The following is a 57,671-nucleotide window of genomic DNA, read 5'->3' on the forward strand; positions in this document are numbered from 1 at the left end:
CGAACAAGGTTCTAATTTTATCAAAGACCCCTGTATACGTTGCGGGATTGGAACGAGGCGTGCGCCCGATGGGAGATTGATCAACCTGCACTAATTTATCTAGGTTCTCCATCCCTTCAACGCGTTTTGCCCTCCCCGGGACATTTCGTGATCTATTCAGCTCATTGCCTAAGACCTTTGCAAGAATCTGATTGATTAACGTTGATTTACCCGAGCCCGATACTCCCGTAATACAGGCAAGTACTCCCAAAGGTATTTCAACATCAATATCTCTCAGATTGTTTTCTCGCGCCCCCACAACTTTGAGCTTGCGGTTTGGATCAATGCTTCGGCGTTCATCCGGCACTCCGAGGACTTTTCGACCAGAAAGATAGGCACCAGTGATGGATTCCTCGCACTCAATGATTCCCTGAGGCTTGCCCTGGTAAACAATTTGTCCACCGTACTCACCGGCCTTTGGCCCTACGTCGATAAGCCAATCTGCTGCACGGATAGTGTCCTCATCATGCTCTACAACGATGAGGGTATTACCAATATCGCGAAGCCGCTCGAGCGTAGCAATCAAACGCTGGTTATCTCGTTGATGCAGTCCAATCGAGGGTTCATCGAGAACATAGAGAACTCCAGCCAGCCCGGAACCAATCTGTGTAGCTAAACGAATACGCTGGGCTTCCCCTCCAGACAATGTGCCTGCGCTCCGGTTTAGAGTGAGGTAGTTCAGCCCAACATCTAGCAAGAATTTCAACCTAGCATTAATTTCCTTCAGTACAGCTCCGGCAATAATCTCTTCACGCTTACCCAGCACCAAGGACTTTAAGAATTCAGCCGCATCATTAACGGAAAGCTCACTCAATCCTGCGATAGAAAGCTCACCATGAGAGGTAGACCTGATACGAACAGCTAAGATCTCCGGACGCAAGCGAGCGCCGCCACATGTTTTACATGCATCTTCGCGGGTGTACTGAAGTAGCCGATCCTTCTGAGATTCAGAACCGGTTTGCTCTAACTTTCTCTCGATATACCCCAAAACGCCTTCAAAAGGCGCTGTCCAATTTCGCACTCGGCCATAACGGTTTTTATAACGTACAGTCACCTCATCAGAGCTACCGTTAATAAGTGCATTTTGTTGAGCTTTGGTTAACTTGCTGAAAGGAGTTTCGGGATCAAACCCCAGGGCCGCAGCAAGTCCTTCAATAAGTTTTTGAAAATATTTATGATTTGGGCTCGAGTTCCAAGGCTGAACGCAGCGCACCACGGGAGCGTCTTTATCTGGAATCAGAAGATCGACGTCTACTACCGTTCGGGTTCCTAAACCATCGCAATCAGGGCACGCACCATAAGGAGAATTAAAAGAGAAAGAACGCGGTTCAAGCTCATCCACACTTAATACGTGGCCATTAGGACACGCCATTTTCTCCGAGAAACGACGAACTCGATGTGGATCAGAGGAATCTAAGGACACAAAATCCAAAGCAACAACCCCATCGGCTAATCCCAATGCTGTCTCTACAGAGTCTGTTAAACGCTGTCGCTGCGATGGCTTCACCTGAAGTCTATCCACAACCACGTCAATATCATGCTTGATTTGTTTCTTCAGCTTAGGAGGCTCTGTTAAAGAATATACCTCGCCATCAACCTGCACTCGTGAGAAACCTTGAGAAGCTAAGTCCGCGAAAAGATCAACGAATTCACCTTTGCGAGTGCGTACTACAGGAGCCAGAACCTGGAACTTTAATCCCTCTTCCATTGCTAATACCTGGTCGACGATCTGCTGTGGAGTCTGACGCTCAATTACTGCATCACAGACCGGACAATGCGCAGTGCCAGCTCGAGCAAACAAGAGTCGGAGATAATCATAAATCTCTGTAATCGTGCCCACCGTGGAGCGCGGATTACGGTTAGTGGACTTCTGATCAATAGAAACAGCAGGAGAAAGACCATCGATGAAATCCACATCCGGCTTATCCATCTGCCCTAAAAACATTCGGGCATATGAAGACAAAGACTCAACATAGCGCCGTTGTCCCTCGGCAAAAATCGTGTCAAAAGCTAAGGATGATTTTCCTGATCCCGATAGCCCCGTGAACACGACCATAGAATCGCGCGGAATATCAATATTCACGCCTTTTAGGTTGTGTTCCCGTGCACCACGTACTACAAGACGATCTGCCACTCTGTTCCATTCCTCATCATTGCCGAGTGATTAATACTCGTTATACCCAATAGCCCATGTTTCTTCATCAATACTCTGTTTAACCGCAAGCTATCACCGCTCCCCTCCCCAGAAGAAAGGCTCGGGACTCCAGCCTCTTTTACATAACTGACTCATGCAACGTTGTATTCCCGACTCTGCACGCGGCCTTAGGCATCCACAGACCATAGTTTTAAACCAGACTACACCACATTCGAACATATGGACGCTTTTTCAATTCTTCGCTATCGTAGAATCTATGAATAACCAAGACATAACGCTTGCACACGTTTCAGTATCAGAGATGGATAACAACTGCTATCTCCTTTGCATAGGCAAAGAAGCATTGCTTATCGACGCAGCCGATAACCCACAAGCCCTATTAGATTTAGCCGCCGAAAACAATGTCTCCATTACTGCAGTTCTTAGCACCCACAGTCATTGGGATCATCTAAGAGCACTCCCTCAAATTCTTGAGCAGACAGGTGCCAAACACTTTGCGCCGCAGCCAGACGCTGCAGATATTAACGCCCCCGTAGATGTCTTGCTCACGGACTCAGATGTACTCCCATTCGCCGGCCACCATTTTCCGGTCCATATTCTGCACGGGCATACCACGGGCGGAGCAGCAATTGCAGTTCCCATCGGAGAAAACATGCATTTATTTGTAGGCGACTCGCTTTTCCCCGGCGGTATAGGAAAAACAAAAAACCACCAGGATTTTATACAGCTTTTAGACGATGTATCGACCAAACTTTTCCAAAAGTACCCCGATGATACAGTGGTCCATCCCGGACACGGCAAGTCCACAACGCTAGGGATAGAGCGCCCACATCTCGAAGAATGGCGAGCTCGCGGCTGGTAAGTCAGGGTACAAACGCTTATAGAGCAGATAGGCATAAAAGCTTCCTACATTCACAATTAGGAAGGAAAATTCCACCAACACAACGTATTGATATGTACCATGGCTTAAGTAGGCGTTGGATAACGCGCACACTGTTGCTACGGCATGCGCCAACTCGGATCGCTACCTTTCTGGTGATTATTTAGTGCGTTATCACCAAAATCCCCAACGGCTGCGCGTCGAATAAATTATGAAGGAGACTTTGCCCATGATTCGCAAGATCGCCCGACCGATGCTCGCTTCCGTTTATATTGCCGACGGCGCGGACACCGTTCTTAATAGTCAAGCTCACGTGGAAGGGACTCAGACCGTTCTCGGTCATCTTCGTGCAGTTCTTCCGCGAAAATACTACCGCCAGATACCAGATGACCCTAAGCTGATCACGCAGGCCGTAGGTGGCGCAAAGATTGGCGCAGGAACGTTACTTGCTTTGGGCAAATCTCCACGCCTCGCCGCAGCAACGCTTGCAACCCTAAGTGTTCCCACGATTCTTGCTCGCCACGCTTTCTGGGAAACTCAAGACCGTGAAGAAAAGACGGCTCGCAAACAAGGTTTCCTTACCAGCGTCGCTTTGCTCGGTGGGCTGGCTATCACCAGCGTGGATACAGCAGGAAAACCAAGCCTAAAGTGGCGTGCCGATAAAGCAGCGCAAAAAGCCAGTGCTCAAATCCAACAGGCACTTCCAACAAAATCCGAAACAGATAAGCTGGCTGAGCAGGCACAAGAAACTGCATCAGCTTTTGCATCCACAGCTAAAGATTGGATTGGAGACGCCACCGATAAGGTAGCCGAATATGCCCAATCTGCCCAGGATTACGTAGAAGATAATAAGGATGACTGGCTCACAACGGCTCAAAGCAACGCAAAGCTTGCTAAGAAAAAAGCTGTAAAAGTTGCAGCTAAAGCTCAAGAACGAGCTGCAGAGGCTTATGCCCAAGCTGAAAAGTCCACTGGCCGTTCCGCTAAAAAAGCCAACAAGAAAGCGTCTCGTTTACAAGACCAGGCAGAAAAGCCTTGAGCAAAGCAAAGAAGCGTTTCGACGGAGCTTTCTAGTTCCTGCCAAGTACGTAGACTACGCCGAATCGAGATACACGATTCGGCGTTTTAGTTTTCCTGGGCTCCTCGCGCGTCCTTGTTTGTTTTAACGCTATGCTAGATAGCTCTTCATACTTTTAACAAAGAAAGCTCTGTCTTGTAGACAGGGCATCAGATGAACTTATCGTCGAGTTTTATACACGTAATTGGGAAAGGCTGTGTATTGAAGTCTCAGCAGGGGTCAGAAAATAGTCAATCTGATGCAATCGTCGCCGAACAGGGATATGTGGACAAGCTTTTTGGCAAACTTGATGCTGAGGTCTTGCGCGCAAATGAACGACTACGTCAGGTCATGCTCCATGTAGATCCTTCGAACCCCGATGCAGAAGCCTTAGTACGCCGAGAGACAGAATACCACTCCCTCAATCAAAAGATTGATCGTCTTAACATTGCCCAACTAGGTCTGGTCTTTGGCCGCATCGATGTTTACACAGAGTCAACTGACTTAATCGATAATCCGTTGCCAGGACAGCCCCACGTCGATCGTCGTTATATCGGCAGGATGGGCCTAGATGATAAAGATGACGATTATCGAACACTATTACTTGATTGGCGCGCGCCCTTAGCTAGGCCTTTTTATTTAGCTACAACCGCCAACCCAGAGAATGTCTATGCACGAAGGCACATCCGCACACGTGGGCGCACAGTTATAGGAATCGATGATGAGTTTCTCTCTGGAGATCAGGCTACAGAAATAACCTCAATAACCTCCGCGAGCAGCGTTGTCAGTGAGTCTGCGCTCTACCGAGCGATGCAAGAAGCCCGGACTGGACACATGACTTCCATCGTGGAGACGATTCAGCGCGAACAAGATCAGATCATCCGCGACGAGACACGCGGAGTGATGGTTGTTGAAGGCGGTCCAGGTACCGGAAAAACTGCCGTTGCGCTCCACCGGATTGCTTACCTCTTGTACACATGGCGGGATCATCTAGCTAAATCTGGTGTACTTATCATCGGCCCCAATCGTACTTTTTTGGATTACATCTCTCGTGTGCTCCCTGAATTAGGAGAAACTGGAGTTGTTCTTTCCACTGTCGGAGATCTCTACCCAACAATTTCAGGTAATGCCTTTGAATCAATCCTGACACGGGAGGTCAAAGGTAGTGAAGAAATGGTCACCATCTTGAGCAGGACCGTGAAAAGTTATCAAATGGTTCCTCCTGATGCGCAGGAAATCATCATAGATGGCAACATCGAACTCACAATCCCATCCCGCATTATCAAGACAGCGCGTACTCGTGCTAGGAGAACACGTAGACCTCACGATGAAGCACAACCGCTTTTCAAAGAAGCCCTAGTTGAGCAGCTCACCTCGATCCTTGCTCAGAAAATAGGTTCGGATCCTCTCGGAGGCGCGAATCTTCTCTCTGCTGCAGATCGAGCACAGCTTCACGACGATCTCCTCGAGGATCCAAACGTCGAGAAGCTCGTGCATGACTATTGGCCGGTGCTTGAACCGGAGCAGGTACTCGCTGATCTACTCGAAGATCCGCTAGCTATTGCACAGGCGGCTTTTGACTACGATGAGGAAACACAAGCCGCGCTCTTACGTCCACCACATAGCCCCTGGGCACCTTCCGACGCAGCGCTTCTCGACGAACTCGCCATTCTTCTTGGAATACCAGATCCTGAAACTCAGCGCGCCGAAGAGGAAGCACAATGGCGAGCGCAAATTGAAGAGGCCCAGGACGCCTTGGAAATTTTAATGGGCTCATCAAACACGGACTTGGACGACGAATCCGATGCCGAAATCCTCTCTGCGCACGACGTTATCGACGCAGAAACACTTGCAAAAGAGACAGGAAGTCCGCGATGTACGCACCACGGCACAACGAGCTCAAGAAGACCACTTGTGGGCTTATGGTCACGTGATTATAGATGAAGCCCAAGAGCTCACCCCCATGGAATGGCGCATGGTTATGAGACGAAGTCCATCGAGATGGATGACACTCGTAGGAGACACCTCACAAACAGGTTCTCCTGCTGGCGTTGATTCTTGGGCAGAGACTCTCAGTCCTTTTGTAAAACATCGTTTTCGCACCCACCACCTAACGGTTAACTACCGCACTCCCCGAGAAATCATGGACGTAGCTAATCGAATTCTCGCATGTTATTCTCCCGAGTCTGAGCCCAGTACTGCGATTAGAGAATCCGGCAACCCGGTTCAGTTTCTACCCTTAGAAACTGACTCGATTGCTATTGCCCGTGCCTTGCGAAAGTCCGATCCAGACCGGCTCACGGCAATTATTGCTGCAGATAACGCCGTCCGCGAAGGGATTTTGGGAGTAAGCAATATTAAAGGACTTGAATTCGACCACGTCATCGTCGAGGACCCACAACGCATCGTTGGTTCCTCCCCTCAAGGGTGGCAAGACTTGTTTGTTGCTCTTACTCGTGCGACACAGTCCTTGACCGTTATTGGAGAATTGCCTATTTAGGAAGAAATAAAACCCAGTACCTTATTGCAAAAGGCATTGGGTTTTATTCTTGTGCGAAAGTTTAGTTCACTGTGTGAACGATCATCACATCGCAATCTGATTGCCGTGCTACGTCGGCAGGCACCGAACCCAAAAGGCGACCTGTTAGTGAGTTGATACCGCGGTTGCCCACAACCAATAGTTCGGCATGAGTTTCCCGAACAATTTCCATGAGAGCTTCCACCGGAGTTCCTGGGTGAACTTTTGTCTCAACTTTAGTAACGCCAAAGCTTTTCGCGTGCTCCGCCGCAACCTCCAGATTCTTCTGAGCAGGATCGGTGCCAAGGACGGCAACAGAGTCTTGGCGGAGCGTCTTAGATGCTTCTTCCTTACTCTGGTAGTAAGCGCCCCCAATAACAAGGGTGCTATCTAATGCCGCAGCAATCTTAGCGGCTCGCTCGACAGCAAGCATCGAAGACTTGGATCCATCAGTACCAACGACGATAGTTGAGTAATCACTCATGAGAACCTTTCGATAGTTCATCTCGAAAATACGGCGCAAGGCGCAACCAGCAAACCTAGTTATTGGGGAGGCTGCCAAGTGGGCCAACGAGAACAGAGTTTAACAACCGGCGTTGCTCAGCTAAGCGGAGGCGTGCTGTGCTTTTGCAATCAGAAGTCAAAAACAATGATCAGGATCACGAACAATAGAAATATACACAGGGACCACTGCCATTTTGAGGTAAAAAAGTTTTTAAGTTTTTCTCACAAACATGGTCAATTGGGACCATTCTCCAAAGAATTTTCATCACATTCCCGATATAAAGAAAGCATAAAATAGATTCTAAGTGCGAAAATAAAGAGAAATTAAACTAAGAGAAATTTAAAGTCCTAATTCTCGCATACCACAAAGTTCTTTTTTCAAATCAACGATCTCATCTCTCAACCTACCCGCAAGCTCGAATTTCAATTCCCTAGCTGCCTCCCCCATTTGTGCGGTGAGTTCTGATATGAGCACCTCTAACTTATCCGCAGGCATAGCAGAGAGATCTCGTTTTTCTGCAATAGCTGCGTCAGCAGAGGCTTCCTGGGAAGCGGTCTCCCCTCGTGCTTCTTGAACCTGGTCCAAAATATCCGCGATTTTCTTTCGCAATGGCTGCGGATCAATACCATGTTCCGTGTTGTAGGCGATTTGTTTCTCACGACGTCTCTCAGTCTCATCAATCGCATATTGCATAGAGTCAGTAACTCTGTCGGCATACATGATGACTTCACCGGAGACGTTTCTGGCGGCACGTCCAATGGTTTGAATGAGTGATTTTGTAGACCTTAAGAATCCTTCTTTGTCTGCATCAAGGATTGCTACAAGCGAAACTTCCGGTAGATCAAGCCCCTCCCTGAGGAGGTTAATGCCTACTAGAACATCATATTCGCCCAGCCTAAGCTGCCTTAAAAGCTCTACCCGCTGCAATGTATCAATATCCGAATGGAGATACCTCACGCGAACATTATTCTCCAGAAGATAATCAGTGAGATCTTCCGCCATTTTCTTAGTCAGCGTGGTTACCAAAACACGTTCTTGCTTCTGTGTTCTTTGTCTAATCTCATGAATTAGGTCATCAATCTGCCCCTTCGTGGGACGAACATCTATCTTCGGATCAAGCAATCCAGTAGGTCGAATAACCTGTTCTACATATTCTCCCCCAGCTGCAGCAAGCTCATAATCCCCCGGAGTAGCAGACATATACACAGTCTGTCCGACCCGTTGTTCAAATTCTTCCCACCGCAAAGGACGATTGTCCAAAGCAGAAGGAAGTCGGAATCCAAATTCAACAAGATTACGTTTTCTCGACATGTCTCCTTCAAACATGCCACCAATCTGAGGAACGGTTACGTGAGACTCATCAATAATCGTAAGGAAGTCTGCTGGAAAATAATCAAGCAACGTAGCGGGAGCAGATCCGGCTTCTCGACCATCAAGATGCCTTGAATAGTTCTCAATGCCTGAACAAAAACCAACCTGTTCGATCATCTCAAGGTCATACTCGGTACGCATCCGCAGTCTTTGAGCCTCAAGAAGTTTTCCTCGGTTTTCCAAGTCTGTAAGCCGATCCGCCAGCTCCTCTTTGATCCCCTCGATTGCTTTTGCCATTCGTTCCAGACCAGCAACATAATGTGTGGCTGGGAAAATGCGTACTTCTTCTACTCGTCTAATCACGTCACCGGTCAACGGGTGAATATAGTACAAAGCATCAATCTCATCCCCAAAGAACTCCACGCGCACAGCGACTTCTTCATAAGCTGGAATAATGTCTACGGTATCTCCCTTGACTCTAAATGTGCCACGCGTAAAACCGATATCGTTTCGGTCATACTGGATATCCACAAGGAGCCGTAGAAATCGATCACGCTCAACTTCTTCCCCGACCTTAAGCATGACTGATCTATCAAGGTATGACTGCGGAGTTCCCAAACCGTAGATGCAGGAAACCGATGAGACTACAACGACATCCCGACGAGATAAAAGTGAACTCGTTGCACGGTGCCGCAAGCGTTCCACATCGTCGTTAATCGACGAGTCCTTTTCTATGTACGTATCAGTCTGCGCTATATAAGCCTCTGGCTGATAATAGTCGTAGTAAGAAACGAAGTATTCCACCGCGTTATTGGGGAGAAGCTGCCGCAGCTCATTAGCCAGCTGAGCAGCTAGGGTCTTATTAGGAGCCATAACGAGCGTTGGACGCTGCTGTTGTTCAATCAACCATGCCGCAGTCGCAGACTTACCAGTACCCGTTGCCCCCAGCAATACGACGTCGCGCTCACCACGATCGAGTCTCGCATCGAGTTCTTCAATCGCAGCAGGCTGGTCGCCCGCTGGTTTATACTCCGAGACAACATGAAATGTCCCGCTTGTACGCTCGATCTCTCCGACCGGACGAAAATCTGATACGGATAGTTCAGGATGTTCTGCAGCAACAGCCATAAAACGAGTCTACGCGGTAGCGCCATCCCAACGCCGTTATATTTTAAAATTCCACAGACGTATGTCCAGCGTCTAACCAGGCTTGTGGCATATATACGCATGTTGGATCGGATGCCCTGAGGTCTCCTGTGAGCGCATATGCTGTTGAGCGTGAACCACCGCAGAGATCGTGGTACTCGCATACCGAACATTTTCCATGCCAATGATTTGGGTCACGAAGAGCCTTAAAAGCTGGCGAATGAGCATAAATATCTTTGATTGAGGTTTCTTTAACGTTGCCGCAATGCAATGGCAGAAAACCACTCGGGTATACGTCTCCAATATGGTCAATAAAAACAAACCCAGAACCCGAGTTCACTGCCATAGGAGGCCTGGGAGTCCTTGGACGCTCTGGAGTAGCCCCTAGGAGCCTGGTGGTCTCCGCTGTGAGATAGTCATAGAGCTCTCCGCCTTTATACGGTGGCAGTTCTCCAGATTCACGCAGTTTATGTTGAATGACCACGCGGCGATACTGCGGTGCTTCCGTGGTTTTGATGGCGATCCTATTGGAGACGTCAGCAAGCCAATATAATGCGTCTTCCCGCTCTTGCGGGTTCAAAGCGTGTAACGCAGCACCTCGCCCTGTGGGAACCAGGAAGAACACGTACCACATCTTCGCCCCCATCTCCATCACGGTTTTCAGGAGCAAAGGCGCCTCGCGAATATTATTTTTGGTCAGTGTTGAGTTAATCTGCAACCGGAAACCCGCATCAAGAATTGTCTGGGCCATTGATACGGTAGCATCGAAGGTCCCGCTAAAACCGCGAAAAGCATCATGCGTCTGCGCAGTAGCACCATCCAATGACATTGACATTGCTTTTCCGCCGAGGTCATGGAGCCTGTGAATGCGTTCCGAGGTCAGACGCGGCGTAACCGAGGGAGACAGAGATACTGACAATCCCTGTTGCGTCCCATATTCTACGAGTTCTTCTAAATCTTCACGCTCAAAAGGGTCACCACCTGTAAGAACTACTAATGGACGCGGTTTATCATAAGAAGCTAAGTCCTTAAGAAGCGCAAAACCTTGTTTCGTGGTGAGCTGTCCCGGATGAGGTTTATGCTGAGCATCCGCGCGACAGTGCTTGCAAACAAGTCCACAGGCTCGCGTGACCTCCCAGATTGCGATGAAGGGTTTATGGTTTATATCGCCGCGTATCCGTCGTACTGTTTTAAAAGCATCAGGTTTACCCCGTAAAGGCGAAGACTGCGATGTTGACAGCGATTTTATCGGAGACGTGACCATGAATGGTTCCCTTCAGCACAATAATCAATCATCCTTTTAGATGATTCCAGCCACAAACTATCCTCCTATTTTTCCCGTCGTTATTCTAGGAAGGGCACCCGAAGAAAGCCAGGAAAACAAAGTGAGAATGAACACGCCGATATCACTCGCTTTTCTGTGACAACGCCTCCTGCAATAGCTTTTCCCACAACGTTTCTATTTGGGATTCGAGTTCTGCGATTGTACGGGAATTATCAAGAATAACGTCAGCTTTCTCCAGGCGCTTAGAATCGCTCATCTGGCGCGCGATTCGTTTCCGTGCGTCTTGTTCATCAATGTTGCGGAACGCAACCAAGCGTTGAAGTCGGGTCTCAACCGGAACATCAACTACTGCAACTAGGTCTACATCCCTTACAAGATCCTGCTCAAGCAAAAGCGGATGATCAAGCACTACTACTTGAGCCATCTCTTTCTGCGCTTGAACAATACAATCCGCAATCCGACGGCGGATTTCAGGATGCGTAATTTTATTCAGAAGACGCGTGTGCGCCTCATCAGCAAATGCTCGACTCGCAAGCAAAGAACGATCGAGAATACCGTCCACTACTACGTCATCTCCAAAAGCTTTTGCCAGCTCTCCTAGAATCGGAGATCCCGGTTCCACAACCTCGCGAGCAATCTGGTCGGCGTCAATAATACGTGCGCCTTTACCCGCTAATGCCTTTGATACCGTGGACTTCCCACTCCCCATCCCCCCAGTTAATCCTAGAACTATCATAGGTTAAGCCTAGCGCCGTTACGTTGCATCTCATAAGAAAACCGCCCCCTCAGTCTTACCAAAGGGGGCGGTGAATCTCCTTGCATACAAGGAAATAACGAGTTAAGCCTTCGTAGTGATAACCGTGGTATCAAAATCAACATGTGCTGCGGGGGCACTGTTAACCTGATCAAATTTAACAGTATTTGTTACCAAAACCGGGGTAATCATGTTGTACCCCTTGGAGGCAATGAAGTCTTTATCAAAGCTGATAAGCTTCTGCCCTTTGGCCACATGCTGTTTCTTTTCTACGTGTACAGTGAAGCCTTCCCCGCCCAGCTGAACGGTATCAATGCCGACGTGGATCAAAAGTTCTACTCCATTGTCCAACCGCAGCCCAACAGCATGACCAGATTTTTGCACAGTCAAAACCGTCGCATCTTCAGGCGCAACAACATCCGCTCCGGAAGGAATGATGGCAATACCTTTACCCAGTTTCTCGGCGGAGAAGATGGGATCTGGAACCTCAGACAATGCAACAGCTTCGCCTTCAAGAGGGCTACTCAGTAAGGTAACAGCGCCGGCTTCCAGAGCCGTCTTAGTTGCCACTGCTGTTGCAACAGCTGCGCCACCGGCAGCGGGAGCCGCAGCTGGGTTAACGGCAGGCTCAGCCTCATTCTGAGCAGCAGCACGGTTAGCCGCAAGAGTTGCAAGGATTTCAGCCTTTTCTTCCTTGCCTCGATAGTCGAAGAAGATAACCAGGAAGAACGAGGTGAAGAAGGCTGCAGCGATGGCGATAGCATAGCCACCAATTGGATCCATAGCTGGGATCGTAAGCAGTGAGGTGAAGACGAAGGCAGAAGCCTTGATGTCAAAAATGCCAGCAACAACGCCACCTACAAAACAACCGGCAAGCAAGCGCGGGTAGCACTTTTTAAAGCGCAAAACCACACCATAGAGCGAAGGCTCAGAGATTCCGCCCAGAAGACCGGCCATCACACCACCCAGCGAAACCTGACGCATTTGTACGTTACGCTCCTTGATAGAAAGAACCAGTACGCCAGCGACAAGACCGAAGCAAGCAAAGTTCCATGTACCCATGGGACCCTGAATAAAGTCGTATCCCAGAGTTGCAAGGTTAGAGACCATAATTGCATTAAGAGGCCAGTGCAGACCCAACGGCACCAGGAATGGGTAAAGCAGCGGAATAATGATTGCTAGCACGAATGGCGAGAAGCCATTAACTGCATAGAGGAAGTTGGAGATAAGGTTGCCGATTCCAATACCAAATGGCCCAAGAAGGAATGCAGTCGCAGGAACCATGATTAGCAGGGAGAAGAACGGTACGAACACCATCTGAACTGCACTCGGGATAAGCTTCTTCAATCCCTTTTCCACAAAAAACAGGCCGATAGCTGCAAGCAATGGCGGGAAGACCTGGCCGGAATAGTCGTTCAAGACCAGTGGCATGCCAAAGATGTGAACGGTATCGCCGGCTTTACCCATTGCCAAGAACTCGGGAGTAAGCAAAGCAGCCGGAATAGCGGCTCCCACCCACTCATTAGCACCAAGCTTCTTTGCAGCAGTTGCGCCAATCATAACCGGCAGGAAGTAGAAGACAGAGCGCCACATTGCGTGGAGTAACTGGTAACCAGCAGGCTGCTCCTCAATGGGAGCACGGAAGTCTTGCCAACCGAAGGTATCGGCAAGAACCAGCATGGTGATAATCAGCGAAGCGCCCAGCAGGGCCCACAGGATAGGACGGAAGGTATCGGAGAGGAACTCAAAGGAGTAGTCCACCCACGAGTACTTACCACGCACTCCACCGTATTGCTTTTTAGTAGAAGTATTTCCGCCGTCAGAATCGCCTGCAGCTTTGGAGGACATACCCGGCAAACGAACAATGTCCTGATAGTAATTAGCAACGCCGCCGCCCATTACTACCTGGAGTCCGCTGGAGCCTTGAGGAACTACACCAAGGACATCACTATTAGAGTCCAGAGCCGTCTGGTCTGCCTTGGACTGATCATGAAGCTGGAAGCGAAGACGCGTAGCACAGTGCGTGAGCGATGCCACATTATCCACGCCACCAACCTTGTCCAAAATGAACTCAGATGTCTGCTTTGTAGACGCCATGAGCCTACCTTTCAAACGTTGTGTTTGTTCTGTTCCCAACGTCGACACCTGTTTAAATAGTCACAGTCGGAACAAAAACCGGAAAACAATCACAATTCTAGTAAGAAAACGGGCCGGATACAACACAGAAACCACAAGCTCAGAAACCCCCATCCCCCTCTATTCCCCCCGCTCAGCCCCTCTTTACCCTTACGGTACAAACTGCTCTTCCGCCAAAGTCCAATAAACTAGAGAACTCATATTGCGAACCAATACCGCAGAAGCACAACGACCCATACAGCGATACGTCGCTTTCCTCCAGCGCATCAAAACCCTAAGAACATAAATAAAGCACCTAAGGAATGTTCCTTAGGTGCTTTATTTATTGAAATACTAATTCAAGATTAGTTACCAGCGAGCTTCTCGCGAAGAGCAGCAAGCTGCTCATCAGAAGCCAAGGAGCCACCCTCAACCTCAGAAGTTGCCTCGGCCGGAGCTGCCTCAGCGGTCTCAGAGGAGTAGTTAGCTTCCTCACCAGCTGCTGCTGCCTCTGCAGCTGCAGCTACGCGGTTCTTTTCAATCTGAACAGTGTGCAGCTGGAAGCGACGCTCAGACTCTGCGTAACGTGCCTCCCATGCCTGACGCTGCTCATCAAAGCCTTCCATCCACTCGTTGGTCTCCGGATCGAAGCCCTCAGGGAAGATGTAGTTGCCCTGCTCGTCGTAAGAGTCAGCCATGCCGTACTTGGATGGATCGAACTCTTCAGTGTAATCCTCGTCAGCCTGCTTGAGGGAGAGGGAGATACGACGACGCTCGAGATCGATGTCGATGACCTTGACCATAGCCTCGTCGCCGACGTTGACAACCTGGTCCGGAACCTCGACGTGGCGCTGTGCCAACTCGGAGATGTGGACCAAGCCCTCGATGCCCTCTTCAACACGGACGAATGCACCGAATGGAACAAGCTTGGTGACCTTGCCCGGAACGATCTGGCCCACAGCATGAGTGCGAGCGAAGACGCGCCATGGGTCTTCCTGCGTAGCCTTCAAGGACAAGGAAACGCGCTCACGGTCGAGATCGACGTCGAGAACCTCAACGGTAACCTCATCGCCGACAGCGACAACCTCAGATGGGTGGTCGATGTGCTTCCAGGAGAGCTCGGAGACGTGAACGAGTCCGTCCACACCACCGAGATCGACGAATGCGCCGAAGTTGACGATCGAAGAGACAACGCCCTTGCGGACCTGACCCTTCTGCAACTGGTGAAGGAACTCAGAACGGACCTCAGACTGGGTCTGCTCGAGCCATGCACGGCGAGACAAAACAACGTTGTTGCGCTGCTTGTCCAGCTCAATGATCTTAGCCTCGATCTGCTGCCCGATGTACGGATCCAGATCGCGAACACGACGCATCTCAACGAGAGATGCAGGCAGGAAGCCACGGAGTCCGATGTCCAGGATGAGACCGCCCTTGACGACCTCAATGACGGTGCCGGTAACTGGCTCGTCTTTCTCCTTGAGCTCCTCGATGGCGCCCCATGCACGCTCGTACTGTGCGCGCTTCTTGGACAGGATCAGACGGCCTTCTTTGTCTTCCTTGGTAAGAACAAGAGCGTCGATCTGGTCGCCGACCTCGACGACCTCGTCCGGGTCGACATCGTGCTTGATAGAAAGCTCGCGAGAAGGGATAACACCTTCAGTCTTGTATCCGATGTCGAGCAAAACCTCGTCGTGGTCAACCTTAACCACGGTGCCCTCGACGATGTCACCATCGTTGAAGTACTTGATGGTTGCGTCGACAGCTGCGAGGAAATCCTCAGCTGAGCCAATATCGTTGATGGCTACCTGAGGGACGTTGTTGGTGGGCATATGTTAAGTGCTCCGAATTAGGTAGGAATAGTTGATGGACAGGAACGTGTCTCTCAAAAAATCACTGCTCAAACTGCAATTTTGATCTCACCAAAGCCGTACATTGCCCTCCTACTTGGGACTATATATGGATTAAGCACAGACACGCTCGCTCAAGGATAGTGCATTTCCCCAGCTAGATCAAGATCGCCCCCTCTGTGTTTCTTCCCCCATTACGGACACAGGTTAGTCTTCAAGACTATGAGCAGTTTAGACCCCTGCACCCCAGATGTGATTACTGTTTCCTCCCATGAGGCCGCTCATGCGAGTCAAACATGGTGGGATAGCGATGCCCAGCATTATCACGACGAGCACCAAGAATACCTATCTAGCTTTTATTGGTGCCCTGAAATGCTCTCCGAAAAAGACGCCAACCTACTGGGAAACGTCCGCAATAAACGGGTATTAGAAATCGGTTGTGGTTCTGCGCCTTGCTCACGATGGCTCGCACAAAACGGGGTTGGATTTATCACGGGTTTTGATCTCTCGCTCAACATGCTACGACATGCAGATCAAGACGGCACTCCACTCCCGCTGGTCAACGCTGACGCACAATCCCTCCCGTTCAAGGATGCATCCTTTGACATAGCTTTTTCTGCTTTTGGTGCTTTCCCCTTTGTCCCCGACATCACCGCAACGCTTTCCGACGTTTCCCGCGTTCTCACTGCCGACGGACGCCTAGTCTTTTCCGTCAACCATCCCATGCGCTGGATTTTTCCCGATGATCCTGGACAATCTGGGCTTATAGCTTCCATCCCATATTTTCAGCGCAGCTACATAGAAGAAGACGAGGAAGGACGTCCTACATACGTAGAGTTTCAGCGCACAATCGGCGATTGGGTACGTGCACTCATTCAAACGGGTTTTAGTCTCCAGGACATTATCGAGCCAGAATGGCCCGATAATGTCACTCGTTCCTGGGGTCAGTGGTCACCGCTTCGGGGAAAAATCTTTCCGGGTACCGCCATATTTATAGCCCATAAAGCTTAAGGTTTATACCCGGCACCTAGTGCGCGGCGACTTCCCAGTTGGGACCACTACCTGCTGAGACTTCAAGTGGTACGCGTAAGGAAATGGCTGCATCCATTTCCTTTTCTACTATCTCACGCACTTGCTCAAGCTCGTTTGGTGCGATTTCCACCACCAGTTCATCGTGAACTTGCAGCAACACACGAGAGACAACCCCAGCTTTTTTCAACTCTTGGTCAACACGAATCATTGCGACCTTAATAATATCCGCCGCCGTTCCCTGGATAGGGGCATTAAGCGCAGCACGTTCTGCATTTTCACGAGCCACACGATTATCTGAGCCGAGCTCTGGAAGGTATCGGCGTCTGCCAAATAATGTAGAGGTAAAACCATCTTTCCGTGCTTGTTCCACCACATTATCCAGATACTGTTTCACCCCACCAAAACGCTCGAAGTAGCTCGTCATAATCTGTTTAGCCTCACCGGCAGGAATATTCAACTGTTGCCCCAGGCCAAAGGCTGAGAGGCCATAGACCAGGCCATAACTCATCGCTTTTACTCGTCGACGTAGCTCTGGTGTTACCTGATCCACCGGAACCTCAAAGACTCTGGATCCAACGTAGTTATGGAGATCTTCCCCCTGACGGTAAGCCTCGATAAGACCCGGGTCCTCCGAAAGATGCGCCATGACGCGCATCTCAATCTGAGAGTAATCTGCGGTGAGCAGCGTTTCATAGCCTTCGCCTACAACGAATGCCGATCTAATTCTTCTGCCGTCTTGTGTGCGAACTGGAATGTTTTGGAGATTAGGTTCTGTTGAACTTAGACGCCCAGTAGACGCAACAGTCTGATTAAAAGTGGTATGGATACGGCCATCCGACCCGACTGCCTTAATCAAACCTTCAAGAGTTGTTTTCAGTTTCTGATTCTCGCGGTGCGCGAGCAGATGGTCGAGGAAAGGATCTGGGTGTTTCACAGCCAATGCTTCAATCTCTTTAGCTGCTGTGGAATACCCCGTTTTTGTCTTCTTGGTTTTAGGCAACCCCAGGGTTTCAAAAAGAACAACTTGGAGTTGTTTAGGGCTAGAAAGATTTAAGGATGGATCACCCGCAATATTTCGGGCAGCCGCTTCATGCTCTTGGACTCTCTCAATAAAAACTTTTAACTGTTCTTCTAGGGTTTCCACGTCAACCGCGATACCTGCGGCTTCCATACGCGCAAGAATCAAGACCAACGGTAATTCAAGATCACGATAGAGCTCAAAAGAATCGATATCTTCCAGCTGCTTGGTTAGTTCCTGTGCAAGCTCAAGGATCGCAATGACAGAATCAATAAGCTCTTCAGAGTCGGGGGCGTCGAGAAGCGAAAGCTGTCCCTGAGTTTCGTCTCCAGATAGCTGGCGCTGAAGATGCCGCTGATAAACGTCTTTCAAATCATAGGTTCGTTGCCCTGGCCTAAGCAGATAAGCCGCAATAGCCGTATCGTGGGCAACCCCATTAAGCTCAAATCCTCGGCCAGAGAGCATATGGAAAGTTGCTTTTGCTTCATGCAAATACTTGGGAGTCTCACTTCTCAGCCACTGCGCCAGAGCTTTTTCATCTTGCGGGTCAATATCCGAAAGATCAACCGCAATTACATGGCGTTGTTTATCTGCGATAGCTAAGGCTTCAGCATCTCCAGTCGCTGGGGTACCTCGCCCACGTACAAATAATGCAAGACCTTGATTTTTATGTTGGGCCAACCAATCTTTAAGAGATGCCTGGTCCACAGTTACTTCCGCACGTTCTTCCGTGAGTGCTGTGGTTGTATCAGCTCCTACTGCGCTCATCACACGTTCACGGAGGTTGGTACCAAATTCCAGCTCATCAAATTTTTCCGCCACGCCTGCTACCTGAACAGGTTTAAGTCCCAGCTGATCCGGAGAATACGGCAACTCTAAATCTTTGATCATCTCAGTCAGCGTTCGGTTCATCCGAACCTGTTCTAAACGCTCGCGTAAACTCGTGCCGGCTTTGCCTTTGACTTCATCAGCACGCTCCAACAGCTCATCAAGACTGCCGTACTCCACAATCCATTTGGTTGCCGTTTTAGGCCCCACACCTGGAATGTTGGGAAGGTTATCTGAAGGGTCGCCTCGCAATGCCGCAAAGTCCGGATATTGCGCAGGTGTAAGACCATATTTTTCTTCCACGGCTTCAGGAGTAAAGCGATGTAAAACCGAGACCCCGCGCATAGGATAAAGAACCGTCGTGGTTGCATTGACAAGTTGGAATGAGTCACGATCCCCGGTCACGATGAGAGTCTCAAACCCCAGTGGCTGCGCCGCAGTTGCCAGGGTAGCAATTACATCATCTGCCTCGTAGTTCTCTTTTTCCAGGGTAGTAATTCCCAAAACCTCAAGGACGTCCTTAATGAGCCCAACTTGTCCTTTGAACTCGGGAGGTGTGGCTTCACGCTGAGCCTTATAATCGGGGAACATATCCGTGCGAAATGTCTTCCGGCCGACGTCAAAGGCCACCGCCACGTGAGACGGCTTCTCCTCATTCAAAAGGGAAGAAAGCATCGATAAAAATCCATAGACAGCGTTGGTCGCTTGCCCACCCGATGTGGAAAAGTTTTCGGCCGGCAGCGCATAAAACGCACGGAACGCCATCGAGTGGCCGTCGATAAGCATTAAACGATTGCTAGTTGAAGTCACACGGTTAGTCTAGTTATTTTTTGATTCGCTCACCTCTCCATGCCCATCGAGTGCAGATTATGCGAAAAACACGAACTTTCCCCCATCTACGAGCGGATTAGTCTTTTCACGGCCCCGTCCGCTAATATTTTTCCACAGCGCCCCTGTATCCCAATTGGCAGAGGAAACGGATTCAAAACCCGTGCAGTGTGAGTTCGAGTCTCACCAGGGGCACCATATAGCAGCGTCATTTACCGGCATCACACTGGTAAATGACGTTTTTGCATTCACAGACACCCAAAAAACACGAGCTTAACCGTCTCAGATAGACAAATAAGTTTGTGAGCCATCAGGACTTTCTTTACAAAACCGTCTAAGGTGTCAAGCTGTACATTTTTATTTAACAATTACAGTGGCCTCCTTCCCGTAACGGCCACCTAGAAGAAAGCGGTTCATGGCAGCCACACCTCAAGCGACTACCAGGTCCTCATCCTTCTCCGGTTCCATTTTGCATCTCATCGCAGGCGGACTTATTGGCCTTGCAGAGATGGTTCCCGGTGTCTCCGGCGGCACCGTTGCGCTCGTCGTAGGCATTTATGAGCGAGCTATTCACAACGGTCACGCCTTACTCCATTTAGTTCGGACCTTGATTACTAACCCAGCTCAGCTCAAGGAAGCAGCGCGACGCGTGGAATGGGTATTCCTCGCCTGCGTCGGTTTTGGCATGGTCGCCACAGTTCTTTTGCTTTCTTCTGTGATGCATAATTTTGTGGAAAATCATGGGCAATCCGCCCGCGCCCTCTTCCTAGGCATGGTGGCCGTCTCCATCACCGTGCCTTTGCTTATGATTTCCCGGAAGGACTATTCACAAAAGCGCGTGTCCATTATCGCGGCTTTTATTATCGCAGCAATTCTTACCTTTATCGGCACCGGCTTTACCTCAGAGGAGAAAACTGATCCGTCTTTGATCGTAATCTTTTTCGCCGCAGCTATAGCCGTATGCGCCCTAGTTCTCCCCGGCATTTCTGGCTCTTTCATCCTCTTGTCCTTAGGGCTATACGCCCCCGTAATTGGAGCCGTGAGCGATCGTAATCTCACAGTAATGGCCGTATTTGCGCTTGGTGCACTCACCGGGATCGCGTGCTTTATCAAGGTTTTGGATTATCTAATTACCACTCACCGAACAATCACACTAGCCACCATGGCAGGTTTAATGTTTGGGTCATTACGAGCCCTCTGGCCATGGCAGGACGGCTCCGGGTCGCCCATGGCTCCTTCCGGAAGCATCGGCATAACGATTCTTTTGATCCTTGTTGGCGGCGGCATCGTGGCAACAATTATGTTGGTAGAGCGTCGTTTTAATACCAAGTCCAAGATGCAAGAAGAAAAGGCTTAGCCTCAGAGTTCGCTACTAAGACTTCTCTTCTCTAATCCGCCATGCGCGGAACTACAAAGCCATGGATTCAGCACCCCTCTTGCACAAGATATTGCAAGATGCGTCATTTTCCATGGCTTTTAGCCTGTCGATTAAACATAATATGTAGGAAGCTGTATTATTTGCTCCATGAAATCCCGCACCCGTGTTTTGGCTTTGTGTACTGCGATTACGCTTGCCTTCTCGCTCAGCGCGTGCGTGACCAATGAGGAACAAGGTCACCCCGACGGCTGGGAAGAAGTCTCGCCCCCTGCAGTACCCGAAATTGCCGCCCTCGTTCCTCAACCATTAGCGGAAAAAGGCACACTGGTAGCAAGTGCCAATCCACCATTCGCACCATTTGAATTCAAAAATTCTCATCATGAGATCATCGGAATGGAAATGGATCTTATGCGCGCAGCCTCATCAGTGATGGGGCTGAAATATCAGCCGATCGAGCAGGATTTCTCACTCATCCTCCCTTCACTCAGTGCTGGAACCATCGACGTAGGCGCCTCTGGTTTTACGGATAATGAGGAGCGACGTAAAAATTATGACTTTGTTGATTTCCTTTATGCGGGAGTTCAGTGGGGGCAACAAGTCGGTTCATCTGTAGATCCGAATAACGCATGCGGTTTGTCCATCGCAGTGCAACGCACAACGGTTGCAGATACAGATATTGTGCGGCCGCTGAGCGACGATTGCGTAGCACAAGGCAAAAAGCCCATCGAGTTACTTGCATACGAAACCAGCGACCAAGCCGCAACCGCGCTTGTCCTTGGTCGTGCCGATGCCTTCGTGGCAGATTCTCCAGTGCTGGCATGGGCGATTTCCCGGGCCGAAGGAAAACTAGAAACAGTCGGGTCCATCAGCGATGCCGCTCCTTATGGCTTTGCCGTCCCTAAAAAATCGCAACTCGGCGTAGCACTAGCTGCTGCGATGCAACACCTCATCAAAACTGGTGACTACCAAAGAATCCTCAAAATGTGGGGAATTAATGAGGGCCTTGTTAGCTCAGCGATGATCAATGAAGTACCCGTCACTTAATAGGCGCGCCTCTAGTGACCATCATCCCTAAAATATAAGGAAACTACATGACTTCCCCACAACCGAAACCTATCCAAGCAAAACCACTACGTCATCCCGGTCGCTGGGTTGCTGCCATTCTTATTCTTTTGGTATTTCTCTGGTTCATCATCAGTGCAGCAACCAATAAAGCGTATGGGTGGGACACCTACATTCAGTATCTCTTTGATACTCGAATCGCTTTAGCCGCAGGACATACTCTGGCTATCACTATCTTGTCCATGATATTGGGCGTTGTTTTAGGTTGCGCTGTGGCTGTCATGCGCATGTCTCCTAATCCGGTCTTACGCATTGTCTCGTGGTTCTATCTTTGGATTTTCCGCGGAACCCCGGTGTACGTTCAGCTTGTTTTCTGGGGTCTTCTCGGCTCGTTATATCAAACGATCAACCTTGGTTTTACAGAGATATCTTTGGAAAAAGCCCTTTCCAATATGTTCCTCCTTGCTGTTTTAGGCTTGGGACTCAACGAGGCCGCATATATGGCAGAGATCGTCCGTTCCGGACTTCAGGCTGTTCCCGAGGGACAGACTGAAGCTTCCAAGGCCTTGGGTATGAGCTGGTGGATGACGATTCGTCGCACTGTACTCCCCCAAGCAATGCGCATTATTGTCCCGCCTACCGGCAACGAGTTTATTTCTTTGCTCAAGACCACGTCTTTGGTCGTAGCAATTCCTTACACTGCGGAGCTTTACGGCCGTGCCACCGATATCGCTGCCGCACTGTTTGATCCTGTACCGCTACTTTTAGTAGCTGCGACATGGTATTTGGTCATTACCTCGCTGTTAATGATTGCTCAAAGCTACCTGGAAAAGTACTTTGATCGAGGCGCAACGCGTGAGCTAACGGCCCGCCAGCTTGCAGCTCTTGCCGACGCAGAAGGAACCCTCCCCAAAAATGTCAATATCGTCGCCGAGCCACCCACGCGGTCTCATCGACACCCACGTAACCCGCAGAAAGGCGCTTGATAATGACTGATAATCTCATGATTAGTGCGCAACAATTGTGCAAGAACTTCGGCCAGATTCAAGTTCTCAAGGGCATCGATCTTGAAGTTCCTAAAGGATCTGTAACCTGCCTCATTGGCCCTTCGGGCTCTGGTAAATCCACGCTTTTGCGGTGCGTTAATCACCTAGAAAAAATCAACGCTGGCCGCTTATACGTGGATGGTGAATTGATTGGTTATAAAGAGCGTGATGGGATTCTCTATGAGATTTCTGAGAAAGAAGCCGCTCGTCAACGCGCTGATATCGGCATGGTCTTCCAGGGATTCAACTTATTCCCGCACAGAACTGCAATCGAAAACATCATAGAAGCCCCCGTACATGTAAAAGGTGTCGCGGAGTCCGAGGCACGAGCAAAAGGCATGGAGCTACTCGCGCAAGTCGGTTTGCAGCATAAGGCAGATGCTTATCCAGCTCAGCTTTCAGGCGGCCAACAACAGCGTGTAGCTATCGCGCGTGCAGTAGCCATGGAGCCCAAGCTCATGCTTTTCGACGAGCCCACCTCCGCCCTCGACCCAGAGTTGGTAGGGGAAGTTCTACGGGTAATGCGAGATCTCGCTGAAGGCGGAATGACCATGTTGGTGGTCACCCATGAGATGGGTTTTGCGCGTGAGGTTGCAGATACTGTCGCTTTCATGGATGGAGGCGTGATCGTTGAGATTGGTGACGCTCGTCAGGTTATTGATAACCCCCAACACGAACGCACCAAGATGTTCCTATCCAATCTGCTTTAAAGCATTGTAATTTTTTCCCGAGACTCCGCGCCCGCAGAGTCTCGGTTTTTTGCTAAATACGTACAGTTCCGCTGACGGTAAGTGAGCAATACCCGCCTACCCAGAGGGCGTCGGCACGCTGCGAGATAAAAAGCCTTCCTGCTCGTCCAAGTGCACTCCCCTGCCGCACCGAGTAAGAGACAGGAACTCTCTCCTCATCAATAAGCCATTGTGCGAGTCCCGCGTTCAGACTCCCGGTGACCGGATCCTCTCCTATGGATGGATTGAAAGCACGCACTTCCATAGCATCCTCATCGCTAGCGTCTAAGAGGCTAACAACACCAAGCTTGAGCCCGCCCATCAGTTCATAATTAGGCTTGATATCTCCCACTTCGACCGCGTCATTAAGTAAAACACCGATCCACCCCGTCCCGTTGTCGACTCGTTGAATTTTTAGGATGTGATCACAATCGATACCCAAGGCCTGCGGAATTTTCTGGATGTGCGCTGGGGAAAGTGGCGAGCTATCAAGCAAAGCAGGTGCCTGAAAAGACAATAATTCTTTATTCAGTTGTATCGGGATTAGTCCCGCAGAGCATTCCTGGACAATATGAGTTCCCTGCATCGCTCCGCCAGCGGCAAGCCACGCGGCGGCAGAGCCCAATGTGGGGTGTCCGGCAAAGGGAAACTCTTGGGTGGGGCTAAAAATTCTGAGGCGATAATCTGCTTTGGTAGTGGTCGGTTTAAGAAGAAAGGTCGTCTCCGATAAGTTCGTCCATGCAGCAAAGCTCTGCATCTGGTGTTGAGACAGCTGATCGGCGTCATGAACTACAGCAACAGGATTACCGCTTAACGGTCCGGTGGAGAAAACATCGACGTAGGAAATACGCATGTATCAAATATATGGTCTTCAGCTCAGAAGAGCCCGACCAAGCCCCGGACAAGCACCATAATCCCTCCTAGCGTTGCCACGCTCAGAGAAATCTTTCTTGCCGTAGGACGAGGGATTTTTTGAGAAGCTCTCGCACCAATAGAAATTCCGGTGATCATTCCGAATATTCCAAAGAACCATACCCAGGAAGACACCGACGCCACCGTTCCCGCACCTGACACTATTTTTACTGTCAACGAAACCAAACCGGAGACGATGAAGATCGGCTGTAGGGTCGCTGCGAAAGGTACTTGTGACCACCTGGATACCTGCGCATATACGGTAATAGCAGGTCCTGCGATACCAGCAAGGGTATTCATAAAACCCGCGATAACACCTGTTATTACGGCAGGAATTTTTCCTTGAGCATGAGGAATACGCTGAACGCCAAAAGTCACTATTGCTAGTGCACTCAGCAGCAAGGATCCCACCACAACCTGCAGCGTTGCTCCTGATACAACTGTAATAAGCCAGGCACCAGGAATCGCCCCAAGTACAACTACGGGAGCAATAAGGAAAAACTTTTGCCAGTCAACATTCTTACGCACGATCACCGTGGTCATAGTCGCGTTTATAGCTGCTAGGAGGTTAACAACCAGTATTCCTTCCACCGGCCCCATGGCCACGCTAAGAATCGAGCCAGCGACTAACCCAAGCCCCATACCTGAGACCCGCTGCAATAACGATCCGACAGATACGATCGCAAAGACTAACAGCGCGAGACTCATACTGCTCCTAGCATCAAAAGGTCTGAGTGTGACTCAACCTACCAGAATCACACCCGGATCTTGATACGCTTTCTATCTTGCTGGGCCGTCTTATGTGCTTAACCGAGTTTTTGTTTCATTGCTACGGAAACTGCGGATGGAAGCATGTCGTCAACATTTCCACCGTATTTAACAACTTCTTTGCATAAGGTCGAGGATATATAACCATAAGCCGGATCAGTCATTAGGAATGCCGTATCAATCCCGGACAGCTTTCTATTCATCTGCGCCATCGGAAGCTCATACTCATAGTCAAGCGCCGTGCGTAGACCTTTTACCAAGACACTCACGCCATGAGCGTTTGTGTAATCAACTAAAAGTCCCGCCCAATGGTCTACGGAGACATTTTCCAGCCCTCCAGCTTCGGCTACCGCTGCCCGAATCAGATCTTTGCGCTCTTCAACGCTAAACATGCCGGAGGGCTTATTGGGATTAGCGGTAACCAGTACCGTCACACGGTCATACATCTCGGCAGCACGGCCAATAATATCGATATGCCCTTTTGTCACAGGATCGAAGGAACCGGGGCAAACGGCGTGTATGGACATCAAACATCCTTATTTATGAAGGGTAACGTGCAAAAGTACTGCGCTAGGTTATTCTGCTGCAAGCTCTTGATGAAACACCGCCATGTCCATGCGTGCGATTCCAAAAGTCCGTTTTTTCAACTTCTGGGTAGTGGGAACAAAACACGAGGGCCATGCGGTCTCTGGTGATTCGCGGTGGCGCTCTACGACAACCGCTGCGCCGTCGACAAGCGTAGGGATCAAAGCTATAAGCATCTCTGCTATGTCTGAATCAGGTAGGTCGTAGGGAGGATCAGCCAGCACCATATCAAAGTATTCTTTGGGAGCACTCGCCACATATGTGGAAGCCTTCATCTCTGCGACAGTAACATTAGGATGCCCAACAACCTGCATATTATGGCGAATAATCTGCACAGCTTTAGGGTTGTTTTCTACCAGTACTACTTCATCCGCGCCCCGGCTTGCAGCCTCTAGACCCAGTGCCCCGGATCCTGCAAAAAGATCCAACACACGTGAACCAACAAAACCAAAGCGCACCTGCAGTGAAGAAAAAAGCCCTTCGCGGGCGCGATCCGACGTAGGCCGTGTCCCGTGTTCAGGAACTTTAATTGTGCGTCCTCGCGCTTCACCAGAAATAATCCGAGTCATTTATGCCTTCTCCACGATAAGTAGCACGTCTCCGCCCATGACATCATCAAAATTGTCTTTACCCAAAGTGGCTACGATGCCTGGTCCCGGCGCGATGATGGGCGCCTCAAGCTTGATAGCTTCGACTGATGCTAGCTCTTGACCGGTTTCGACAGTATCGCCACGTCCCACTTTGTAATGGACGATGCCGGCGAAGGGGGCACAGATTTTCATACTTTTAACCATAGCGTACGGCTTGTGAGCTTTTTGAGTTTAGGAGGCTCAAAGCAAGGGCTCTGTAGTGCAGTGATCTATTTATGTTTTATCCAGATAGTCCTGCGAGTGGTCGTCGATGTCGCTCACCAGGGATCTGGCGATGTTTGGGTTTTGTTGAACTATGGCGGCGGCATCGTCGTTAGCTCGTTGGATCAATGCTTTGTCTTGGATAAAGCTAATTCGTTTTTGGGAGGCTCCCGATTGTTGAGTGCCTAGGATATCTCCTTCTTGCCGGTATTCAAGATCTATTTCTGCAAGGGCAAAGCCGTCTGCGGTGGCAGCAACTTTTTGGATACGTTGGCGGGCGGGAGTATCGGGTTCTGCTGTGGTGTGGAGGAAGCAAATAGATTCTTTGCCTCCGCGTCCAACGCGTCCTCGTAATTGGTGTAGTTGGGAGACTCCGAAATTCTCGGCTTCTCTAATCAGCATGATCGTGGCGTTGGGTACATCTATGCCGACTTCTATCACGGTTGTGGCTACAAGGACATCGATCGTTCCTGTGGCAAAGGCCGCCATTATGGTTTCTTTATCATCGGGGTGCATGCTTCCATGAAGCATCTCTACTCTAAGGTCGCTGAAGATCCCGTGTTGTAAGGATGCAGTGGTTTCTTCTACCCCGCCGTTGTTTTTCACCCGAGGGCATACAACATAAATCTGTTGGCCGCGTTCTACTTCTTCTCTGATGCGTTTCCACATGCGCTCGCTCCAGGTGGGGTTATCGGAGCTGATAACAAAAGTTTTGATCGGCCGGCGTCCTCCGGGGAGTTGGCGGAGTGTGGAAACGCTAAGATCCCCGAATGCTGTCATTGCAATTGTTCTTGGTATAGGTGTGGCCGTCATGACGAGCAGGTGCGGGGTAAGTTCTGAGTTTCCTTTGGCTCTTAAGTAATCACGCTGCTCTACTCCAAATCGGTGTTGTTCATCGACCACGCAGAGGCCGAGGTCATAAAAGTTCACGGTGTCTTGGATAAGTGCGTGGGTTCCAATGATTATGTCGGCATCTCCAGACATGATGTCTAGGAGGGCTTTTTTGCGTTCAGCTGTAGATAGCGAGCCAGTGAGCAATACGACGGTGAGTTGGATGTTTGCAGCAGCAAGAGTTGCTCGGATGCTGTGTGCGTGTTGAGTAGCAAGGACTTCAGTGGGCGCGAGGAGAGCGCATTGTTTGTGGGCGTCAACAGCCTGAAGCATCGCGATAAGGGAGACTATGGTTTTCCCTGATCCGACTTCTCCTTGTAATAGACGCGACATAGGGGTGTTTTTCCCTAGGTCTTCTTCGATCTCCTGAGCTACTTGCTGTTGGCCTTCTGTGAGTTGAAACGGCAAGGCTTTGAGTAACGTGGCGCGGAGACCTGTCTGTGAGGCGGGCATAGGAAATGCTTGACGACGCTTCATGTCCGCGCGTCGCAACGCCATCACTAAAGCTATGCTGAGTGCTTCGTTGTATTTCAGCCTATTAATGTATGGTTCGGCTCTTTCACAATCTGTCTCATGAGCCCCTCTTATCGCTTGATCGAGCGTGGGCATGTCATCTGGTTTAAAGTTTCCCAGTGGATCCACGATAGGAGGAGTTTTACTCAAAATCTCATGTATCGCCCCTAGTATCCGCCACGTGGGCATTGCTTTTTTGGCTGGATATACCGGTATGTATGCGAGCGAGTTGATGATATGGGTGACGTGATCAAACTCTCCTGTTGTAGATAGTGCTTGCAGGCCGCCTGAACTACGAGTCTTTGTGCCGGGGTCAGGGAAAAGAAAAAAGTCTGGATGCTGTAGCTGCGATTTTTCGCGGAAAAATTTAAGTTTTCCGGTGAACATTCCGCGTGCGCCTTTGACAAGGACTTTAGAGAGCCAGTTGGCTCGGAAGAATGTTGCGGTAGTGGTAACTGCGCCATCAGAGATTTCGACGGTGTAGATGAGGTTTCCGTTACGATCTCTTCGCTCTGAGGTAGAGACAATATCACCTATACACGTAATGATGTCGCCTTCTTGTGCATGCCCTGCGCTCAAGCCTGCCCCGTGTGCGGCATAGGCCCGGGGCAGATGCATGAGAAGGTCTTCAGCGCGGCGATATCCAAAGTGTCTAGCAAAAGCTTTGGCTTCTTTTTCAGGCAAGAGTTGCGTTAAAGGTCGCGTATCGTGCCACCCCAGCATGGGTTACTCCACCCCAATTTCTACAAGGCTATCCACGTGGTCGGCCAGATAGATAGTGAGGTCAAGTTCGGAGTTCGGCGGCAACATTGCGGCTACCGTGGATTGATTAAAACCGAGCGAGTTTAAAGCTATGATCGTGACGCGCTCTCCGCCGCCGTCAAGCATTTTCCGCAAGGCTTGCTGAACGCACGCATAAATATCTTCGTTTACTGCAATCGTTTCAGATCCCATTGTGGCAGCGTAATCGCCTTTGGCGCAGGCGCCCACGGCGGTCAAGGCAGCTTGTGAGGTTGCATTGATTTTAGCCGTACGCATTCCGGTAATGGCTTCGGCCATGGCATATGTGTCTACGGCGAGAGCCTGGTTGGAATCGTGCATTGATAGTGCCGCTAGTCCGCGTACTAGGCTGCCTGTGGGCAAGATAGTGATCGATTGCTTGAATGATCGCGTTGAACGCTCTACCGATGCCATCTCGCCTCTGGTGAGCATGCCGTTAGGCAACAAAATTACTTCGGTCGCTCCGCTTTCATGCGAGCGGGAAATGAGCTCGTTGACTATTGCCACCCCATCCGTCAAAGGGGTGGGCTCCTGTCCTAGATCTGTCGAACCAACGATAGCAAACTGCTTGCCTTTTCGAACCACCACGAGGGCACCAGCTGCGCTATAGAGCTGTGCAAGTGTTCCTTCCGGGGCAAGAGCTAGCACGATTCGGGTGGGGTGATCGACACTCCCAAGGGACGGCAGCACCTCAATTCGAAGGTCACTGACTCTCCCCATGGCGTATGCCTGCTCGATGACGCGGCCTGCATCGCATGTATGAATATGAATTGTCCCAGCTTTTTTGCCAATTCCAGCGATCACCAGGCTGTCGCCTAGTGGAAAGAGCTCACCACGTAGTGCATCAAGATCAGCGTCCTCAATGTAGAACATCACTTCCAGGAAAGCCTCTTGCTCATGCTGGGGAAAACTATGAAAGTGAGGTCTGCGAGAAAGTTCTGTCGGACTAGGACAAGCGTGGTCTGCGATAGGTCCCTGGGCGCTCTCCCCTTGGTGAGCTAGATTCATGGGGTCTGTTAGAACGGCATCAACAAGGGCGTCCAAAAGGATTACTAGCCCCTGACCTCCGGCATCGACTACCCCGGCTTCTCTTAGAACGGTGAGTTGTGAGGGAGTATTGTGCAGGGCGACCCGGGCAGCTTCCGCGGCTACTGTGACTACTTCATAGAGGTTGTCAGTGTCGCAGGATCGAGCAGAAAACGCGGCTGCACGCAGCACAGTGATCACTGTGCCTTCAACGGGGTCAGTGATCGCTGCAGCCACAAAGTCAAGCGCATTGAGAAGTGATTTTTGAACACAGGCCGCATTGATTACGCCTGAATTTGCTGCCTGTGCGATACCACGCAGCACTTGGCTTAAGACAACGCCAGAATTTCCGCGCGCTCCGCGAACAGCACCGGAAGCCAACGCTGTAGCAACGTCGGAAGCACTAAGTTCTTGTGACTCGGCGTTCGGGGTCTCTGCGCTAGCTTGGGCTATGAACTGATGGACGGCTTCTACAGCAGCGTGCATAGTATGCGCCATATTTGAGCCGGTGTCTGCATCTGGTACCGGAAACACATTCAGGCTGTTAATCTCGACCCGGCGCGCGGCGAGCTCATCTGTTGCGCATTCTGCCCAGTGTAAGAGGCTGCGCCCACTAAGAAACGTGATGTCCGGCATAGTAGGAAAGTTTACAAGCGCCAATCGATGCCAGAGACTCCGAGGTCTTGGAGCAAACTGTTTGTCCTGCTAAATGGACGGGAACCAAAGAATCCTCTCGAGGCAGATAGCGGTGATGGGTGTGGAGACATAATGCAGGGGGTATTTCCCAGGAATGCTTTGGTTGCTTGTGCATCTCGGCCCCATAGGATGGCGACTAAAGGGGTGTTTCTTGCGGCGAGGGCTCTGATGGCCACCTCAGTAACTTCTTCCCAACCGCGTCCTCGGTGAGAGCCTGCTTTACCCGGTTGAACGCTAAGTACCCGGTTAAATAGTGCAACTCCTTGACGTGACCAGGGGGTAAGGTCGCCATCAGTTGGAGCCGGGATACCTAGGTCTTGCGATAGCTCTTTAAAAATATTGCTGAGGCTCCTGGGCAACGGACGAACCCCGGGCTGAGTGGAAAAGGACAGTCCCATCGCGTGACCTGGGGTGGGATATGGGTCTTGGCCGACAATGAGAACTTTGACCTCATCAAAGGGATAGCTAAAAGCACGTAGCACGTCCGAGCCTGCGGGCAAGTAACCCCTGCCTGTTCTTATTTCCTCTCGGAGAAAATCTCCCATGGCGTGGATGCGTTCTTCTACCGGGGCCAACGGTTCTATCCACGATGGATGGACTGGTAAAGGTTGCTGATGGCGCGGGGAGGAAGAATTGTGTGCTGCACCGTTGTTCGATGCTGTGTTGCTCATCTTTGTTCCTAATAGTTATTTGGTGTGCACTAACGAGTTTTCAGTCGAGTTTTCGATGATGATTAAAATTTATAGGGTTTAAAAACTAACCCAGCCGTCGTCATAAGCGGGAGACTTTCCGCCGACGAGCACCTGACCGTGGTCGTGTCCTACATGGAAAAGTCTTCTTCCTACGGACCCTATCGCCCGGAACCCTGTAGGCGGAGCACCAGCAGTGGTGCCCATAAGGGTGTGGTCTTCGCCTCCTCCTAGGACCCATTGCCAAGGGTCTGCGTCGAGAAGCTCTGCGGCTTCAAGCATCAACGGCGTTGGTGCAATCGCCTCCGGGTCCAGGTCCATGGACACACCGGATTTCCTAGCCATGTTTCTTAAATCCACGATGAGTCCATCTGAGTTGTCAGTCAAGGAGCTCACTCCTGCTGAACGAGCCACAAAGCCGCGACCTTCCGGAACAATGGTCGCGCAGTGAGCGGTTACCAGTGGCAGGAATTTTTCCGGAATGTTTGTGCGTCCAAAGCGTTTAAGAAGCGCGTATCCGGCAGCAGACTCGCCGATCCCGCCCGATGCGATGAGTGTGTGTCCTGGCCGTGCACGGTCGAGGGAAAGCTCTGGGAGTGATCCTCCTAGTTGTCCCACAGCAGTCACTGCAATCACGATAGCTTCACCGTCGGTGATATCTCCCCCCACAAGCTCTGCGGAATAGTCTTTTACGCGAGAAGAAATGCCGCGGGCAAGCTCAGATACAAAATTAAGGCGAGTGTACGCCGGTGCTGAAATCGCTAAAAGAGCTGCTACTGGTCGCGCTCCCATTGCCTCGATATCAGCAAAGTTTTGGGTAATTGCTTTGCGACCTATCTCTGCCGGCGTAGACCAGTCGAGGCGGAAATGACGGTCCTGAACCAGCATGTCTGTGGTCACTACTGCCCGGGAATTCGCGGAAGCATGACCAAGTACTGCGGCATCGTCGCCGTTACGGGAGCTGGGGGCGTGTGCAACGATAACGTTGATCGCGGCGCGCTCTCCTACCTCTGCAAGCGTCGGATTCAGATGTTCTTTCACTATATATTCTCCTCCGTCGCGTATTTTATGCTCTTATATTCACAGTTTGCAGCAGTACACGATGCAATCGGCGGTGCGACCCGATCTTATTCATCGCGGAAACTATGATTATTCCTTATGCAGAATGAAGCTTCTTTCAAACGAGGGCCCATCGCACTCGCGTTGGCATTAGCCATTGTATTGGTCGTGGGGGTACTTGGAGGAGCAAAACTAGTTTACGAGCAGGTAGCTCACCGACCCGTAGCAATGACCTCTGCGAATTCCCCTGAGGCCGAAAGCCCTGAATGCGCGTCTCTTCTGGATAAGCTTCCTAACAAAGTTTTGGGGCATCAACGTGCCGAGCTCGCTGATCCCGCGCCCGCTGGTGCCGCAGCATGGCAATCAGACTCCACTCACCGAGTGACGTTGCGGTGCGGGGTCAACCTTCCGCTTCAGTACACACAGCTTTCAGAGCTTTCGCGTGTCGACGAAACATCGTGGCTGGAAGTCAGAGATACCACGCCTGGATCCACGTTTCGCACATGGTACGCGGTAGATCGTTTCCCCATAGTCGCGCTCACAGCAGATGACGCTGGCCTGGGAAAAGCAGCTTCTCCTGTCGCAGAGCTCTCTACGGCAGTTGCTTCTTTACAGAGGAAAGAGACGCAACCGCATCCGCTCCCGCTTCAGTCTTTGCGGGAAGATGCTAATCCTCACAAAAACGCTCACTCGAGTCGTTGTACGGAGTTAATTTCCGATTTGCCGGAACATATTGGGGAATCTCCGCAATATTCTCGCCGTAGTGTCTCAGGGCTTCCGGACGGCTCAGCTGTCTGGAGCGTACAGGGTTATGAACCAATTATGGTGCGCTGCGGCGTTGCCTTCCCCTCCGCATATGAGGCTGGAGCACAAATCCAACAAATAGATTCCGTAGCGTGGTTTGAAGACACGACTTTAGGAAACGGAACCACGGCATCAACATGGTACGCACTCGGCCGTGAGATTGTTGTAGCAGTCAGCGTTCCACAGAACTCTGGCAATGCAGCACTCGTGGAAATGACAAAAATCATAGAAAAACACACGGCAGAGTCGCCTGTCGTACGGTAGCCATGTCATACAAAGAGCTAGGTAACAAAAGTCTTGCTACCTAGCTCTTTGGTTAATGATCAGGCTATTGTCTTACTGCGCAAGGGCCTGGTCTATCAGATGAGAAAGCAGCTCTGCGTAGCCAATTCCAGTAGCCTCAAATACCTGCGGGTACATGGAAATCGGGGTAAAGCCTGGCAACGTATTTACCTCATTGAGAACTGGCCCCTGATCGGTGACAAAGAAGTCCACACGTGACAGCCCTCGACAGTTAAGGGCCTGGAAAGCTTCCAGTGACAGCGATTGGATGAGCGCAATTGTTTGCTGGTCAAAGGGCGCTGGGATGGTGGCTGTGACTATATTGTCCAGGTATTTGGTATCAAACCCATAAAAGCCTTCTTCGCCTTCATCGACGTCTTCTAGCTGTGCGGGAACTGAGGCGATCAGGGAGCCGTCGGCACGCTCCAGCACGCCGCACTCTACTTCCACGCCTTTGATCTCTGCTTCAACGATCACTTTGGTGTCATGCTCTCGAGCTAGAGTAAGCGCAGCATCGAAGTCGTCCCATTCAATTACTCGAGAAATTCCGATGGATGATCCGCCTCGTGCGGGCTTGACAAAAACGGGGAGGCCGAGCATCTGTTTATCCGATTCTGTCAGAGTTTCATCTCCACGAAGAATCACTTCTTTGCCCACAGGCAGGCCTTCAGCAGCGAGAAGTTTCTTGGTGTACTCCTTGTCCATGCCGCATGCGGAGCTCAGGACGCCGGTGCCTACATAGGGGATGCCAGAAAGCTCGAACATTCCCTGGATCGTTCCATCCTCACCGAATCGCCCATGCAGAGCCGGGAAAATCACATCAGCCTGCGCGTAGAGCGTTCCGTCTTCATATCTAAACTCACCGGCAGAACGAGGGTTGACAGAAAGCTTGACTTCACGGACAAACTCCACCTCTGGCATAACGCGGTCCACAGTCCGCAACTTGGTGGCGTCGCTTTCTCCCACGGTCCATACCCCATCACGGGTGATACCGACGGGAAATACCTCGTATTTTTGGGGGTCGAGATGAGACATAATCGCTCCGGCAGAAACGCAAGAAACGGAATGCTCTGAGCTTTGGCCACCATAAACTACGGCAACCCTGACACGGGGGTTTGGGGAAGGTTTCTGAGTCACAACACACAACTTTACCTTGTGTGTTACTCGGTGTGTGCTACTCGGATTTCTTTGTTCGCCCCATCAAAGCCACCACCATCTCATGAACACTCGCTCCCATATGGCATACGCCATAAACAGCATGAGTAATAGGCATATCTACGCCGTGAATTTCTGCGAGTCGAGAAATAGACATCGAGGAGATCACGCCTTCCGCCACCTGACCATTGGTAGCAGATTTTGCATCTTCTAAAGTCTTACCTTCACCCAGCCGTGCGCCGAAAGTACGATTACGAGACAACGGCGAGGAGCACGTGGCCACAAGGTCTCCGAGCCCCGCAAGACCAGCGAATGTCCGGGGATCGGCTCCCATCGCAATGCCTAACCGAGTAATTTCTGCTAGTCCGCGAGTAATCACAGTAGCCACTGTGTTTTCTCCAAGGCCCCTCCCGGCGGCCATGCCGCATGCCAAAGCAATCACGTTTTTGCAGGCTCCACCAATTTCACAGCCAATTACGTCTGTGTTGGTGTACGGACGGAAGTACGGTGCGGAGAGCGCAGCTTGAACTTTTTGCGCGTTCGCCTCGTCTGTGCAGGCAATCACTGTCGCAGCTGGTTGTTCCTCAGCGATCTCGCGGGCTAGGTTTGGTCCAGAAAGAACGGCAATCCGTGATTCAGGAGCCCCAGCAACCTCAGCAATTACCTGGCTCATGCGCTCAAAGGTATCTTTTTCTATGCCTTTAGCCAGGCTCACAAGGATTGCTTCCTGTGGGATCGCGGCCGCCCAGTGCGACAAGTTCTCACGCAACGTCTGGCTAGGAACGCCCAGAACTACGATCTCAGAATCTTCGAGGGCGTGTATAGGGTCATCTGTGGCATACAAAGTTGTGGGAAGGGCTATGCCAGAAAGGTACCGGTTGTTGGTTTGCTGCTGATTAATCTCGGCTGCAACCTCAGAGCGCCGTGCCCAAAGCCGAACATCACAGCCGGCATCTGCAAAAACCTTTGCCAGGGTTGTTCCCCACGACCCAGCTCCCATTACCGCAACTTTCACCGCATACTCCTCTGGTTGCACTATTGGATATTTCAGAGCTACCGCCGCGATGCGTACACTCTGTTTTACGTCACTCACGTCAATGTACATGGATATAGCAGCTTTGTTGCTTTCATCCTCTGGTTTTGTCTCCGTTCTACCCGAGAATTCCGAATACAAGCTGAATAAATAAAATGTTCATTGATACTTTATCAAGGATCTAGACTAGATAATTCTTCATTTTCCTCACCCAGTGCTATTTGCAACAGACTAAGGAAAGGCTGCAGCGATGCATAAAAACAGTCACACTGAAATGACTAAAGACCGGCAACCTTCACTTGCCATCACAGGAAGATTCCAAAGCATCGTGGCTGAGCCTGCGCAGGAATATAAGCGTTCTACGCTTGCGGCAGGGGCGGTCTTGTGGCGGGGAGACCATAAAGATCCCAATTCCATCCAATACGCAGTGATTCACCGGCCGCATTACAACGACTGGTCCCTGGCCAAGGGAAAAGTGGATCCAGGGGAATCTCTGCCGGTCACTGCTGCCCGCGAGATTGTGGAGGAAACTGGATTCCGGGTGAGGCTAGGAAAGCTCCTAGGCAAGGTTACTTATCCGGTCAGCGACCGGACCAAAGTTGTCTACTACTGGACCGCCGAGGTACTTGACGGGACTTTTAATCCCAATAATGAGGTAGATGAGATCCGCTGGCTCGATTTTAATCAAGCTCGCGCGCTTCTGAGCTATGACGTGGATAAAAACGTGTTGGATAAAGCTCGTAAGCGCTTTGAGCTTCCGGTTACTACTCGTATTTTATATGTTCGGCATGCGCGAGCTTTTCGACGCACCAACTGGGCGGGTAATGACAATCTGCGTCCCTTGGACAAAAAAGGACGCCGACAAGCCCAACTGCTCGCCCCTTTATTGGAGGCGTTTCACCCCACCACCATCTATTCCGCTCTGCCGGATAGATGCCAACAGACTGCCACCCCGCTAGCCGAGGCCCTTGACCTTGATATTTTTGTAGACGCAAAGCTTGGCGACGAAGGCTGGCTAGCAGACATGACCGATTCCCAAGCAGCGTTTTCTCGGATTATCGATCAAGGTGGAGTGTCCGTGATCGTCGCCCAGGGGAAAGTCATCCCTGACACGATCGCCTGGTTGTCAGCCTCTGGCAGTCTCCCGCTGGAAGACATACCAGCGAAGAAAGCCAGTGTCTGGGTTCTATCTTTTACCAACGGCGAGCTTACTGGAGCCGATTATCTTGCCAGCCCGCTTCCGGCAAAATAGCACAGCATCTATCGGATAACGGGCTTAAACGATGGTCGGGAACTCTCGTAACGGATAATTTCCGACTCTTTCCGCAACGTAAGTCCAATATCATCGAGGCCTTGAATAAGCCGCCACCGCGTGTAATCATCCACGTCAAAGGTGTAGACAGAGCCATCGCATTCCACGGTTCGGGTTTCCAGGTTCACTGTTACCTCTAACCCCGGCTGTTGTTCTAGCTGCTTCCAAAGAAGCTCAATATCGGTTTGTTCCATTTTCGCCGCTAAGAGCCCTGATTTTCCGGCATTTCCCCGAAAAATATCCGCGAATCGAGAAGAAAGCACCACACGGAATCCGTAATCCATGAGCGCCCACACCGCATGCTCGCGGGAGGAGCCTGTACCAAAGTCCGGACCGGCGACGAGCACTGAGCCTTGGGAATAGGAAGGCTGGTTGAGCACAAAGTGCGGATCATTAGTGCGCCAATTGTTAAAGAGACCGTCGTCAAAGCCCGTGCGTGTGACCCGTTTTAAGTAGACTGCCGGGATAATCTGGTCGGTATCCACGTTCGATCGGGTCAGTGGGACTCCGATGCCAGTATGGGTTGTGAATTTATCCATGCTTTATTCACTCCTCGTCCAAGTCCGCTGGGCTAGCCAATGTCCCTTTAATAGCTGTTGCTGCCGCGACTGCAGGTGATACTAAATGCGTTCTTCCCTTAGGGCCTTGCCGGCCCTCGAAGTTCCGGTTAGAGGTAGCGGCAGAGCGTTCGCCAGGCGCCAGTTGATCCGGATTCATCCCTAGGCACATTGAGCACCCTGCCGAACGCCACTCAGCGCCAGCAGCAATAAAGATTTTGTCTAGCCCTTCTGCCTCCGCTTGTTGCTTAATCATGGTCGAGGAAGGAACCACGAGCATCCGCACCGAGTCCGCGATGGTGCGACCAGCAAGAATCTCTGCGGCTGTGCGCAGGTCTTCCATGCGCGCATTGGTGCAGGAACCGAGAAATACGGTGTCGATCGCAATATCTCTTAACGGTGTCCCTGGGGTCAGCCCCATATAATCCAGTGCTTTGTGCGCCGCGGCTTTCTCGCTATCGCCAACAAAATCTTCAGGCGACGGGACGTTTTCACTGAGCGGAAGCCCCTGGCCTGGGTTTGTACCCCAGGTGATAAAGGGGGTGATTGCCGAGCCGTCGATGTCCACCACGGTGTCAAAAACAGCGCCCTCATCTGTAGGCAAAGTCTTCCAATACTCCACCGCCTGATCCCAATCTTGTCCTTGTGGGGCAAGCTCTCGGCCTTTGATGTAATCAAAAGTGATCTGATCGGGTGCGATCATGCCTGCACGCGCGCCGGCCTCAATGGACATATTGCACATTGTCATACGCGCTTCCATGGACAGTTTCTCGATGGCTTCACCGCGATATTCAATAACGTGGCCTTGTCCCCCGCCCGTCCCAATCGTGGCGATGATTGCCAAGATGAGGTCCTTGGCAGAAACCCCAGGCTGCAATTCTCCAGAGACATTGATCGCCATGGTTTTAAAGGGTTTGAGGGAAAGCGTTTGGGTAGCCATCACGTGTTCCACTTCTGAGGTGCCAATACCAAAGGCCATAGCACCAAAAGCACCGTGAGTGGAGGTGTGGGAATCGCCACAGACGATAGTCATTCCGGGTTGAGTCGCCCCCAGCTGGGGTCCCACTTGGTGGACGATGCCTTGCTGCAGATCTCCCATGGGATGAAGACGAACACCAAATTCTGCGCAATTTTTACGCAGTGTTTCCACTTGTGTGCGCGATACCAGGTCATTGATTTCTAACAATGACCCCGCAGCGATGCCTTCCGTAGGAACATTGTGGTCCTCGGTGGCAAGGTGCAGCTCAGGGTGCCGGATTGAGCGCTTAGCCATACGTAAACCATCAAAAGCTTGGGGTGAGGTGACCTCATGTAGGAGCTGCAGATCAATAAAGATAAGATCGGGTTGATCACCCTTACCGTACGAAATAACATGGTCACGCCATATTTTTTCTGCAAGAGTTAATTTTTCTTCTTTCGACGCCACGGGGCTGGTCATGGATCGAATCACCTCTTTACATAATTACTGCCGTTCCCAAGGGATGTATCCCATAAAATGGAATGCTAATATCGCATCATGGGAAAGATTAACATAGATCCAGCCGCCACAAGCGGCATTAAGGTTCTCGACCGCGCAGTAACTATCATGCTGACCGTGGCCGAGCGCCCCCTCTCTCTTACCGAGCTCTGCGAGGCCACCAATCTCCCCCGAGCCACCACGCACCGTTTGGCCACCGCGCTAGAAACACACAACATTCTCACGCGCACCTCCGATGGAAAATGGACCATCGGCGCTGTTCTCACCTCCCTCGGTGCAGGAAGTTCCACCAAGCTTATCGACGTTGCAACCCCCATCATGGCGCATCTTATGAACGTCACAGGCGAATCAGTGCAGCTCTATCAGCTCGCCGGAGCAACTCGTGTATGCATTGCAGCACAAGAACCTGCCATCGGCCTCCAAAACACCGTCCCGGTAGGCACACGGCTTCCGCTTACCGCAGGCTCGGCCGCTAAAGTCTTTCTAGCCTATTCTTCTCCTACGCTGCGCGAGGCCATGCTCAACGCTGAGGCACAATTTACCGCAGAAGACTTAGAAAAAGCCCGCGAGAACGGTTGGGCAGAGTCAATTAGCGAACGAGAGGTGGGCCTGGCCAGCATCTCCGCACCAGTCTTTGATAGTGAAGGACTATTCATCGCGGCGCTGTCCATATCCGGCCCCACCGAACGATTGCGCCCCGCACCGTCAACACTTTGGGCACGAGACCTTGTTCTAGCTGCTCAACGGCTATCCGAGTCCTTATAAAGACTCGAGTTTTTCCACCATAATTCTCAGCTGCCGCAGCACGGGATTGTCTTCTTTTAACCGGCCAGCAAGCACACGATACACACTCGCATACCACCATTGTTGGCGTTCTTTTCCCGCATTAAAACGATCCCATAAGGCATCCCCTAGTACGTCATAATCTTGCAATATTGACGCAAGATTATGAGACTTATCCGCAGCACATACGCACAAAGCAGCCTCGGAAGCTGAGCTAAGGTGCTGCAGATAGGCGTCGTTACGCTCCTGCCAAGAAGACAACGACGCATCCTTAGTCACTTCCCGCACTATGCTCAAGACTCGCGGGCCAAAAGCCTCCTCGATCTGCTCCGCCGAAAACTCTTCTGGTACGTCTTCGAGAACGTCGTGAAGCAAGCAAGCAATAAGAATATCCTCATCTACCGTCATGGCACTGGCGATATTCATCACGGCAAAAACATGAGAGACATATGGAATAGAACTTCCCTTACGGTACTGATTCCGATGTGCGGTGGCAGCGACATTTATCGCCTTGAGAAGCCGTGGGGAAAGCGCTAATTCTACATGAGTCATACCTTCACTTTAGTAATAGCAAGGGCACCCAAAGCGCTATACGCCACAATCAATTTGCCCTACCAAGCACATCCAACAATGGTTAAATCACATTCATGACCACCACATTGAACGATGTTCAAAACTTAAAAGAACGCGTACTCGCAGGTGAAATCATCGACCGTGCAACCGCCCTCGCTCTCCACGATGCACCCCTCGATGAGCTTGCACAGGCTGCCGATGACATACGCCAACACTTCTGCGGCAACGGCTTTGACATGTGTTCCATCATCAACGCCAAAAGCGGACGATGCCCAGAAAATTGCACCTTCTGCGCCCAAAGTATTCGCTTCCCTAACATTGAAATAGACAAATACCCGCTCATTAGCGTTGACGAGCTGCTTGCACAGGCCAAAGAGAACAAAGAAAAAGGAGTACTCCGCTTCTCCATCGTCACCTCAGGGCGGAAATTACGACGCGATGAAGTAGAGCAGATCTGCGAAGGCGTGCGCCGAATCCGCGCAGAAATAGGGATCGAAGTATGCATTTCCGCAGGTCTTCTCACCGAAGAACAATTCACCTTGCTGCATAACACAGGCGTAAGCCGCGTTCACTGCAACCTAGAAACATCACGCAACAACTTCCCCAACATCTGCACATCCCACACCTTTGAAGACAAAATAGAGACGCTAGAAGCTGCCAAGCGCGCCGGGATGAGTCTCTGCTCCGGCGGCATTCTAGGCTTAGGCGAGACCTTTGAAGACCGCATCGATATGGTCATTTCCGCCCGGGAACTCGGCGTAAAATCCATACCAGTCAATGTTCTTGTCGCTATTGAGGGGACGCCGCTCCAAGGGATGGTTCCCGTGCCACCAGAAGAAGTACGCCGCGCAGTAGCCATCTTCCGATTCCTCTGCCCTGACGCAGCAATCCGACTCGCCGGCGGACGCGAATTACTTGGCGACCACGGCGAAGCCTGCTTTACCTCCGGCGCCAACTCGGCCATCAGCGGCGACATGCTCACCACCACTGGCTCTACCATTGCCAGCGACTTGACGCTGGTCAAGGAGCTGGGGTTTGATGTGGCGTTGGATCATGACGATCGTGCTGTGAACGGATAGCCCCTCGCTTTTTCGTTTTGAGAACGCTAGGAGCTAGAAGCGCTGCAAAACCCAGGAGGAAAATTCTAGCGTTCTCAAAAACAACAAACCCCTCAAAGTCACGCGGTTTGAGCAAGAAAGCCTATCAGGGGTGTGATCGCTAAAGGGATGGCGATATGCAGCGCTCATCGACTACCGCATGCTCTTTTAGAGAAGTATCCCTCGCATGGATTTTGCCGCAGAAGCGATGTTTTGCGTTCCTATAGCCTGCATAACCATAGACAAAGAGCACTAAAAGCACAGAAAATACCACCAATGTCTATGGTTATGCAGGCACGTACGCCCCCGCCCCTCCCCTACGCCCCACCAGCACAACAAAAACCACCCAAAGCGCTGAGCTTTGGGTGGTAAGTGGTACCCCGTACGGGATTTGAACCCGTGTTACCGGCGTGAGAGGCCGGCGTCCTAGGCCGCTAGACGAACGGGGCAAGTCGTTCATCGCAAGCTTTCGCTGCGGACTCATAAGATATTAAGTGCAACTGCCATAAAGTAGCAAATCGCCACGTAGATGGATAAAAATTCCCACCGCCTGGAAAGACGGTGGGAACCCTTCTTGAGTAGATTAATCGTTTCAGCCCTGAGGCTCTTCCTTATCAATCTTGAGGAACGCTCGAATCTCATCGACATGGAATGCGAAAGTTTCGTAAGCCAGCATCTCGCTGCTTCGTCCGCGTAACCCTGAAGGGGAAGTATGTCGGATTGGCTAATACCTCTTGAAACTAAGGGACGTTACCGCTCCAGTAGTTCTTAGTAGCTCCGGCTTCACGCATCCCTGGCGCTTAGAAGTCCGGATTAGGGCACTTGCCGGCGTTGAAAGAGCTGCCGACGCGGTAACCGGAATGTTCTGTTGATTCACTTGCTGCCACGCAACCTCCTTTACTGGCTCGACTAGCGTGAGCTGCCGACCATGAAGGCCAGTCCCTAAGGAGGCTTTAGATTCCTAGCAATGTTTTTTATTTCCTCTAGGATCTTCGCCCTTAAAGTTGTGACCTAATCGGTCCGACACCCCACAGTGTAGGCGGATCACAGTCCAATGTGAAGCATTTTCACTAAAATTCCTCAAAATCCCAGCTAAAGGGTTTTTATAGAGGCTGTTCCCGATCACACAGACAGGAACAGCCTTCGAATCAGAGAGCAAAGTGCTCCCATATATCGCGAGTAATCTTGCTCCGCTCTCCAAAAATCTTTTTCGCCAGCCACCATATCGGTGCGCCGACTTTCTGGAGAATTCCCATGCGTGATGTCTCTGGCACCTCCGGCAATGCAGGACCCCCTATGTGCGCTGCCACCACTTTAGACATATCAGTTTGAATCCAGTCATCTACACGTTGGCCCTGAATTGTAGTAGGCATGCTACTAGTCCCCGTATATGAGACGTGCCTAGAAGTTGCCCCCAGTGCAAGGGGTGCCTCTGCCAGCCCAACTTTATTATGCAGTGAAGTCACAATGTTAATGAGACGATCTATGCTCATATCCCCAGTCGGATGGCCTTGCATAATACCGAAGATCTGTTCCTTATCCAGATAGCGCATAAGGCTTGATGTCTCCTCGGCAACGATTTCCAACGCATTGCGTTGAGCCTCGCTCAGCCACGTATTACGTGACGCTGCGTAAAAACCATCACGAACCGGCTGAGGCTCGCCATAGTAGAAGCCAGAGAGGATCTGACCGAGATAAGGTCCCACCGAAATGGCGAAACTACCATTTTTAATCATCGACCCTAAGGAAACGCTAGGACGATCGTAATTAATATTTTTCCCCTCATTCAGAGCCCATCGCGCCACTGTCGAAAGAGCACCATTAGGTATCACCCCACATACTGGGTCGCCGGAGCTACATATGGAGCGAACTTTTCCAGGCAAATTACTAAAAGCACCGGCTGGACGTGGTCCAGTAAGCCCCACAGAGCCAGAAGCTGGAAGACCAAAATTTGTGTCAACCATTATCGCCCCGTTTTCTGTCAGCCTTCCGGAATAACCCGTAGTCGTGGCAGCGCTGTTATTAGTAAGGTTTGAACGGCCGGGATCCGCCAATAGATATGAAGCGAGAAGTTTTTTCGCCGGAACGCCTTTAATCTCACCACGAGAAATGCGCTCAGTAATCGCCCCGGTAACATCCGCCCCCTGAGAGTAACCAGCCAAGATAAAGGAAGTATCAGAACAGGAGGCGGCCAATCCCTCAATGTGATTACGTACTATGTCTACGCCACCCCGATAAGAATCGCCATAGTTTAAGAAACGATTAAATCCTGTTTTATTTTCACCGCCGGTAACACCGATTGATGCATAATACGGGGTTTGCCACACATGTACGCCTGGTTGCAAACGTGCAACATGCTTGGCAAAGTTCGTTCCACCAAAACTGAAAATATCTTGAGGATTCTCCAGAGGGCTGGAATTACCTGATCCCCCAGTCACAACGATCTCTATACGTGGACACTGCACCGGCTGGGCCCCAGCTGCAGGTATCCCCACAATACCGCTGCCAGCGCACACCACTGCCACCAACCCAAGATAGCGTCTTATCCCACCACCCATAAGTGACTTATTCCTCCCTTTATCATCACATCAATTTCAAACTCATTGGAATTTGCCCACTCACAAAGCGAACGAATAGGAAAAGGCTCCTTTACATTAAGCAAATATATACCTTCAGTCGGGAAGTTTTGAAGAAATACCCGAATCTTTCCCAAATTTTTCCTGTGATCACGTAATTTTCTCCGCGGCCGCATAGTTTCAGGCCAGAGACATAAAAAACCACCCAAAGCTCAGTGCTTTGGGTGGTAAGTGGTACCCCGTACGGGATTTGAACCCGTGTTACCGGCGTGAGAGGCCGGCGTCCTAAGCCGCTAGACGAACGGGGCATAGAACTTTTTCAGAAGCGATTTCTCGCTGCTGGCCTACCAGGACTCGAACCTAGAATGACGGTACCAGAAACCGTAGTGTTGCCAATTACACCATAGGCCATTGATTGACAGCTTCTTTTGTTTCCAACGTCTTGCTGTGCAACGGGAACTAATATAACCACAACCACTAGAAGTGCACAAATCTAGTGGTCATAGCGCCTTTATAAATGCTGGCGACTCAAAAAATTCCATGCAGCAGCAGAAGCATCGGGGGCCCGATTCCATACGTGACCCTGACCTAACACACGCATGTGCTCAGTCTCAGCTGCGCAGCCGTTAAATCTTTCGATCTCAACATCTCCGATCTTAAGCTGCGTCGGTTTTTCTGGAATGCATCCATTGCGCTGTGAAACCGCCGCAAGATAGTGCGGGACCGAATGATATGGAACGCCATGGCGATGTCCACCTTCATAACCCACCACGTGATCAACCGTGCCGTGTATATCCAACGTAGGTACTGGCTTCCCTTTGCACCCTGCAGTAACCGGAAGGTAATACGCAGAAGAAACGCTCGCGATTCCGGCAAAGACATCCGGAGCATGGCATCCAAGAATAGCGGCCATTCCGCCACCATTAGACATACCCGCGGCATAAACACGGGTGCGATCTATAAGATAATCACGATCAATGGCTTCAAGAATCTGTTTAACAAACGCTATGTCTTCCCCGGGTGCAGCCGCTGAATAAGGAGCACCTTCCCACGAGTTTTCGCGCCCAGCGGGAAAAACTATCAAGGCGTCATTACCAGCTTCCCCCTCAGCAAATTTGGATTCACGAGCAAAATGCTCAGGATCTACCCGCCATCCGGCAAAAGCGAACAATACGGGAGAAGGTGCTGGCCGCTCTGGTCTATAGTTTTTTCCCACATGTAACAGATACCTGCGATGAACACCATTAGCCGCAGTTATTTCTATATTGCGCATCTGTCCCGGGAGAACAGATGGATGCGGATTATACGTAGAATCAAAGGGATAAGCACCAGAAAAGACAGGAACAGTTTCCGTTGCGCCGCCATAAGGTGCAGCAGCATTCTGAGTAGCGGCATCATCAGTGTGAGAAAGAGCGGGTATTTGTTTAACCACACTTTTGCTCACCAGCGTAGGATTCGCTTCAACATCACTTATTAAAGAAAGCGGCACAGCAAGACACCCAATAAGGACGGCTGAGGCGACTGCTATTATTACGCGACGATCCCGCGTTAGAGCTCTCCACGCGCGCCTTGGGGCCGTGGGCCGTGCATGACGCGGCCTATAACCTTCGGTGTGCGAGGTTTTCTCGCCGAATCCAAATATCACAAAAGTTTACTTTAACTGCTTTACCGGCATTTTCAACAGCACATTCATTTACGGCGCGTCTCGCTCACAGCGGGTGACACATTCAGACCGATAAGCCGCTCTCCCCCTGTTGCCCATATAACGGCTTATGTTGTTAGCTTGCCAGCCACAAACCCCGAACCGGCAGACCCGACAGCGGTAACGCTACGTGATACGCCAGTCCGAGGTTTTCTGTTTACTGAGCTGCGTAAGGCGTAACCTTAAGTACCGAGCGCAGGCGGTTGAGCGTGGACTCACGTCCCAAAAGCTCCATAGACTCGAATAGCGGCGGAGAAATAGCTTGTCCGGAAACCCCCACGCGCAATGCACCATAGGCAACGCGTGGTTTAAGTTCTAGATCCTCGATGAGGGCTTTCTGCAGCGCCGCTTCAATAGCAGGAGTGCTCCACTCCTCAAGGGATTCCAGAGCCGCAATACCAGCTTCTAGCGGCTGCACAGCGGTTTCTTTAAGATTCTTCTTGGCAGATTTCTCATCAAGAACAAGGTCCTCATCCGCGGTATCGAGGAACTTCAAAAGCGCATAGGCGTCGCCAAGCATCTTGATGCGGGTCTGAACCAAGTCGGCGGCGATAGCAAACTTCTCCTCTGGGTAATCCGCAGAGAAATCCGTGTACTCCGTCAGGTAGTCACGCAGTCGCTGTTTGAAGTCTTCTGGGGCCAGCAGTCGGATATGGTCGGCGTTAATGGCCTCAAGCTTCTTCTGATCAAAACGAGCCGGATTAGCCAAAACATTCTTTACATCAAAGTTGGCAACGAGCTCATCTACGGAGAAAATGTCCTTCTCCGAGGAGAGTGACCATCCTAGAAGCGCAAGATAGTTCATCATGCCTTCAGGAATGATGCCGGCATCTCGGTGATTGAAGAGGTTCGATTGCGGATCGCGCTTAGATAGTTTCTTATTCCCTTCGCCCATTACAAAGGGAAGATGGCCAAATTCTGGAGTCTGCTCGGCTACCCCAATCGCCTTCAATGCCTCATACAGTGCTAGCTGCCTAGGAGTTGACGGAAGCAAATCCTCGCCACGAAGAACATGTGTGATCCCCATGAGGGCATCATCAACGGGATTGACCAAAGTATAAAGCGGTGCACCATTGGAGCGGGCTACTACATAATCCGGCTGGGTAGAAGCTTTAAATTCAATCTCCCCGCGTACCAGGTCATTCCATTTCCAATCGTGATCTGGCATGCGCAGGCGCCAGACTGGCTGACGTCCTTCAGCCTCAAAAGCCGCGATTTGTTCTTCGGTGAGGGTGCGGTCGTAATTATCGTAACCGAGCTTGGGGTCTTCGCCTTTAGCGCGATGGCGTTCTTCTACCTCCGCCGCTGTGGAATACGCGGGGTACACAAACCCTGCCGCTTTAAGCTTTTCCAGTACTTCGGCATAAATATCCATGCGCTGGCTCTGTCGATATGGCTCGTGAGGTCCCCCGACCACTATGCCTTCATCCCAATCCATCCCAAGCCACGTCAGGGAGTCAATGATTGCTTGATAGGACTCTTCAGAATCACGGGCCGCATCTGTATCTTCGATGCGGAATACAAGTTTACCGCCTGTGTGGCGGGCTTGCGCCCAGTTGAACAAGGCTGTGCGCACCATACCCACGTGTGGAGTTCCTGTGGGCGATGGGCAAAAACGTACGCGTACTTCAGACATGTCTTTCATCGTAGACCAGTGCACTAGACTGGTTTGTCATGTGTGCCCACCGCCCCTCAACTGCGCCCGACTTTTTGTTGTCACGTACCCATGGTTCCATCAGGACCCAAGGTGTACAGGAAGCCTTCTCTGACCCCTGGATAGCCATAGAAGCGCTACACAGCGGCACCGCAGACCTTGTAGTGGGCGCCTTACCTTTTCGACGGGACCACCCGTGTGCGCTCACTGTGCCGGAAAAGGTTATATGGGAAGACGGCCCACTAGAGCCTCACGCGTACTATCGCTATGGCGAAGGCAGTGTTTTACACGCTTACCTCGATGCCTTAGTGCCCGAATTAGATGAACATCGAGATCGTGTTATCGCAGCGATTGAAACACTGAAAGCAAGCAGATTAGATAAAGTCGTCTTGGCACGAGCCGTGGATATGCGCTTTGATCCCCCCGTGGATCCACGCCTGATAGCTGCGCGTTTGATCGACCTTTCTTACAATCGCGATGGGTTCATCGCCGACCTCTCCCCTGCTGGTGAAGACTTTGCCGGCGCGATGCTCGTGGGGTCTTCCCCTGAAGTGCTCATCAAAAAACAGGGATCAACGATTTCTGCATATCCTTTGGCAGGTTCGGCTCCACGTAACGCAGATAAGCTTCTCGACGCGCGCGCGGGAGAAGCGCTACGCCGCTCACCGAAAGACCTCGCCGAGCATTCCTACGTTGTTGATCATCTACGGACGCTTCTCGCCCCTTTATGTTCATCCCTTGAGATTCCCCGACACCCGGAGCTCACACGAACTAACGAGATGTGGCACCTAGCCACCCCCGTCGTGGGCACCCTCAAAGACCCTGCGCTAACAGCACTAGAACTCGCTTTGGTTGTACACCCCACCCCTGCCATCTGCGGTACCCCAACAGATGCGGCTGAAGAAGTCATCGGGATTGCTGAAGGCGACCGCCGCTTTTACTCCGGAGCAGTTGGGTGGTCCAACGCATTCGGCGACGGTGAATACATGGTGGCGATCCGGTGCGCGGAAGTTAATGGCAAGGGCACCTCCGCACGTGCATGGGCTGGCGGCGGCATTGTCGCAGATTCCGATGCAGATGCAGAGGTTGCAGAAACCTCAGCAAAACTACGCACCATTATGCGCGCACTTGGGCTCTAGATTCACCATATCCGTATCACAATCGTCTCTCTAGGATCGTGACGCATAGGCCACTACGGCCGTCCAACAATAGGCAAAAGCTACCGCACCAAACGGTACGGTAGCTTTTTAAAAAAACTGGGGTTTACTTATGCCCTCTCTACAGGGTTTCCTAGGCAGCCCAGCCCAGGGATCTCTACCTGAATAAAGTCCCCTGGAACCATCTCCGCAGTACCTGCCGGCGAACCAGTGCAGATAACATCGCCTGGTAGCAGTGTGAAAGAGGCCGTGATGAACTCTATAATCTCGCCCAAATCCATGATCATCTGATCAGAATTAGAATCTTGCTTAGTTTCCGTTACGCCATCATGCGTGAGATGAGCTTTAATTGGAAGATTTGCGGTATCAATAGAATCCAAGTCTGTTTCTATCCACGGCCCAAGCGGCGCAAAAGTATCGATTCCCTTAGCTCGCGCCCATTGACCGTCTGCAAATTGAAGATCACGGGAAGAGACATCATTAACAATGGTAAAACCAAGAATAACGGACTTCCAGTCTTCTTTTTTAACATTTTTACAGGGCTTGCCAATCACCATAGCGAGTTCGCCCTCAAACTCTACCTTGGTAGCAAACTCCGGGATTCTAATGGGAGCGCCTGGACCGATGACCGCCGTCGGTGGTTTGAGGAATAGCGTGGGCGGAAGGTGTTCTGAGCTCTTTTGGAAGACTTCTTTGACGTGGTCTGCGTAGTTGCGACCAATAGCCACGATCTTGGAAGGCAGCATAGGCGCCAACACCCGTACGTTTTCTAGTTTCCACTCCCGACCCGTCTTTTTCGGCTCAGTAAACGGAGTGCCTTCAATTTCTTTGCACACAGTTTCTGCACCGTCGCCCTCGACAACGCAGAAGCACATGCCATCTGGGGTAGCTATTCGTCCAAAACGCATAGCATAAGATAGTACTCACTTAACCAATTTTTCCCACTAGCACGGTTTTCCTGGGGTAGTGCATAATGGCCCGACTTCCACCGAACGCAATCTGTGACAAGTCAATTGTTTTAGATACTGTCAACTAATTTTTTAGCAGCAAGCAACCCCAAGCCCGGGTACCAGATTCGTGCCTTTTCACTGCTTCAGTCATCTGGCCAGTTGCTTTTAGCATCCTAAGCTCCTCAAGCTGCGTCTCAGAAAACTCCCTCAGCTCCCCACTCGCAGTCCGTTTAAGTTTCCTATCTGAAATAATTTTGAGGACAGCCCCTATAGCAAATAATATGACCCCAACCACACTTATCCATGTGATAAGAAAATGCTCACCGTAGTAAAAATTGTGGCCAATCATAAAAAGAAAGTACACAGAGCACAAGACGATGCATGCACGATAAAGATAGGTCTTCATGATTCCACCTTACGTGCTGAGGATAAGACGTACTTTTATTTTATAGCGGCACTATGCATTCAGGGCTAGATAAAGTTCTGCGCACGCCAAAGCGTCTGTAAGCGCATTATGACTACGATAATGAGGTAATCCATATCTCTTCCGTACTCGCGCGAGCCTTAGGTCTTCTCCTCTAGGATACGTGCCCATACGCTCCATGTGCCTACGTTCTAATTCCATAGTGTCCACGTACGGCACCCGCAGTGGCGCGCCAAAATGTCGACGACAAGCAGCATCGCCAAAGCGCAATTCAATAGGCGCAAAATGAGCAAGAAGCACGCGTCCACGAAGAGAAGATAAAAGCATCTCCATCGCACTATGTTCGCTTTCTCCTTCTGCCAACATAGTGTCCGTAATGTTGTGCAGAGCTGCAGAATTACCCACCGAATCGTGTTCTAGGTTTTCCGACCTGATAAATACATGACCAGCGTCCGCAAGTTGTACCCTTCCATCTTCTATAGGCACCCAACCAATGGAAAGGATTTTTCCTTTAGTAGGAAGAAGTGCAGTCGTTTCCATATCCACTGCCAAGAATCGAGTTTTATCGTTTTTCTTCGGAAGCTCCTGATAAACCTGCGCTAATACCCCTTGCGCGTTGCGGGTTGAACTATTTCCCCACCACACCACATGCTCCGGGTGGGATATTTAGTGCTTAGTGCTTGCTGCATCCCCTTGATTATGTGAAAGGCATCGCGCAGATGCTCACGATCCATCTTTCCCAGTTGCTCCGGATCCACATGATAACTCGGTGCCTTACCCACGCGAAGATCTGTTGACTGATAATCAAACGCAATGGTGTTAAGCACGTCAAAGGCATCCAGGAGGTCATGCGCCCCTTTTTCAGAAACTACACCGAGCCCAGCAGCAGCCTGAAGCCGTTGGCGGGTGTGCAACGCGTCTGTCCCACATGTCAACGCATATAAACGTGCCATCTGAACAATTGCGTGAATTCCTCCCTTTTTAATATTCAAAGTATGGGCATATTCGCCACCGCGTTCAACTACAAAACCGCGGAAAAATCCAAGTGGTGGCTCTCGTCGTGAAGCAACCATTGCAAGGTGCGCGTGAAAACGCCTCGCATAACGTGCCTGCTCCAGAGAGCTGTCCCGGACGCTGGAGTACAAGGATGCGTCACCGTACACGAGTCTCATGTCAAAGAACGTCTGCGCAAACATGAGAGCCTCCGGCTCAGGAGCGGTGATCCACGAGGTAAAAATAGATGTCCATTCTTTTTCGGTGAGTCGCCACTGTGAATTAGATGCCATTATATTCCCGGGGCAAAGCACCTGACCCGCTAAGGCAAGGCCGTGACACACCCGGCCAGCAAGGCTCTTGAAATACTCTCCGTGCGTTTCCCCATCAAACTCATTGGAGAGAATAAGAGCATTATCTTGATCTGAGGCAAAGCCCAATTCCTTGCGCCCTTGAGAGCCAACCACAACAAACGCATAAGGAACTGGAGGCGGACCAAGTTCTTCTTCCGCAAGCACTAACAATCGACGCGCCACCGCATCTGCCGAATGCGAAAGCAACGCTGAGACTTCTTCCGGACGCGCCGAACGTTCAACAAACCGTACTGCAACCTCTTTACTACGAACAAAGACTTCCGCTAGTTCTTCCGTAGAGGTGCGCCTGGAGATGTCCGCAGTGATGTAAATGGGGTCATTACGCAACAGCCTCATAAGATCGGGAGAACTGACGATACCCACCAGGGGTTTATTCGGCTGCGCAGCATCACATACGGGGAGATGATGAATCCCATGTTCCGCCATAACCATCATTGCTTCAAACGCAGGCGTTGTTGTGTCCGCAGTTATGGGCTGCGGGGTCATGATCGTTGACACCGGAATTTTTACATCAAGATCATCCGCGACAACTTTGCTGCGTAAGTCTCGGTCAGTCACGATTCCACAGATGCTTTCATCCGTAGCAATAACTAAGGAAGATACATTTTTATCTCGCATAGTACGTGCCGCAGATTGAATAGATTCAGCCGGATGCAGCGTGGCAGGTTGGGAGGTCATAAAATCTCCCAGTTGAGCCCGCAGCGATTGCGAACCATCATTATTGCGCACCTGTTCAGCCGCTGCACGCATTCGCGTCGATTGGCTAGAAAAGAAACGCGTGAAGCTGGAATCAGCCTCAGCGACAGCAAGGAAATCATCGCGGGCAATAGTGATCAGAAGGGAATCTTCCACCGCGATCATCGAATAGCGATTACGGTTTTCTCCGAGAATCGTTGAGTAGCCAAAGGAACGACCAGCTTCCCTCCTATCCAGGAGAACCCCGTTTTCATCGGTTATATCTACTGCCCCGCTTCGGATCACCCAGCAGGAATCATTGGGTTCTCCGCAGCTTAAGATAAGCGAACCACGTTTGTAATAGCGCATCTCGGCAGAGCGCGTAAGCAATAAACGCAACCGCGCAGGTAGCTGGGCATAAGGTGCATTTGCCGCCAGAAAGTCTTGCACCTCATCTAGTTCGACGGTCATGAACCGAATGATATATCGTGAGTTAGCTCACGTCACTAAAATGCGACTTTTATGCCCAGTCTTTTCTCTTTTGGGTGACCTCCGCAGCCCCCTAATATTTTCCTGCGGAATCTTTATTTACGAAGTGACGCCGCAATGCGGTTCCCCACTTCTGAAGTCACCATTTTTACACCAACGCGCGCAGAAATATCCATGGCAACAGCATTATCGATACGAGAGGCGTTTTCCTCATCACCAAGATGACGCAAGAGCATTCCTGCTGAAAGGATTGCTGCCGTAGGATCAGCGATACCTTGACCGGCGATATCCGGGGCAGAACCATGAACGGGCTCAAACATCGACGGATTAATACCGCTTGTATCTATATTTGCGGAAGCCGCAAGGCCAATCCCGCCGGACACAGCACCTGCAAGATCGGTAAGGATATCTCCGAACAAGTTGTCCGTCACAATGACGTCATAACGCGACGGTTCGGTAACCATATAAATTGTGGCAGCATCAATATGGTTGTAATCGACCTGCACCTCTGGAAATTCCTTAGAAACCTCATCCACAGTGCGCTGCCATAAACCTCCCGCGTTAACCAGAACGTTAGTCTTGTGCACCAGTGTCAGATGTTTTCTGCGCTCCTGAGCCCTCCGGAAGGCATCACGGACCACTCGAGCTACGCCATAACGGGTGTTCTGTGACACCTCGGATGCAACCTCATACTCAGTGCCTCTTCGTAGTACGCCACCATTACCGCAGTACAGGCCCTCTGTCCCCTCTCTAACCACGACAAAATCAATGTCACCCGGATTAGACAAGGGAGAGATAGACTTTGGATACAACTTTGAAGGACGCAGATTAACGTGATGATCTAGCTCAAAACGCATTTTAAGCAAAAGGCCGCGTTCCAAAACCCCTGAGGGAACTTCTCCCGGCGCGCCAATCGCTCCCAGCAGGATTGCGTCATGTTCTCTTAATTGATCAAGGTCTGTTTGGGTGAGGAGTTCTCCAGTACGCAGATATCGACGCGCGCCTAGATCAAAGTTGGTCACATGGATGTCATCGCGCACCGCTTGAAGTACTTTAAGTGCTTCCGCTGTCACCTCAGGGCCGATTCCATCGCCACCAATAACCGCTAATTTCATATTACGGAACCCCATTTCCCATTATATGGAATATTTCTGGCAGTGTATCAAACCTGCTGAGGTTGACGCTAGCTCCTCCGCCACCGAGGGCAGCGCTACCGCCCCAAAATTCCATGTCTCTTAGGAAAAAGAACGTCCCCACCATCGCGCTGCAGTGCAGATTAAAGCGATACATGGGGACGTATAGAGCTGCGAATACGGCGAATACAGCGAATACGGTTAAGCGTCAAAATCTACGGCAAAAGATTCTGCCTCAATTGACTCCGCAATTGTTTCCACTAATGATTCCGCGGCAGGCTTATCTATGCGAAGCACAAGCGTTGAGCCCGTTCCATCAGAGTTTTGAGACATTGCGGCAGCGTCGATATTAAAGCCAGCTGCGCCGAAGGCAGTTCCAACTTTCCCCAGAACACCAGGGGTATCAGTGTATTGAAAGAAGACGTTGAAACCATGTGCCCGCAGATCTAGTCCACGTTTGTTAATCCGCACGATCTTCTCCACATGATCAAGGCCAGTGAGGGCTCCGATCACAGATACCGCTTCACCATCTGTGCCGATAGCCCTTACTTCAAGAACAGAACGGTGCGTAAGAGATTCACTGGCTGTAGTTACATCGAGTTTTACTCCCCGCTCTTCAGCAATTCTCGGAGCATTCACAAAAGTGACAGGTTCTTCTATTACCGCAGAGAACAAACCACGCAGGGCAGATAGTCCCAGTGCGTCAACGTCTTCTGTGGAAAGCTCACCACGGGCCTCAACTTCCAGAGAAACAGCGGCTTTATCCAGAAGTTTGCCAGCAACGAGCCCCAGCTTCCTAGCCAGGTCTAGCCATAGCGAGACTTCTTCACCGACGCGTCCGCCGGACACGTTCACCGCATCCGGAACAAACTCACCGGCCAGTGCTTTTAGCACCGATTCTGCTACATCTGTCCCCGCACGATCTTGCGCTTCCACGGTCGAGGCCCCCAGATGCGGGGTGACCACGACCTGCGGCAGCGCAAATAATGGCGAGTCTGTACACGGCTCAGTAGCAAACACATCAAAGCCTGCGCCACGGATGTGCCCCGACATGATGGCGTCGGCAAGCGCCTGCTCATTGACCAGGCCGCCACGGGCCGCATTGACAATGATTTGACCCGGCTTGGATTTAGCCAATAGCTCCGCGTCAAACATCCCTTGGGTTTCCGGAGTTTTAGGAAGATGGATTGTAACAAAGTCCGCACGCCCCATCAGTTCTTCTAGGTCAACCAATTCCACGCCGAGCTGAGCGGCTCGAGCGGGGTTTGCGTAAGGGTCATAAGCGATAATCGTGGTTTCAAAGGCTGCGAGTCGGTGGGCAAAAAGCTGACCGATGTGACCAAATCCAACAATTCCTATGGTTTTCCCGTAAATTTCCACCCCGGTAAAGGAGGATCGCTTCCATTCTTGTCCTCGAAGAGATGCATCGGCAGCAGGTATTTGCCTGGCAGTAGCGAGCAAAAGGGAAATAGCGTGCTCACACGCAGAGTGAATGTTTGAGGTAGGAGCGTTAACAACCATGACCCCACGTTCAGTAGCGGCTGCGATGTCTACGTTGTCCAATCCAACGCCCGCGCGGCCGACGATCTTAAGCTTTGCTGCGGCATCAAAGACTTCTTTATCCACAGTGGTTGCCGAGCGCACCAGCAGTGCGTCTGCATCGGTCACCGCCGCAAGTAATTCTTCCCTGTTGGGCCCATCGACCCATCGGACTTCAACTGAATCACCCAGAGCATCAACAGTGGACTGTGCAAGTTTGTCTGCAATTAGAACGACAGGTCGGCCATTCTGGCTCACGGTATTCTCCTCGATCCATAATGTCCGAGCATCCCGACACGACCGCGCCACGATACCCGGGCCCACGCCGGTTCGCTGGCGTGCGACCTCCACAGTGTAGATGAGGACCCCAACGAGCACCTACTGATCGACAGTTTTTAGATGTGAGGCTTGCCTATCACAAAATTATTAACCCAAGTCGGGGGGAATTGAAAAGCGAGTTCAGTTCGGGGAAAACATGGTCTTCTTCACATTCAGGACCATTAAGCACCGCTCCGAGCCATCCGTCAGGAAGACGATCAAATCCCTGCACGGCCTCCTCTAGGCGTTCTTGCGAGGCGCATCGTAACCAAGTTCCAGCCACTGGAACAAGCGTGGGATACTGCAGCTCTGGAAGCGCCGTCGGAGATTGACTAAACACCACTAGCGCCTTTTGAGGCAGTCCTCGTTCTCGCACAAAACGATCAAGCCAAGCCACGGCGTCCATCACCGAACCATCATGACGCTCCGCGCTCAAAGCCACTCCCATCCCAGGAAACATGAGTATGTCCTGCAACCCAGCAAGCTTTGCGACGCTATCAGTAACCGCAGGATCCATAACCAGAAACCCACGTTTCCCTTGTTCTTCTAGTCTTGTAGCCCATTCTTTAGCAGAATTAATGTGAGCGCTGGAAAAGGAGCCTTCTGTTTCTGGAAGATAAAAAGCTTGAGCATCACCGTTGTTGCCTGATTTTTTCCCGGAGTTCCACGCCGCAATAGTGGGCTGATGAGAGAAGACAATACCGCTGCCGCTCTTAGGCCACGCTCGTGTCTTTTCTCCAAAACGAATAGTCTCAGCCAATTTTTCAGACGTGCCAAACTGGGAGCCTAATGCAATAAGGGCTTCATCAGAAAGGCCTGCCACCATGGACATCGTCTTCTCGCTATACCGAGGATCGGCTACGGGCATCATCCTAATAGTGGCGCCATAAGACCTTGCAGTGGCTACTGCAGCAATCCCTGATTCCGGGCTAGCAATCACAATAGGTGCTGCTTCGGCGTCCCTTTTTGATTGCAAAGGAAACGCCATAGTCTTCTTCGGATCAGAGGTCGGTGGAGGCTCGGAAGCTCCCTCTATAACCAAAAGGGCAATATCCGCAGGATCGAGCATTGCCACTTTTTCAAGCGCTTCCTTCTCTGAGATTTCTCTCGGAGTAAACCGTAATGATGTAAGCCGACCTAATGCTTCAAAAGAGCCATCGTCTTTAATCACTCGGCGACTTCCATCCACAGAGCTCAATGCCACGTCGCCTACAGCCAGAACATATCGAGCTCCCAGTCGAGTAATCTCCGCGATGACTTCCTCGCGCGATTGCTCAGTCATTGTCAGCATTGGAGCATGGGCAACAACCGAGATCGAAGACGCCCGCAGTTGAGACACCATCATGGAGTCTGAGATAACAACTGTATCGGAGGCGTCGAAAAACAAGCGCGACGCCGCCACACCCGAATCATAGGGAACCCCGATCACCTGTGGTTCCGGAACAAAATTTGATGCTACGTGACGATTAAGGTTGCGTATCCGAGCTTCCTCTAAAACCGAATTGACTAATGCATTCTTGCTTTGTTCCGCTCGCCGTGCCGACGTTGAGCATGAGACCAAAAGCAAAGAGACCATAAGGACGACAAAGCTGCGCCCCATCAGTCCTTTCTGAGACAAAATATGCAACGGATTCTCATGCTTCTTGGGTACAAATCCCAAGATCATAGTCTTGCAACTCCTGCCCTGAGCCCCGCCAATAAGGCAATTTTACTGGTGACGGAAGGCATCCGGTCCTTCTTCACCGCCACCCAAGTTCGCTTCATCAACATCCATCACGGCAAAGCCACCAATAGCTTCTTCGATCATAGAGATCAAGCGTTTGCGCCGGTCCCGGAAGAACTCATTGGCATTCGCGCTTAACACAAGATGCGGATCCATCATATGCGTAGCTAGGGCCTCATCAAATTCTTGGTCGTCCATCAACGACTTGGATTGAATTCTTGCTAAATAACGGGCAGGAGAAGCCCCTTCTATCATCACATACGTGCGACGACTCATCGGTGTGTAATTTAACACGCTGTCAGCCAACACCCGATCTACGTTGTTATCATCGCACCACGCTGCTGGAAAAACTGGCCGAAAATGCACCCCCAAAGTAGATACATTATGGCGATCAAAGACCTGACCAGTACGCCAATCCCGCACTCCTCGCCCCATCAATAAAGCATAAATTCCTTTATAAAGGCCAGAGTCAGGGCCAGCGCTGAGCAGCCTAGATTCCACAAAGCGAGCATTACGGATAGTCTTTGGAAGTCCTACCTCACTATCCTTACCAACCTCTGCTGACCGAATCCAGGATGTTACTTGGTCT

44 protein-coding genes, 4 tRNA genes and 1 pseudogene (2 of these 49 running past the window's edge) are annotated in these 57,671 nt (G+C 50.9%); 14 read left to right on the top strand and 35 right to left on the bottom strand.

Annotated elements, in window-relative coordinates:
• Window positions 1-2,173, bottom strand: partial view of an excinuclease ABC subunit UvrA gene (uvrA, locus tag CpATCC19410_RS08490; protein WP_014300653.1) — the 5' portion only. Its footprint begins 692 nt before the window's first position; 2,173 of the gene's 2,865 nt are visible here — the first part of the coding sequence; its start codon is at window positions 2,171-2,173; the stop codon falls past the left edge of the window.
• Window positions 2,174-2,327: 154 nt separating this feature from the next.
• Here uvrA and CpATCC19410_RS08495 point away from each other — a divergent pair, with 154 nt between their 5' ends.
• The 3 genes and pseudogenes from CpATCC19410_RS08495 to CpATCC19410_RS08505 all read left to right on the top strand — a co-directional run bounded on the left by CpATCC19410_RS08495 (window position 2,328) and on the right by CpATCC19410_RS08505 (window position 6,631).
• On the top strand, window positions 2,328-3,056 hold the full coding sequence (locus CpATCC19410_RS08495) for an MBL fold metallo-hydrolase (protein WP_013241798.1): 729 nt from the start codon (window positions 2,328-2,330) through the stop codon (window positions 3,054-3,056).
• 247 nt (window positions 3,057-3,303) lie between these two features.
• Window positions 3,304-4,113 (top strand): DoxX family protein, encoded by an 810-nt coding sequence (locus CpATCC19410_RS08500; RefSeq protein ID WP_013241796.1) that lies wholly within the window; start codon window positions 3,304-3,306, stop codon window positions 4,111-4,113.
• Between the two features lie 192 nt (window positions 4,114-4,305).
• Window positions 4,306-6,631, top strand: a pseudogene (locus CpATCC19410_RS08505) (HelD family protein).
• A 61-nt stretch (window positions 6,632-6,692) separates the two neighbouring features.
• Here CpATCC19410_RS08505 and CpATCC19410_RS08510 read toward each other — a convergent pair.
• The 6 genes from CpATCC19410_RS08510 to rpsA form a co-directional block, all read right to left on the bottom strand.
• Window positions 6,693-7,133, bottom strand: a complete 441-nt coding sequence (locus CpATCC19410_RS08510; RefSeq protein WP_013241794.1) for a universal stress protein — start codon at window positions 7,131-7,133, stop codon at window positions 6,693-6,695.
• Between the two features lie 360 nt (window positions 7,134-7,493).
• Entirely contained in the window at window positions 7,494-9,593 is a 2,100-nt protein-coding gene (gene uvrB / locus CpATCC19410_RS08515) for an excinuclease ABC subunit UvrB (RefSeq protein WP_086591958.1), read from the bottom strand.
• 43 nt (window positions 9,594-9,636) lie between these two features.
• The gene (locus CpATCC19410_RS08520) at window positions 9,637-10,875 is read right to left on the bottom strand and encodes a TIGR04053 family radical SAM/SPASM domain-containing protein (RefSeq protein WP_013241792.1); all 1,239 of its coding nucleotides are present in this window, start codon (window positions 10,873-10,875) and stop codon (window positions 9,637-9,639) included.
• Between the two features lie 142 nt (window positions 10,876-11,017).
• A complete protein-coding gene (gene coaE / locus CpATCC19410_RS08525) occupies window positions 11,018-11,632 on the bottom strand; it encodes a dephospho-CoA kinase (RefSeq protein ID WP_014522400.1) in 615 nt (204 codons plus the stop codon).
• Window positions 11,633-11,734: 102 nt separating this feature from the next.
• Window positions 11,735-13,747, bottom strand: coding sequence for a glucose PTS transporter subunit IIA (locus tag CpATCC19410_RS08530; RefSeq protein WP_013241790.1), 2,013 nt, complete (start codon window positions 13,745-13,747; stop codon window positions 11,735-11,737).
• A gap of 383 nt (window positions 13,748-14,130) precedes the next feature.
• On the bottom strand, window positions 14,131-15,594 hold the full coding sequence (gene rpsA / locus CpATCC19410_RS08535; RefSeq protein WP_013241788.1) for a 30S ribosomal protein S1: 1,464 nt from the start codon (window positions 15,592-15,594) through the stop codon (window positions 14,131-14,133).
• Between the two features lie 240 nt (window positions 15,595-15,834).
• On the opposite strand from rpsA, the gene CpATCC19410_RS08540 reads away from it, so the two are divergent.
• Window positions 15,835-16,623: a class I SAM-dependent methyltransferase gene (locus CpATCC19410_RS08540; RefSeq protein WP_013241787.1), complete on the top strand. Its 789-nt coding sequence runs from the start codon at window positions 15,835-15,837 to the stop codon at window positions 16,621-16,623.
• 16 nt (window positions 16,624-16,639) lie between these two features.
• Here CpATCC19410_RS08540 and polA read toward each other — a convergent pair whose 3' ends face one another.
• Window positions 16,640-19,300 (bottom strand): DNA polymerase I, encoded by a 2,661-nt coding sequence (gene polA / locus CpATCC19410_RS08545; RefSeq protein WP_013241786.1) that lies wholly within the window; start codon window positions 19,298-19,300, stop codon window positions 16,640-16,642.
• 139 nt (window positions 19,301-19,439) lie between these two features.
• Here polA and CpATCC19410_RS08550 point away from each other — a divergent pair.
• The 5 genes from CpATCC19410_RS08550 to CpATCC19410_RS08570 all read left to right on the top strand — a co-directional run bounded on the left by CpATCC19410_RS08550 (window position 19,440) and on the right by CpATCC19410_RS08570 (window position 23,514).
• Window positions 19,440-19,516, top strand: a tRNA-Leu gene (locus CpATCC19410_RS08550).
• Window positions 19,517-19,733: 217 nt separating this feature from the next.
• On the top strand, window positions 19,734-20,675 hold the full coding sequence (locus CpATCC19410_RS08555) for a DUF368 domain-containing protein (RefSeq protein ID WP_014366946.1): 942 nt from the start codon (window positions 19,734-19,736) through the stop codon (window positions 20,673-20,675).
• 168 nt (window positions 20,676-20,843) lie between these two features.
• Entirely contained in the window at window positions 20,844-21,740 is an 897-nt protein-coding gene (locus CpATCC19410_RS08560; protein ID WP_013241784.1) for an ABC transporter substrate-binding protein, read from the top strand.
• A gap of 47 nt (window positions 21,741-21,787) precedes the next feature.
• The gene (locus tag CpATCC19410_RS08565) at window positions 21,788-22,744 is read left to right on the top strand and encodes an amino acid ABC transporter permease (protein ID WP_013241783.1); all 957 of its coding nucleotides are present in this window, start codon (window positions 21,788-21,790) and stop codon (window positions 22,742-22,744) included.
• A gap of 2 nt (window positions 22,745-22,746) precedes the next feature.
• Window positions 22,747-23,514: an amino acid ABC transporter ATP-binding protein gene (locus CpATCC19410_RS08570; RefSeq protein WP_013241782.1), complete on the top strand. Its 768-nt coding sequence runs from the start codon at window positions 22,747-22,749 to the stop codon at window positions 23,512-23,514.
• A gap of 52 nt (window positions 23,515-23,566) precedes the next feature.
• Here CpATCC19410_RS08570 and CpATCC19410_RS08575 read toward each other — a convergent pair whose 3' ends face one another.
• The 9 genes from CpATCC19410_RS08575 to CpATCC19410_RS08615 all read right to left on the bottom strand — a co-directional run bounded on the left by CpATCC19410_RS08575 (window position 23,567) and on the right by CpATCC19410_RS08615 (window position 32,284).
• Window positions 23,567-24,385: a PhzF family phenazine biosynthesis protein gene (locus CpATCC19410_RS08575; protein ID WP_013241781.1), complete on the bottom strand. Its 819-nt coding sequence runs from the start codon at window positions 24,383-24,385 to the stop codon at window positions 23,567-23,569.
• 23 nt (window positions 24,386-24,408) lie between these two features.
• Entirely contained in the window at window positions 24,409-25,152 is a 744-nt protein-coding gene (locus CpATCC19410_RS08580; protein WP_013241780.1) for a sulfite exporter TauE/SafE family protein, read from the bottom strand.
• Window positions 25,153-25,250: 98 nt separating this feature from the next.
• Window positions 25,251-25,739 carry a pantetheine-phosphate adenylyltransferase gene (gene coaD / locus CpATCC19410_RS08585; protein ID WP_013241779.1) on the bottom strand — a complete coding sequence of 163 codons (489 nt, stop codon included), beginning with the start codon at window positions 25,737-25,739 and terminating at the stop codon, window positions 25,251-25,253.
• Window positions 25,740-25,787: 48 nt separating this feature from the next.
• Complete coding sequence (gene rsmD / locus CpATCC19410_RS08590) at window positions 25,788-26,366, bottom strand: 16S rRNA (guanine(966)-N(2))-methyltransferase RsmD (protein ID WP_013241778.1); 579 nt, start codon at window positions 26,364-26,366, stop codon at window positions 25,788-25,790.
• Window positions 26,367-26,579, bottom strand: a complete 213-nt coding sequence (locus CpATCC19410_RS08595; protein ID WP_014522521.1) for an acyl-CoA carboxylase biotin carboxyl carrier protein subunit — start codon at window positions 26,577-26,579, stop codon at window positions 26,367-26,369. It lies immediately after the preceding gene.
• Window positions 26,580-26,660: 81 nt separating this feature from the next.
• On the bottom strand, window positions 26,661-28,775 hold the full coding sequence (locus CpATCC19410_RS08600) for an ATP-dependent DNA helicase RecG (RefSeq protein WP_013241776.1): 2,115 nt from the start codon (window positions 28,773-28,775) through the stop codon (window positions 26,661-26,663).
• Between the two features lie 3 nt (window positions 28,776-28,778).
• Window positions 28,779-30,494 (bottom strand): DAK2 domain-containing protein, encoded by a 1,716-nt coding sequence (locus CpATCC19410_RS08605; protein ID WP_014522398.1) that lies wholly within the window; start codon window positions 30,492-30,494, stop codon window positions 28,779-28,781.
• Between the two features lie 11 nt (window positions 30,495-30,505).
• Window positions 30,506-31,225, bottom strand: coding sequence for a uracil-DNA glycosylase (locus tag CpATCC19410_RS08610; RefSeq protein WP_013241774.1), 720 nt, complete (start codon window positions 31,223-31,225; stop codon window positions 30,506-30,508).
• 78 nt (window positions 31,226-31,303) lie between these two features.
• Window positions 31,304-32,284 carry a thiamine-phosphate kinase gene (locus CpATCC19410_RS08615; protein WP_013241773.1) on the bottom strand — a complete coding sequence of 327 codons (981 nt, stop codon included), beginning with the start codon at window positions 32,282-32,284 and terminating at the stop codon, window positions 31,304-31,306.
• A gap of 117 nt (window positions 32,285-32,401) precedes the next feature.
• Between CpATCC19410_RS08615 and CpATCC19410_RS08620 the strand changes: the two genes are divergently transcribed.
• On the top strand, window positions 32,402-33,370 hold the full coding sequence (locus CpATCC19410_RS08620) for a DUF3515 domain-containing protein (protein WP_013241772.1): 969 nt from the start codon (window positions 32,402-32,404) through the stop codon (window positions 33,368-33,370).
• Between the two features lie 72 nt (window positions 33,371-33,442).
• Here CpATCC19410_RS08620 and CpATCC19410_RS08625 read toward each other — a convergent pair whose 3' ends face one another.
• Window positions 33,443-34,534, bottom strand: a complete 1,092-nt coding sequence (locus CpATCC19410_RS08625) for a D-alanine--D-alanine ligase family protein (protein WP_086591959.1) — start codon at window positions 34,532-34,534, stop codon at window positions 33,443-33,445.
• A 28-nt stretch (window positions 34,535-34,562) separates the two neighbouring features.
• Window positions 34,563-35,558: an NAD(P)H-dependent glycerol-3-phosphate dehydrogenase gene (locus tag CpATCC19410_RS08630; RefSeq protein ID WP_041477885.1), complete on the bottom strand. Its 996-nt coding sequence runs from the start codon at window positions 35,556-35,558 to the stop codon at window positions 34,563-34,565.
• A 268-nt stretch (window positions 35,559-35,826) separates the two neighbouring features.
• Here CpATCC19410_RS08630 and CpATCC19410_RS08635 point away from each other — a divergent pair, with 268 nt between their 5' ends.
• Window positions 35,827-36,828 carry an NUDIX hydrolase gene (locus tag CpATCC19410_RS08635; protein WP_013241769.1) on the top strand — a complete coding sequence of 334 codons (1,002 nt, stop codon included), beginning with the start codon at window positions 35,827-35,829 and terminating at the stop codon, window positions 36,826-36,828.
• Between the two features lie 8 nt (window positions 36,829-36,836).
• Here CpATCC19410_RS08635 and leuD read toward each other — a convergent pair whose 3' ends face one another.
• On the bottom strand, window positions 36,837-37,427 hold the full coding sequence (gene leuD, locus CpATCC19410_RS08640) for a 3-isopropylmalate dehydratase small subunit (protein ID WP_013241768.1): 591 nt from the start codon (window positions 37,425-37,427) through the stop codon (window positions 36,837-36,839).
• 7 nt (window positions 37,428-37,434) lie between these two features.
• Window positions 37,435-38,883 (bottom strand): 3-isopropylmalate dehydratase large subunit, encoded by a 1,449-nt coding sequence (gene leuC, locus CpATCC19410_RS08645; RefSeq protein WP_014522396.1) that lies wholly within the window; start codon window positions 38,881-38,883, stop codon window positions 37,435-37,437.
• Window positions 38,884-38,961: 78 nt separating this feature from the next.
• Here leuC and CpATCC19410_RS08650 point away from each other — a divergent pair, with 78 nt between their 5' ends.
• Window positions 38,962-39,687 carry an IclR family transcriptional regulator gene (locus CpATCC19410_RS08650; protein ID WP_013241766.1) on the top strand — a complete coding sequence of 242 codons (726 nt, stop codon included), beginning with the start codon at window positions 38,962-38,964 and terminating at the stop codon, window positions 39,685-39,687.
• On the opposite strand, the gene CpATCC19410_RS08655 is transcribed toward CpATCC19410_RS08650, so the two are convergent.
• Entirely contained in the window at window positions 39,682-40,257 is a 576-nt protein-coding gene (locus CpATCC19410_RS08655; protein ID WP_014401141.1) for an HD domain-containing protein, read from the bottom strand. The genes CpATCC19410_RS08650 and CpATCC19410_RS08655 overlap by 6 nt on opposite strands.
• A 95-nt stretch (window positions 40,258-40,352) precedes the next feature.
• Here CpATCC19410_RS08655 and bioB point away from each other — a divergent pair, with 95 nt between their 5' ends.
• The gene (gene bioB / locus CpATCC19410_RS08660) at window positions 40,353-41,357 is read left to right on the top strand and encodes a biotin synthase BioB (protein WP_013241764.1); all 1,005 of its coding nucleotides are present in this window, start codon (window positions 40,353-40,355) and stop codon (window positions 41,355-41,357) included.
• Window positions 41,358-41,748: 391 nt separating this feature from the next.
• On the opposite strand, the gene CpATCC19410_RS08665 is transcribed toward bioB, so the two are convergent.
• The 6 genes from CpATCC19410_RS08665 to gltX form a co-directional block, all read right to left on the bottom strand.
• Window positions 41,749-41,824: transfer RNA gene (locus CpATCC19410_RS08665), tRNA-Glu, on the bottom strand.
• 699 nt (window positions 41,825-42,523) lie between these two features.
• Window positions 42,524-43,933: a cutinase family protein gene (locus tag CpATCC19410_RS08670; RefSeq protein WP_013241763.1), complete on the bottom strand. Its 1,410-nt coding sequence runs from the start codon at window positions 43,931-43,933 to the stop codon at window positions 42,524-42,526.
• Between the two features lie 250 nt (window positions 43,934-44,183).
• A tRNA-Glu gene (locus CpATCC19410_RS08675) sits at window positions 44,184-44,259 on the bottom strand.
• A 31-nt stretch (window positions 44,260-44,290) separates the two neighbouring features.
• A tRNA-Gln gene (locus CpATCC19410_RS08680) sits at window positions 44,291-44,362 on the bottom strand.
• A 100-nt stretch (window positions 44,363-44,462) separates the two neighbouring features.
• Window positions 44,463-45,596 (bottom strand): CE1 family esterase, encoded by a 1,134-nt coding sequence (locus CpATCC19410_RS08685; RefSeq protein WP_014401140.1) that lies wholly within the window; start codon window positions 45,594-45,596, stop codon window positions 44,463-44,465.
• A gap of 214 nt (window positions 45,597-45,810) precedes the next feature.
• On the bottom strand, window positions 45,811-47,298 hold the full coding sequence (gene gltX, locus CpATCC19410_RS08690) for a glutamate--tRNA ligase (protein ID WP_013241761.1): 1,488 nt from the start codon (window positions 47,296-47,298) through the stop codon (window positions 45,811-45,813).
• A 29-nt stretch (window positions 47,299-47,327) separates the two neighbouring features.
• Between gltX and CpATCC19410_RS08695 the strand changes: the two genes are divergently transcribed.
• A complete protein-coding gene (locus CpATCC19410_RS08695; protein WP_014522395.1) occupies window positions 47,328-48,446 on the top strand; it encodes an isochorismate synthase in 1,119 nt (372 codons plus the stop codon).
• A 128-nt stretch (window positions 48,447-48,574) separates the two neighbouring features.
• On the opposite strand, the gene CpATCC19410_RS08700 is transcribed toward CpATCC19410_RS08695, so the two are convergent.
• The 7 genes from CpATCC19410_RS08700 to CpATCC19410_RS08735 all read right to left on the bottom strand — a co-directional run.
• Window positions 48,575-49,372, bottom strand: a complete 798-nt coding sequence (locus tag CpATCC19410_RS08700; RefSeq protein ID WP_013241759.1) for a fumarylacetoacetate hydrolase family protein — start codon at window positions 49,370-49,372, stop codon at window positions 48,575-48,577.
• Window positions 49,373-49,871: 499 nt separating this feature from the next.
• Window positions 49,872-50,390 (bottom strand): exonuclease domain-containing protein, encoded by a 519-nt coding sequence (locus CpATCC19410_RS08710; RefSeq protein ID WP_014300637.1) that lies wholly within the window; start codon window positions 50,388-50,390, stop codon window positions 49,872-49,874.
• A 47-nt stretch (window positions 50,391-50,437) separates the two neighbouring features.
• Entirely contained in the window at window positions 50,438-52,351 is a 1,914-nt protein-coding gene (locus CpATCC19410_RS08715; RefSeq protein ID WP_013241757.1) for a putative nucleotidyltransferase substrate binding domain-containing protein, read from the bottom strand.
• A 113-nt stretch (window positions 52,352-52,464) separates the two neighbouring features.
• Complete coding sequence (locus tag CpATCC19410_RS08720; protein ID WP_013241756.1) at window positions 52,465-53,484, bottom strand: 3-isopropylmalate dehydrogenase; 1,020 nt, start codon at window positions 53,482-53,484, stop codon at window positions 52,465-52,467.
• Window positions 53,485-53,703: 219 nt separating this feature from the next.
• On the bottom strand, window positions 53,704-55,299 hold the full coding sequence (gene serA, locus CpATCC19410_RS08725; protein ID WP_013241754.1) for a phosphoglycerate dehydrogenase: 1,596 nt from the start codon (window positions 55,297-55,299) through the stop codon (window positions 53,704-53,706).
• A gap of 157 nt (window positions 55,300-55,456) precedes the next feature.
• Window positions 55,457-57,025: a hypothetical protein gene (locus CpATCC19410_RS08730; protein WP_014401137.1), complete on the bottom strand. Its 1,569-nt coding sequence runs from the start codon at window positions 57,023-57,025 to the stop codon at window positions 55,457-55,459.
• 42 nt (window positions 57,026-57,067) lie between these two features.
• Window positions 57,068-57,671, bottom strand: partial view of a GmrSD restriction endonuclease domain-containing protein gene (locus CpATCC19410_RS08735; protein ID WP_014401136.1) — the 3' end only. It continues 1,211 nt past the right edge of the window; only the last 604 of its 1,815 coding nucleotides appear in the window; its start codon lies off the right edge, out of view; the stop codon is at window positions 57,068-57,070.

This window comes from Corynebacterium pseudotuberculosis, assembly GCF_002155265.1.
In the GTDB taxonomy this organism is placed as follows: Bacteria; Actinomycetota; Actinomycetes; order Mycobacteriales; family Mycobacteriaceae; genus Corynebacterium; species Corynebacterium pseudotuberculosis.

Coding starts and splice junctions, on each gene's coding strand:
- CpATCC19410_RS08605 (WP_014522398.1), bottom strand. CDS start 30,494: ATGCCGGACATCACGTTTCTTAGTGGGCGCAGCCTCTTACACTGGGCA.
- rsmD (WP_013241778.1), bottom strand. CDS start 26,366: ATGACTCGGATTATTTCTGGTGAAGCGCGAGGACGCACAATTAAAGTT.
- CpATCC19410_RS08620 (WP_013241772.1), top strand. CDS start 32,402: ATGCAGAATGAAGCTTCTTTCAAACGAGGGCCCATCGCACTCGCGTTG.
- CpATCC19410_RS08670 (WP_013241763.1), bottom strand. CDS start 43,933: ATGGGTGGTGGGATAAGACGCTATCTTGGGTTGGTGGCAGTGGTGTGC.
- CpATCC19410_RS08530 (WP_013241790.1), bottom strand. CDS start 13,747: ATGGCGTCTACAAAGCAGACATCTGAGTTCATTTTGGACAAGGTTGGT.
- CpATCC19410_RS08565 (WP_013241783.1), top strand. CDS start 21,788: ATGACTTCCCCACAACCGAAACCTATCCAAGCAAAACCACTACGTCAT.
- CpATCC19410_RS08560 (WP_013241784.1), top strand. CDS start 20,844: ATGAAATCCCGCACCCGTGTTTTGGCTTTGTGTACTGCGATTACGCTT.
- CpATCC19410_RS08500 (WP_013241796.1), top strand. CDS start 3,304: ATGATTCGCAAGATCGCCCGACCGATGCTCGCTTCCGTTTATATTGCC.
- bioB (WP_013241764.1), top strand. CDS start 40,353: ATGACCACCACATTGAACGATGTTCAAAACTTAAAAGAACGCGTACTC.
- CpATCC19410_RS08555 (WP_014366946.1), top strand. CDS start 19,734: ATGGCAGCCACACCTCAAGCGACTACCAGGTCCTCATCCTTCTCCGGT.
- CpATCC19410_RS08600 (WP_013241776.1), bottom strand. CDS start 28,775: ATGCTGGGGTGGCACGATACGCGACCTTTAACGCAACTCTTGCCTGAA.
- CpATCC19410_RS08715 (WP_013241757.1), bottom strand. CDS start 52,351: ATGACCGTCGAACTAGATGAGGTGCAAGACTTTCTGGCGGCAAATGCA.
- CpATCC19410_RS08540 (WP_013241787.1), top strand. CDS start 15,835: ATGAGCAGTTTAGACCCCTGCACCCCAGATGTGATTACTGTTTCCTCC.
- rpsA (WP_013241788.1), bottom strand. CDS start 15,594: ATGCCCACCAACAACGTCCCTCAGGTAGCCATCAACGATATTGGCTCA.
- CpATCC19410_RS08635 (WP_013241769.1), top strand. CDS start 35,827: ATGCATAAAAACAGTCACACTGAAATGACTAAAGACCGGCAACCTTCA.
- gltX (WP_013241761.1), bottom strand. CDS start 47,298: ATGAAAGACATGTCTGAAGTACGCGTACGTTTTTGCCCATCGCCCACA.
- CpATCC19410_RS08520 (WP_013241792.1), bottom strand. CDS start 10,875: ATGGTCACGTCTCCGATAAAATCGCTGTCAACATCGCAGTCTTCGCCT.
- uvrB (WP_086591958.1), bottom strand. CDS start 9,593: ATGGCTGTTGCTGCAGAACATCCTGAACTATCCGTATCAGATTTTCGT.
- CpATCC19410_RS08495 (WP_013241798.1), top strand. CDS start 2,328: ATGCAACGTTGTATTCCCGACTCTGCACGCGGCCTTAGGCATCCACAG.
- CpATCC19410_RS08720 (WP_013241756.1), bottom strand. CDS start 53,484: ATGAAATTAGCGGTTATTGGTGGCGATGGAATCGGCCCTGAGGTGACA.
- coaD (WP_013241779.1), bottom strand. CDS start 25,739: ATGTCCATACACGCCGTTTGCCCCGGTTCCTTCGATCCTGTGACAAAA.
- CpATCC19410_RS08570 (WP_013241782.1), top strand. CDS start 22,747: ATGACTGATAATCTCATGATTAGTGCGCAACAATTGTGCAAGAACTTC.
- leuC (WP_014522396.1), bottom strand. CDS start 38,883: ATGACCAGCCCCGTGGCGTCGAAAGAAGAAAAATTAACTCTTGCAGAA.
- CpATCC19410_RS08730 (WP_014401137.1), bottom strand. CDS start 57,025: ATGATCTTGGGATTTGTACCCAAGAAGCATGAGAATCCGTTGCATATT.
- leuD (WP_013241768.1), bottom strand. CDS start 37,427: ATGGATAAATTCACAACCCATACTGGCATCGGAGTCCCACTGACCCGA.
- CpATCC19410_RS08650 (WP_013241766.1), top strand. CDS start 38,962: ATGGGAAAGATTAACATAGATCCAGCCGCCACAAGCGGCATTAAGGTT.
- CpATCC19410_RS08700 (WP_013241759.1), bottom strand. CDS start 49,372: ATGCGTTTTGGACGAATAGCTACCCCAGATGGCATGTGCTTCTGCGTT.
- coaE (WP_014522400.1), bottom strand. CDS start 11,632: ATGATAGTTCTAGGATTAACTGGGGGGATGGGGAGTGGGAAGTCCACG.
- CpATCC19410_RS08610 (WP_013241774.1), bottom strand. CDS start 31,225: ATGAGCAACACAGCATCGAACAACGGTGCAGCACACAATTCTTCCTCC.
- CpATCC19410_RS08575 (WP_013241781.1), bottom strand. CDS start 24,385: ATGCGTATTTCCTACGTCGATGTTTTCTCCACCGGACCGTTAAGCGGT.
- CpATCC19410_RS08595 (WP_014522521.1), bottom strand. CDS start 26,579: ATGAAAATCTGTGCCCCCTTCGCCGGCATCGTCCATTACAAAGTGGGA.
- CpATCC19410_RS08695 (WP_014522395.1), top strand. CDS start 47,328: ATGTGTGCCCACCGCCCCTCAACTGCGCCCGACTTTTTGTTGTCACGT.
- CpATCC19410_RS08580 (WP_013241780.1), bottom strand. CDS start 25,152: ATGAGTCTCGCGCTGTTAGTCTTTGCGATCGTATCTGTCGGATCGTTA.
- CpATCC19410_RS08510 (WP_013241794.1), bottom strand. CDS start 7,133: ATGAGTGATTACTCAACTATCGTCGTTGGTACTGATGGATCCAAGTCT.
- CpATCC19410_RS08655 (WP_014401141.1), bottom strand. CDS start 40,257: ATGACTCATGTAGAATTAGCGCTTTCCCCACGGCTTCTCAAGGCGATA.